Below are 57,671 nucleotides of genomic sequence, written 5' to 3'. Positions count from 1 at the left end.
GCGTTTAATCTGATTGATTGTTAGGTCTGTTATGCGTTAGTTGTGTTGTTTTGTGTTGTTTTGTTTTGTGTTGTGTTGTCTCGCGTTATAGATCTATTGTCTGCACAAACGGTAGGCCGTAAAATGGGCAGCTATATCAGAGTTAGCAAAACTGTGTATTTGCTTAAAATTCGGGTTTGCACAAATAAGCTACTATGCAGTGGTCGAGTGTAGACTGGACCGTTATTCATTTGGCTTGTTGGTCTAAAATCCTAAGGCTATATATGATTCGCGTTGGATGGGTCGGGCAGACTCCAGCCTTTTTAATCGTTTATCTGTTCGTTTGGAGTGCCAACTTGTGCTGTCCGCACTGAGCATACATATTGCATATTTGTCTTTTAAAGGGTGGACATGGACATGAGAAATCACCCTGGAATTGATATTCTACATATAGATCATTTTTAATTTTATATCTGAAAACATCTATATGTAGTGTCTCATTTTCCTGGATCGATATAGTATCTTTTTAGAAAAAGTGTCCACTCTTTGAAAGACAAAATTAAGATAAATGTCCTTTTGTAGTCGACAAATATATCCCCGAATTCCATTTATATAAGTTGAACTATACATTTACACGGAAATATAGAAGTCAGTAATAACCCTAAGAAGTGTAACTAGAAGCTTGCTGTAAGAAAGATACTATGGAAGCATATGTTACACTGCTAATACCTCACAAGGAGAATCCGATATGAATGAACATAGACAGGATGAAGATCAGAATATTAAAGCGAACACCTCATTCGAGACTAGTGACCAACAGGGAGAATTAAGCGGGGCAACAACGACTTCAGATACTAGTCCGGTACAAGCAAATTTATCACAACGTGTGTTAATTGTAACCGCGGTTGATGCGGAAAAAGATGCGGTCCTCCGTGGTTTGGGAGACATGGCCGCGGAACGATTTGACGTCATCGCTGCGGGCGTTGGCCCAGCCTCGGCCGCAGCAGGAACAGCCGCTACATTGGCATATGCCGTAGCGGCTGCGAGCACTAGGGCGTTGGCGCAGGGTTCCACTGCGCCAAGCCCATCCGATGTGGCACAGACATCTGCCACATCGGATGGGCCGGGGCCCCTTGCCGGAGCCGGATCACCAGCCTACATGCTGGTGATCAGTGCCGGCATCGGCGGCGGGTTCCCCGGCCGGGCAGAAGTCGGCTCCCTCGTGGTAGCCGACGCCATGGTTGCTGCCGATCTGGGCTCGCAGACGCCAGACGGCTTCCTTAGTGTGGACGAGCTCGGATTCGGCTCGTCCATTGTGGCGGCGGACGCAGAGCTTGCCGCTCGCCTGCGCCATGAACTGCAGCGGGCTGGGCTCGCTGTCAGCGGAGGCACTGCGGTCACCGTGTCCACGGCGACCGGAACAGCGGAGACGGCCGCGGAGTTATTGCGCCGCGTGCCCGATGCCGCCGCCGAAGGCATGGAAGGCTTCGGCGTGGCAACAGCTGCCCAGCAGTTCGGCGTGCCAGCACTCGAACTGCGGGCCATATCCAACGCGGTCGGTCCACGCGACCGCGACGCTTGGCGCATCAAGGATGCCCTCGATGCGCTTCAGGCTGCAAGTTCCATTTTACGGGAGGTTATTACATCATGAAAATTGCATTTTCCCCTTGTCCAAATGATACATTTATCTTTCACGCGTGGGTGCACGGTTTGATCCCGGGCGCACCTGAGCTGGATGTCCGTTATGCTGATATTGATATTACCAATGGTCTGGCAGCAAATCCGGATGGACCCGACACACCTGAAATGATGAAAATATCTTATGCAGCACTGCCATACGTGTTATCTGACTATGCTCTGCTTCCTGCTGGAGGCGCACTTGGCAGAGGCTGTGGTCCTTTGGTTCTGACCGCAAATGGCACGACCGATCCAGCATATCTGTCTGGACGACGGGTTGCTGTGCCAAGTGAACGCTCGACAGCATATCTATTATTCCGTCTGTGGGCAGCGCAAAATGTTCCTAGCGGTGTAGGCGAGATTGTTGTCATGCCATTCGACCAGATCATGCCTGCTGTGCGTGACGGCAAGATCGATGCCGGACTTGTCATCCATGAAGCACGCTTCACGTACCAGAATTATGATCTCAAACTAATGACAGATCTCGGGAACTGGTGGGAAAGCGACACAGGCCTTCCGATCCCGCTTGGAGCAATCATCGCACGTCGCAACATGGACGCTCATGCCCTCGCTGGATGGGCACGCGCCTCCGTTGAATATGCATGGGCGCACCCGGATGAGTCGAGAGCATACGTTATGGAACATGCCCAAGAAATGGACCCTGACGTAGCTGCACAACATATCGGCCTGTACGTTAACGAGTTCAGCGCCAACCTGGGTGATGATGGTTACGGTGCAATCACTGCACTGCTTGGTCGTGCCATGAAAGAAGGACTCGTTCCTGAGTTCGACCTTGATCTATTGCGAATCTAACTTTGATTTAATTTGAGTTAGTTTCTCTTCGATCTATATCTAAAGAACCTAGCGCACCTTATCTAGCCGAATAACGTGTTATGAGAATTCTAAAGAATCTCAGACACCGTATTCGGCTAAATCTCGTTCAAATTGCCGATAACTCTCACACTCAAGCACAATAACGATCCTACGATTCGTTAGAAATTGGTATGTGCAGATTTTCCTAGAATAGCGTGTGCTCGGTTCGTTAGAGTCCGTTCCAAGACGCTCTGAGGAGCAAGCTTCGTAGAAGCGCCTATTCGGGGATTCGAAATTTAAGTGGTTTTTAAAAGTAGACTTAGGGTGCTACAAATTCGCAGTTTTTTTCTCTTACGAACCCAGTGCACCTTATTTAGCCAAATATCATGCTACGAAAATTCTAACGAATCCCAGACACTCTATTCAGTTAGAAATCGGTCATATCACCAACAAATTCGCTTCATTCCACCCAATAACGATCCTACGATTCGTTAGAAATTGGTATGTGCAGATTTTCCTGGAATAGCGTGTGCTCGGTTCGTTTGAGTCCGTTCCAAGGTGTTCTGAGGAGTAAGCTTCGTAGAAGTCTATTCGGGGTTTTCGTGGATACAAACCACTTAGCTAGCCAGGGTGATGGTGGTGTCCTTGCGTCTTGTTTCTTAAGAGCTTAGTTACTTAGGGTTAGTAAAGGTCGTATTCAGGAGGGCACGAATCGGAGTCTGTCCTTTAACTGCCCCGTACCTGTTTTGCTGAATTCCTACCTTCCAGCAATAGTTATATAAGCCTTACCAGGTTTCGGGTTTCGGGTTTGCGGTTTTAGAGTCTATTTTTTACCTAGGCAAAAAACTTTCATCAAGATACTTGCTGCAAACTAGTGACCTCACTAACCATGTTGGACTACACTACCCATGACACATGACACACGAAATAGAAAGAGCTGTCCCCTAACGTCAGACTTATGACGATGGGACAGCTCTTTTTTTCACTTTATATTCAACTTCATATTTATACTCATATCTAACACTCTGCTCAACCCAAGATCGAAGCAGACAAAAACCATGCAACTACACGCTCTCCACGTCATCTTGAACCCTACTGTACTCCATCATCCACCCCACTGCTCTCCCTCTCACAACTGCGGTCTACGAATCTAACCCTCGCCTACGTTCTCCTGCAACCGCAGCCGAACGATCGCAACCATCCCCTACGAATCAGCCACAACCGTACGGATCATGATCCGCAGCGCATCCAGCATCATGGGAATAGGCAGCGAAGGGACGGAAGGTTGCAACACCGCCATCTCTGTGGAGGCGGGAAAGTGTACAAATCCGGCACGGATTGGAAGTTGCCCTACTCGAATATAATCCAGTATTCGATACATTGTGTTGTTGCAGATATATGTACCTGCTGTATTGGACACGGTAGCTGGAATACCCGCTGCGGACATGTCATTCACCATGGCACGTATGGGCAACGTGGAGAACAAACCGTCCGGGCTGCCATCTACAATTGGCTCGTCCACAGGACGCTGTCCTTGGTTATCCGCGTAGGAGCCTGGCGGAATATCTTTGACATTCACGGCGATCCGCTCCGGTGTGATGGATGTTCTGCCCTTGGCCAGCCCACAGGCGATAACGACATCTGGCCGATAGGCTTCCATCTCTGCGATCAGCAGGTCTGCACATTCATCGAAGTGCACGGGCAACAGTACTGTTTTTAGCTCAGCACCCTCGATCACTTCGTTTGCAAGAGCATCCATTAATACCCCCGTCGGATTCACCGCATCCCCGCCAAAAGGTTCAAACCCGGATATCAGAATCATCACCATCACACGTCAGCTCCTGTCTGTTTACTCCGATTTGTAACGTAATCCCCACTGGCCCCGAATCGTGTCCATCAGCTTCATGATTTCCAAGGATTCGTCCAGTTTAATGGTGTTGCTCTCCGTCTGACCTTCGAGGATACAACGTCCCGCTTCTTCTGCCTCAAAAGCATAACCAATACATGTTCGATCATCCGTGAACTTCTCCGGCTCGTCCTGACCATTCACATGCAGATAGGCTTCTTTACCCGCCAAGAATAAAGGAAGACGAATCTTGCCTTCCGTACCGTATATGACCGCTTCATTGCTAAGGTTCAGACGAATGGCAGCACTCAGTGATGCAGAACGTCCCTCGGAATAGGACAACAACACGGAAAATTGCTCGTCCACACCCGTCTCACCGATATTGGCCGTACTCCATACATGCTGGGGCTGTTCACCAAAGATCATCGATGCAAAGGAGATCGGGTACACCCCTGCATCCAGCAAAGCGCCCCCACCCAGATCCGGATTAAGCAATCTTCCTTCCGGCTCCCAGCCGACACGGAATCCAAAGTCTGCCTGTAGCAAACGTACTTCACCGATTCGTCCTTCTGCAATCCATGCTCTGGCTTGAGCGATCGGTGGCAAAAAGCGTGTCCACATCCCTTCCATCAGGAAAAGGTTACGCTCCCGTGCCGTCTCCACCAGTTGCTCCAACTGACGTGCATTCATCGTAAATGGCTTTTCACAGAGCACCGCTTTACCTGCCTCCAGACAAGCCACTACATTCTCCTTATGCACAGGGTGAGGTGTTGCCACATAGATAATATCTACCTCAGGATCTTGCAGCATCTCTTCATAAGAACCGTAAGCGCGTGCAAAACCATATTCAGCTGCAAACTTCTCCGCACTTCCCGCTGTCCGTGAACCTACCGCTGCTTTCACAGCGTTTCCCGCATGCTCCAGATCCCTTGCAAACTGGGATGCAATCCATCCCGTGCCCATAATGCCCCAGCGTACTTTGTCCCGTCCCACTACTTCTGTCATATTAAAGCCTCCCTACTGCAATTTGAGTTGAAAAGGTTCATGATTCAGATCAGGCCAACATGTTATCCCCTTTATTTTACCAAAAAGAAACGCTTACGTCAGAAAACGATTTCGATTATGTGCTTTCAATAGACTTCAAGCTCATCAGGGCCTCGAACATATCTGTGTACATTTCAATTCTCCAGTAGATTTGCTAAGATTATCAGCAGACTAGGGCCAAGAAGTCTTGTCCGTAAACATACTTGTAACTAGCGACAATCTGGTTAAACTATCGATCACATCTGATAACGGGATCATATACCCTGTGCTATTCATAAAACATCTGGCTATACTGCAAACGTGCTTTTGACAAGGCAGCCAGTATTCACTACATCATGCCAAACGTATCAATAGACGTTCAATAAAGACGTTCAGGTCCGAGAAAATATGGTACGTTCCAGATTCAATTATTACCTAAACTGTTCATAAGAGAGGAGGTCGCATAGCAACATGACTACCATCCCCGGTACCGCCCACAGCGGCATGAATCCACACACGTTGCATCAGCAGACAAGTCCCAACGCAGAAAAGGAATCCTCAACCCGGGCAGGCCTGGATGCCTTCCTGAATGATACCCTGATCGAACTTCGTCAGGCAGAACATATTATAACCCGTGGGAAATGGCGCTGGTCCACAGCTGAGCTAGCTCATCATACCTTCATATACATGCACAAATTCACAGGCCAACTGATCATGAATGGAATCCAATCTCACGTGGTTCGCAAATCAGCTTGTCTGTCCCTACCAGGAACTGCAATTGAACTGTTTAGTGATGAAGACCATGATATTGAACTGTATATCATTCACTTTGATATGTATCGGGCTACGGAGAAAACAAAAGCCAGACGAATCTACGAACGTGAGCTCAGTTCACCTGTTACAGGCTGGATTCAGGGCCCATTTTACGGTATACAGCGCATTGCCGCACAGCTTACACAATTAAGCAATGAAGGTTTGGAAAGGGGCTTGAAAGCACAGCTCTTCCTGACGGAACTGTTACATATGCTCTGGCCTCAAGAAGACCAGACTGACGTGGGGGCTGGGCAGGATGAACCCGAACAGTGGCTCAGGTCCACCCTGCAATACATGCGTGAAAACTATATGCACGAGATCAAACTAGAAAAGCTGGCTGAACTGGCTGACATGCACCCGTCCTATTACTCACAGCTATTCAAGAGCCGCATGCAGAAGAATCCAATTGAATACATTACTCATCTGCGTATGAACCGGGCCAAGGAATTGTTGCTCACTTCCGATCTGCGTATCCGTGATGTGGCTCGTGAAGTGGGTTACCGGGACGAATTTTATTTCAGCCGACGTTTCCGAAACCATGCCGGTTATGCGCCAACTTCCTATTCGAAGCAGGTCCACCGGAATATCGTGTCGCTCTCCTATCCATACACGGACCACCTGATGACACTTGGTATCACGCCATGCGCAGCTCAGATCCAAGGCCATCTTCCTCATATGCCCAAATCGCTGACGTTGCCCTTCCACGCCTATGAACCTTGGGAACAGGGACGTCAGGCTTTTCTTGATGTGAATCCTGAATTGATTCTGACCAAGGACAATGCAGTTGCCAGAGCGATGGAGCATATTGGCGATGTCGCGCCCATCATCACGATTCCCTGGAACCAGACAGATGTCTTCGGTCATCTGCATCAGATTGCATCCATTGTGGATCGTACCCAAGCAGCCACAGATTGGCTGGATCGACATGAACGCAAGGCAGAGCGTGCACGCAAAAAAATCAAGGAATTCGTCGGGGACATCACCGTTGCCGTTGGCACGTTAACACCTAAAGGTCCACGGATGTACAGCCATCGGAACTTTGGACATGTCTTTTATCGAACCTTGCAATTGGCCGCTCCTCAGCGCATTCAGACCGAACTGGCTGGCAAATCTCCCGGCGTTGGATTCAACTGGCTGCCCTTCACACCAGGAGAATGGGACGGACTTGAGGCAGATGTGCTGGTACTGGCGATTAATTCTATGCATGAAAAGGTAACACTGTTGAAAGAGATGGCTTCGAATCCACTGTGGAACAGCCATCCTGCGGTAAAAAGCGGACGTGTACATCTCATCGACTGGAACTCATGGGTCGTATATGCTCCATATTCCATCAACATCCAGCTCGATGAAGCGCTCTCTATGTTGACGAACAAACCTTCACTTTTGTAATCTAAAAAATGTCCATCTCCAGAATCTTAATTTATGCCATGTACGGGCCTGAATTAAGATTCTATAATGATCACTAATTGATAATGATAATCAATAACAATGAAATACGTTGTTGGTACCAAAGGAGTGACCCGTATTCAACATCCGGGACTGCCACATCGTCCGTCTAATTCAAGAAAATCTGCAGTAACTGTTGGGCTGACGTTTTTGTCTGCCATAGCCATACTGCTGCTAAGTATGTTTGTCGCAATCTCTTTAGGTGCCAAAGGACTAACTCTGGAAACCGTATGGGCTGCCATATTTCAGTACAACCCAGCTTTGACACCACATCAGATTATTCATGAGCTGCGGCTGCCTCGTGTCCTTGCCGCGGTTATTATCGGCGCTGCTTTTGCCGTTGCAGGAGCTTTAATGCAAGGCATTACGCGTAATCCGCTGGCAGACACGGGCATTCTGGGCATCAATGCTGGAGCCACTTTTGTCGTAGCACTGAGCTTTGCCTTTTGGCCCGGACTGCCATACGGCTGGATTATGTTTTTATCATTCGTGGGGGCTGTTCTGGGCACACTGCTTATCTTCCTGCTTGGAATGACAGCACCTGGTGGTCTGAATTCCATCAGACTGACCGTTGCCGGAGCGGTTATTGCAGCCATGTTAACCTCGCTCAGCACAGGTGTTGCCATTTATTTTGACCTGAGTCAGGATCTGGCCTTCTGGTATGCGGGTGGTTTTGGCGGAATAGAATGGCGGCATCTGAAGTTAATTCTTCCCGTGCTGCTCGTGACGCTGGTACTGATCATGCCACTCGCCCGGCGTGTATCCCTTATGTCACTCGGTGAAGAAGTAGCGATTAATCTCGGGATCAACCTGCGTTGGACGAGGTTTCTCGCCCTCGCAGCGGTTGTTGTGCTGGCTGGTGTGTCCGTGTCGGCAGTAGGCTCGATTGGATTTGTCGGACTTGTCATCCCTCATTTCTCCCGCAAACTGGTGGGTGTGGATTATCGACTCATCATTCCGATGTCTTCTCTACTTGGAGCGATATTACTGGTGCTCGCCGATCTGGGCTCACGCATCGTGAACCCGCCCGAGGAGCTCGCGGTAGGCATTATGGTCGCTTTTGTCGGTGTACCGTTCTTCCTCTATCTGGCCCGTAAAGAAAGGAGGGCCTTGTAGCGATGAATTTTAATACACCTTCACGAGGTAAACGTTCGATAGTTGTCAGTATCACGCTGCTCTGCATCGCGATTGCCGTTATTGTGATCAGCCTGAACACGGGAACCATTCGTCTCTCCCCAGCGGCTGTGTTACAGACTTTGTTTGGTAATGGCAGTTCGGATGATCAGATTGTACTGTTTGATTACCGACTGCCTCGCATCCTGGTAACTGTACTGGCTGGAGCGGGACTTGGTATTGCCGGAGCAGCCTTGCAAGGGATCACCCGCAATCCATTGGCGGACCCGGGCATTCTGGGATTACATGCAGGGGCTGCATTTGGACTAATGGTGTTTGTTAGTCTCTCCTTTACGATGGATGGCTCTGTAGCCTTACTGATTCCGTTGTTTGCTTTTGCAGGCAGTGTGGCCGCGGCCCTGATCATCATGCTGTTATCTTATGATCGGCACAACGGCGTTTCACCCATTAAGCTGATACTGGTGGGAATCGCGGTAGCGGCCGGGTTCCATGCGTTGACACTCTACCTATCCCTGCGTCTGGATGAAGACACCTATTCCTTTGCCGCTCGCTGGTTGGCAGGAAACGTCTGGGGCCGGGATTGGATTCATGTGCAAGCGTTGCTTCCTTGGGTGGTGTTATGTATCTCGTACATTTGGAGTCGATCCAAAACGCTCGATGCCTTCAATCTTGGAGATGCTGCCGCAACCAGTATCGGGACACCTGTCCGATCCCAGCGTATTATTTTGCTGCTCTGTGCCGTGGCCTTGTCTGCCGTTAGTGTATCCATGGCTGGTGGGATCGGCTTTATCGGTCTGGCGGCGCCACATCTGGCGCGCAGACTTGTTGGTCCGATGCATCGGCATCTGATTCCTGCTGCCGGGCTCATCGGTATGGTTATTCTGGTGACCGCTGATACGATCGGGCGAACCATCTTTCAGCCTAATGCCATTCCGGCAGGCGTGGTGGTTGCTGCGATTGGTGCACCTTACTTTTTGTACCTGTTAGTACGAAGCAAGTGATCTTTTTTTCAAAAAACAATTAAGACATCCAAGAGATGTTCAAGGAGAATGTGATTACCCATGTTAAAGAAAAATCTTATGCTTGTCATGAGTATCTGTCTGGTGCTTGTGCTTGCAGCCTGTGGAACGACCAATAATTCATCATCTGCTTCTGGTGGTTCGTCCACGGATACTTCAACCAAGAATCAAGACAACAGTGCAAGTTCGGGAGAGCAACGTATTGCCTCCATGTCGATCCATCTGACCAATGATCTGCTGTCTCTCGGCATTACTCCGGTTGGTTCCGTTATCGGTGGCGAAGCCAAAGGTTTCCTGTCCCATGTTGCTGATCAACTTCAAAATACAACGCCACTTGGTCCGGTTAAAGACCCGGATATGGAAGCTTTGCTTGCCCTGAAACCCGATGTGATCTATCTGGACGAAGAATTCTCCGGTGGTGATATTGCCAAATTCGAAAAAATTGCTCCGGTGCATGTCTTCAATCTGGATGACGGTACATGGCGCGACCATCTGAAAGACATTGGCAAACTCGTGAATCGCGAGAAGGAAGCCGAGCAATACATTCAGGACTACGCAACCGAAACGGAAGAAGTGAAGTCCCTCATTAACGACACCATTGGTGATGGGACTGTGATGGCAATCCGTGTTACTGCTAAAGAATTACGTGTATTCAGTACACGCCGTCCCATGGGTCCCATTTTGTATGAGGATCTCGGTCTGACTCCTGCCAAAGGGATCACAGATATCGATTCGACTAAACCGTATCAAGTCGTCTCCCGTGAAATATTGCCGGACTATGATGCAGATGCGATCTTTGTAGTTGTGAATTCGGATGATGAAGCCCAGACCATGTTCAAGGAGCTACAAAACAATCCGATCTGGCAAGGCCTGAAAGCAGTCAAAGCCGGCCATGTCTACCCGATTGGTGCACAACCTTGGCTCGATTACTCATCGATCGGTAATAAAATGGCCATGGATGAAGCCAAAGAAATGTTCTCCAAAAAATAATTTCCCTTACACTCCACACTTAACGTGTCACAATACAAAAAAACCTCTCTTAGAGACCGGAACAGAGTTAGTTATCATACTCTCTTCCGCTCAAAGCAGAGGTTTTTGTTTTTTTCTTATCTATTTTACTTGTTTACTTTCCAGCCAATCGACCTGGAAATACCTTAAATCCAAAATTAACGACTTGTATTCACTTGACGATATGTCAAATCAAACTTAAGATTTATTTAGTCGACTAACTAAATCTTAAGTGTTCAAAAAGTCTGGTTTTCAGTACCGAGAAGATGGAATGAAGGTAGAAATGGAGTAGATGATATGAACCCAGTCCAAAATGATCGGTTAATGGGACAGCTATCCGAACTCGTGAAACTGAAACGCTACAAGGTTCATGAGAAACTTGTGAACCACCCCGAGTTATACCCGGGGCAGCCCCCTTTGCTGTTCCAGCTTGAACGGGAAGATGGCCAATCCCAGAAAAACCTGGCCGAACAACTTCAGCGCAGTCCCGCAACGGTAACCGTGATGCTCAAGCGCATGGAATCATCCGGTTATGTGAGACGTGAAGCAGACCCGAAAGATATGCGCAGTTTGCGGGTATACCTGACGGATCAAGGGCGCTCTGCGCTACAAGAATTGAGAGAAGTGATTCAGGAGTTGGAACAGCAAGCCCAGAAAGATTTTACACCGGACGAATCCGAGATCATGTCTGAACTTGCACAGCGTATGCTTCAAAACCTGCGTGAAGCTTGAGGTAATACAGACTTGCGACATCGTTTAAAAGAAAATACTTGAATCAATTGCATAACTCACTAAAACGGATTTTTGTAACTATACCTAGCCTTGATTGAAGCAGCTAAAGGTATTATGAAATTGATTCACTTATGCTATGAAGATTGAGGTGATTCCCTATTGTGGACGTTAAAACGATTCTTGACCCCGTATAAGTCGGCGGCAATCGTCGCCCCGCTGCTCATGGTACTTGAGGTTACCATGGACCTGCTCCAGCCCAAGCTGATGTCCAGCATCGTGGATGATGGTGTACTTGCAGGGAATCTGCCCCATATCATAACTACAGGTCTGATCATGCTACTTGTTGCGTTAATCGGCTGGGTTGGCGGCGCAGGCTGTACACTCTATTCAAGTAAAGCTGCCGTTGGATACGGCACAGATCTGCGACAAGAACTGTTTGACCATATTCAAACCTTCTCCTTCCGCAATCTGGATACGTTTCAGGAAGGATCTCTGATCACTCGTCTGACCAGTGACATTACCCAGATGCAGACCTTTGTACAGATGCTGCTACGGATGTTTATCCGTTCACCAATGCTAATCATCGGTAGTATCATCATGGCGTTTACGATCAGTGTAAAGCTAGCTTTGATTCTTATTGCAACTGTACCGGTGCTGTTTATTATTTTATTTATTCTGATAAAAGCTTCCTATCCGCTGTTCGCCAGTGTGCAGAGCAAGCTTGATCAGGTCAACGCTGTGCTTCAGGAGAATCTTGCCGGCATTCGTGTCGTCAAGGCGTTTGCACGTGCGCGTCTGGAGAAAAAGCGGTTCAAACAATCCAATGAAGATTACACCTCAACTGCCTTCAAAGCCTGGCGTATTGTCACACTGAATGCACCCGTACTCAGCCTGATGCTGAACGCTACCATTGTAGCGGTGCTGTGGTTTGGAGGTTTCCAGGTAGTCGGAGGCGATATTGCTGCCGGAGATCTGATTGCTTTTATCAACTATGTCACGGTTGTACTCTCGTCCCTCACGTCGATCGGCATGATGATGATGAGTTTCTCCCGCGCCAAGGTATCAGCTGCACGGATCAACGAGGTGTTACATACACAGCCGGATATTCAATCGGGAACCGATAACTCCGGGAATGTACAGTCATCCCCGTCTACTCGTGATCAGTCCCGAAACCAAACGTCTTCTCTTCCCTCCCACACAGGCGGTCAAGTGGAGTTCAGAGACGTATCTTTCCGTTATGACGGAGACCATGCACTCACTGACATTAACCTGAAGGCTCGCCCGGGTGAGAAAGTGGCCCTGATCGGTTCAACAGGTTCAGGCAAAACCTCGCTGGTGCAGCTGATTCCCCGTCTATACGATGCTTCGCAGGGTGAAGTGCTCGTGAATGGAGTGAACGTTCGCCACTGGGATCTTCAGGATCTTCGCAGCCGTGTGTCCATTGTGCTACAGGAATCCATCCTGTTCAGCGGCAGCATCCGGGATAACATTTGTTTCGGCCGGCCCGGTGCAACGGATGCTGAATTGCGTGCTGCGGCACAAGCTGCGGCAGCGGATGATTTTATTATGAAACTGAAAGATGGGTATGACACGGAGCTGGGTCAACGCGGGGTCAATCTGTCCGGTGGACAGAAACAGCGGATATCCATTGCACGCGCCCTGCTCATGCGACCGGAAGTGCTGATTCTGGATGATAGCACCAGTGCTGTTGATCTGCGTACGGAAGCGAGCATTCAGAAGGCTTTGCAGTCCTTGATGAAAGACAGCACGACCTTTTTGATTGCACAACGGATCTCCTCCGTGAAGGATTCAGACTGTATATATGTCATTGATGAAGGACAGATTGTTGCCAGAGGCACACATGATGACCTTATGGCTCATTCATCACACTATCAAGCCATCTATTTTTCGCAGCAACGGAAGGAGGATGTTCAATTTGGCTAAACCTGCATCTTCCTCCATACAACAAACGGTCGTGCCTCCCATCGGAAGACCCGGACCAGCGGGCAGAGGACCTGTTCCCAAAGTCAGAGCCAAAAATGCTCGCCACGCCCTGATTCGGGTATGGTCGTACATGGGACGTCATCGCAAAGGAGTTATCGCTGCATTAGTGCTGACGGCTCTTGGAACACTGCTCAATCTGGCAGGACCTTACCTTCTCGGCCGCGCCGTAAACGAACATATTGTGCCCAAAGTAACAGCGGGTTTGCTGAAGGAATGTCTTCTTTTGCTGAGTGTGTATGTCCTTGGCTCACTCCTGATGTGGGCTCAATCCTATGTCATGATTGGTGTGTCCCAACTGACCGTTAAAGATCTGCGACATGCGTTGTTCTCCCGACTGCAAGAGCTGCCTGTCCATTTTTTTGATAAAAATCAAAGCGGGGATCTGATGAGCCGGGCGACCAATGATATCGATAACGTATCTACAACGCTGAACCAAAGCGTAACCCAATTGATGTCCAGTGCCATCCTGCTCGTTGGTTCCTTATCAATCATGTTTGCACTTGATGTACGGCTTACCCTGCTCAGTCTGGTGACTGTACCGTTGATTACCATCGCCACTCGCCTGATCGCGTCAAGAACACGTAAACACTTCACAGCCCAGCAGAAATTGCTTGGTGAGCTTAATGGGTATGCTCAGGAAACCATTGCTGGACAAAAAGTCGTAGCGGCTTATAACCGTCAGGATCAGGCACATCAACATTTTGAGAATTTGAACGAGAAACTGCGCACATCCAGCACACAGGCCCAGACCGTTTCGGGTTTGGTTGGACCTACGATGAACGTGATGAATAATATCGGGTTTGCCATACTGGCTTCTGTAGGTGGATGGATGGCTTATCATGAAATGACGTCCATCGGACTGATCGTCAGCTTTCTCGCTTACTCCCGCCAGATTGAGCGGCCGCTCAACGATCTTGCCAATCAGTACAATCTGATTCAGGCTGCAATTGCAGGTGCTGAACGTGTGTTTCACATTATGGATACGCCTAGCGAATACGTAGAGGAACAGAAGAAACAACTGGACCAGATTCAAGGTAAAGTGGTATTTGAAGATGTCTCTTTCGGATACAGTGCGGAGCGAGACATTTTGAAAAAGGTCAGTTTTACTGCAAAACCTGGTGAGATGATTGCACTTGTTGGACCCACCGGCGCAGGCAAAACGACCATTATCAACCTGTTACCCCGTTTCTACGAGATTGCAGGCGGACGGATTACCATCGATGGATGTGACATCTCGGAACTGGAGAAGGATCAACTCCGTCGGCAACTCGGCATTGTACTTCAAGATGCCTACCTGTTCTCGGGTACCATTCGCGACAATCTCGCCTACGGCAAGCCCGACGCAACCGATGAACAGATCAGGCAAGCGGCTGAGCTGGCGAATGCACATTCGTTCATCCGAAAACTGTCACAAGGTTACGACACCCCCATCATTTCCGGGGGAAGCAACCTGAGTCAGGGACAACGACAACTGCTGACCATTGCCCGGGCAATTCTGGCTGATCCGGCCATTCTTATTCTGGATGAAGCAACGAGTAGCATTGATACGCGCACGGAGATGCACATTCAGGAAGCGATGCGCACTTTAATGAAAGACCGCACCAGCTTTGTCATCGCCCACAGGCTGAGCACGATTCGTGAAGCCGATCAGATTCTCGTCATTGATGATGGGCAGATCGCTGAACGGGGCAACCATGATGAGTTGATGAAGCAACAAGGATTCTACTATCAGTTACATCAGGGACAGCTCAATAAGTCGAACTAAAGCGACTCTGCAAAGTTAATCCATGCCGAAGTGGACCTTAGCGCGTACGGAGCAAGCGAATGTGCTGTATCCTGAATGTGGGAGAACATGTCCTTCGCGTGCGAACAAGCGATCAATATGCCACAAAAGTGGATTTTCTCTATTCCAAATGAAAAGCTCCACTCCGTGCCGGGCGGGCTTGAGGACATCGTCCAGCTCGCGGTTGGAACAGAGCAAGAGCGTAAACTAACGAATCTGAGGCGCCTTATTCAAGCTTTTGAAGCTCCCTCAGAAATCTAAAGAACCTGAGACACGTTATATCCAAATAAACAGCCATTTTCAACGTTTTTTCATGGGATGTTGGGAAATAACGTGTCTGAAGTTTCTTACAAATTAAAGTAAGGACTTGAAGGCCAAATAAGACGTCCTATGTTCCTTAGAAAATCGACTACCCAATCGCCAGGATCAACCGGCTTGAACTTCAGACTTTTATACGCTGACCTCCATCATCATATCGCTTACTTGAATTTGCAGACACACTCTTATATATCTAAAATGATCGGAACCGATGTGGTCTCCACACATTAACTTTATTAATCGAAATATTAAACGCCGCACGGGGTTCTTCTGGACCCATGCGGCGTTTTTATGTTTTTGTCTAATGACTACTTAATTGCTATCTCTGGTAAGTTATATGATTCACGTCTCCATTGGCAGATGAAGCGTGAAGGTGGAACCAACCCCCATTTCGCTATGGACGGTAATTTTACCATTGTGATCCTGAACGATTTTCTGGCAGAGCGCAAGTCCAAGTCCCGTACCTTCTTCTTTGGTTGTATAAAATGGATTAAAGATGGTGGATAGCGAATTTTCCGGAATGCCGCTTCCTGTATCTGTAATTGAAATGAGCACTGCGTCTCCGTCCTGCAACAAATCCATATGGACCTCACCAGGGTCTGTCATTGCTTCAAAAGCGTTACGAATCAGATTGATCAATACCTGCACAATTTTATCACGATCCATGATAATTACAACTGGCTCATTAGTCATTTCAAGCGTAATTTGATGCCCCCGGGATGCCGCATCTGACTCGGTCAAAGACATCACTCGTTCAAGGCACTGACCCAGATGTTCAGGCTTCATGTGATTGGCATGTGGTTTGGAAAACTGTAAAAATTCAGCCGTCAGATCGGTTACTCTTGTCACCTCACCCATAATCACTTCATACCATGGCGCGATATTAAAGGCTTGTCCACGGGACAGCTGCAGGAATCCCCGAATTGCGGTAAGCGGGTTCCGAATTTCGTGAGCCATACCCGCGGCCAGTTCACCTACAGCCCTTAGTCTCTCGGAACGAAATACTTCTTCTTCATTTTTCAGCCATTTGCTGCGCTGTTGTTGAAGCAGCCTATCCTCGGCTACCGTCATAAAGTGCTGCAACGAATCCGACATTTCCGGGTACAGGGAGATGCTGTAGCTTACCTGGAGTCCTTGAAGCTGCACGGATAGTAGTGACGACATTCGTTCTTCCACATCCTGTATCTCTGGCAAAACGACCGCAAATCGGTCTCCTGCATACCGGGATATGCCATAGGCCTCGGTGAAATGATTGCTGATCATCTGGCCTGTACCTGTGATTACCGTACACCAAGGATCTTCTGACTCTTTTTTAAAGCCGCTAAAGTTATTGACGTTCAAAAGGACAAGCAAAAAAGACCGTTGCTCTTCTACTGTCTTATGTAACACCTCCATGTAACCTTCGTAATTCAACAGTCCGGTAAGCGGATCATGCAGGGTCAGGAACCGATTTTTTTCCCGAAGCCTGCGCTTCTCGACCTCACTGTTGATTAAGGTATGATACAAAAAAATGATAACAACCGAGGTTAACAGGTCAAATAACGAAACCAGCAAAGCATATGTATCTACAGGCACATACGAAAGCCGAATCAACGTATATTGCAGCATAAGCAGCAACGAAATCGGCAAGGTCTGCGTCAACCTTGGTTTGTCCTGGATCATTGAAATAATGAGCATATAATACAGCATGTTGCACCAGTTCAGTTCACTGAAATAGTGGAATATCCCTAGAAAAATCCACTGAAATTTTCGCAGCACAGGATATCGTCTCTCCCCATAAATACTTGCTACCAATAATGTCGCCGAAAGTGACATTATTGCCATATTAGGGGTAAGCCTGAGAACATAAGAGGACAGAATGACAAGCAGACAACCTAGCGGGAATATCACCATTTTCATCGTGTAACTAAGCAAACAGCCTCGCCCCCCTTTGACATAAAACTCACATCAAATAACTTATGTACATGTATTATATCGATTATGATTAGCTGATGTTGTCGATTAGTGGAGGCTCGCCAAATTCGCACGAATGTATAAATTATGAAGGCAATAGGACATATGATGTAATTGTAATCAACAAAAGTGAAACAATTCCTCTTCGCATAAATCATTATTGTGGTACAATACAATAATGGATTAATTTAGGATAAATACTTGGTTATGGAGGATATCACATGACAACACAACGAAAACCACTGGGCCTCGGAACGCTCTCTCTACTCGTACTATTGATGGGTCTCGCCTTTAATTTTCAATGGGGCACAACAAATTTTATGATCAGTCATTATCTTTTTAACTTAATAAACATACCTATTTATAGCAACGGAACTCAAGGACTTCACATTCCTTTTGTAGTAGCAGCCCTCTTCTGGATTCCAGCCTTCTTGATCGCCAAAAAAAATCGTTCACATTATGGCACAAGTGTATCTTATAACGTCGCCGGATTTATGTTGCTCTTATGCATCATTGGACCAGTTATCTCCGTTATCGATTGGATGGTCAATGGTTAAACAATTAAAGCCAGCTCTCTATATCCCGAGGGCTGGCTTCTTTGCTGCTTTTCCATATAAGATGAACAAATTGTTTACACGATAACGTAGAGGACAGAAATAACCTGAAGAAGCGGAGCGTTCGCCTAAAAGCTTTCTGAAAGAAAGCTGCATCGGAAGCATATGCTATCCCCGGATTTTCACTTCTTTAGAAGGGAATCAAAAAATCTGGGGATAACAGCGATCAGAAGGTTGTTCTGTCATCGGAGTGACTGGTGTAACCTCTTGAGGCTCATCTTATTTCTTTGCCATATACTTACGGATATCAAAAGCCACCGCAGCAACAATGATCAATCCTTTGATAATCAACTGCCAGTATGGACTCACACCGATAAACGTCAGACCATAGTTAATGACCCCGAAGATCAGTACACCCGCCATTACCCCAGGTACTGTTCCAATACCACCCGCCGTTGATACGCCGCCTACCACACATGCGGCAATCGCATCCAGCTCATACATGTTACCGTAATTGTTTGTTGCTCCACCTGTGCGTGCTGCCTCAAGTACACCACCCAGGCCATACAACGCACCCGCAATGGCATACAGGGCAACCAGGTTGCGTGCCACATGAATCCCGGATACATGCGCTGCCTGAATGTTGCCGCCGATCGCGTACATGTTTTTGCCGAGACGTGTTTTGTTAAAGATCACCCAGCAGATTAATGCCACCGCAATAGCAATGAGGACAATATACGGGATGGAATAACCCCCGCCCAGATCAATGTATCCAGAGCCAATGACAGTGAAGTCCGGTCGCAATCCTCCGATCGGCTGTGACTGATTGGGTTCCGTATCAAAATAAATGGAGTTCAGTCCGTACACGGCAACCATCGTACCCAACGTTGCGATAAAAGGAGGCACATGTAATTTGGCGACAATGAGTCCATTTACCAATCCCACGAATAGACCCGCGGTAATCCCGACAAGGATCGGCAGACCCACCCATAAGTGGGGCAGATCGGGGAAGAAGCGATTGGCATATTCATCAATTTGCAACATCGATGCCGATACAACCGCTGTCAGACCAACCACCCGTCCAGCGGATAGATCAACCCCGCCCGTGACGAGGATAAAGGCGGCACCGAGCGCAATAATGGCCCGTGTGGAGGACTGCTGTAAGATGTCCCGCAGTGTGGAGAAGGCCAGAAAATTCGGATCGGCAATCGCAATACCAATGATGAGCAGGATCAGTACGATAAAGATGGCGCGCTGTGTTACATATTGTTTCACTTGATTGATCATCTGTGTGTTCATCTGTTTCCCTCCTGACTAAGCCATCCGCTGCTGCGCAGCCAGCCTCATAATATCCTGCTCTGTTGCCTCGGCTCCATCCACGATTCCGGTGAGACGCCCTTCGCTCATCACCATAATGCGATCCGACATACCCAGCAGTTCGGGCATCTCTGAGCTAATCATGATAATGCTTTTGCCCTGACGAGCCAGTTCCGTAATAATGGTGTAAATCTCAAACTTGGCTCCTACATCGATTCCACGTGTCGGTTCATCCAGCAGCAGAATCTCTGGGTCGGTCAATAACCAACGGGCCAGCAGAACTTTCTGCTGATTACCGCCAGACAGGTTTCGAATCAGCGTGTTAACTGAAGGCGTTTTGGTTCTGAACTTCTGCGTCTGCTCACGTGCCTCTTCGCGGCCCTTTTTCTCGTCCAGCAAGCCCACACGATTTCGGTAGCGCCCCAGACTGGCAATGATCGTGTTCTCATACACCGACAACACCGGGAAGATTCCTGTGACTCTTCGTTCTTCCGTGAGCAACGCAATGTTATGACGCTTTGCTGCTGCGGGGGAGTTAATCTTCACCTTGCGCCCATGAATTGAAATGGTACCCGAAGCGAGTCCGCGCAGTCCGAACAAGGACTCAATCAGTTCTGTCCGCTGTGCTCCAACCAGGCCGCCAATGCCAAGCACTTCTCCTTTTCGCAGCTCAAAAGATACATCACAAAACGATTTGGACTGGCTTGATGTCAGACCCTCGGCTTTTAATATCACTTCACCGGGTACGTTCGTCCGTTCCGGGAAACGTTCGTCCAGATCACGGCCAACCATACGCGTAATGATCAGATCTGTCGTTAGATCAGCAGCATCCCATGTCCCGACAACGAAACCATCACGCATGATCGTCACTTCATCCGAGATCGTCAGGATCTCCTCCATCTTGTGTGAAATATAGATAATGGATACGCCGCGACTGCGCAGTTCATTAATAATGGCAAATAGCTGATCCACTTCCTTGCCTGTCAGGGAAGAAGTTGGCTCATCCATGACGATGACTTTGGATTGAAAAGAGACCGCCTTGGCAATTTCCATGGATTGAATCTTGGAGACAGACAGTGTTCCCGCCTGAGCCTTCGGATCAATATCCAGGTTCAAGTCCTTGAACAGGGCCAGCGTATCGGTATACATCCGTTTCTCGTCCACCAGTATTCCCCTCATCGGAAAACGACCCAGCCATATATTCTCCATCACCGGACGATGCGGGACCGGATTCAGCTCCTGATGAATCATGGATATGCCTTGCTGAAGTGCCGCTTTGGAATTCGGAATATCCACATCCTTTCCTTCGATACGTATCGTTCCTTCATCCGGGTGATACATGCCGAACAGACATTTCATAAGTGTGGATTTCCCCGCTCCATTCTCTCCCATCAAGGCGTGAACCGTCCCCGGCTTTACTTTCAATGTGACCTGACTTAGTGCCTGCACACCCGGAAATGCTTTGGAAACTCCATTCATCTCCAGCAGGTAAGGTGACTCCATCTTGGTTCCTCCCTTCCATATGACCGTCAAAAAAGGGACGCTACCCGAATGTCGGACGTCCCTGTCTCGTGCTTTTATTGGGCGTCGGCGATGTTGTCTTTTGTAATCTTCTTGTATGCAATCCAGACGTATTTACCATCTGTAATGTCGTATTTGGTATTTTCCTTTGTTGGTGTCTCACCTTTGGCAAGTACGGAAGCCAGTGCCACCGTGGCTGCACCCTGATTCTTGGCATCATTAAGCACCGTGCCCAGCATTGTGCCATCCTGTAGAGCCTGAATGGCTGGAGCTGTTGCATCCACACCTACCACCGGCATGGATTTGCCGTCCTTGAAGTATCCGGCTGCTTTCAATGCCTCAATGGCTCCCAAGGCCATGTCATCATTGTTCGCGAGAACAGCTTCAATCTTGTCACCATGGGAAGCCAGGAACGCCTGCATTTTCTCCTGACCTTTCACCCGGTCCCACATCGCCGTGTCTTCCGCCAGTGCTTCCACTTCGATACCGGCATCCTGGATCGCCTGAACCGAATATTTGGTTCGAAGCTCTGCATCCTGGTGACCCGGTTCCCCTTTCAGCATGACGTATTGCAGTTTGCCATCGCCGTTTTTGTCCGCTTCCGGATGTGCTTTCCAGTAATCCACAATCAGCTGACCGGAGATCGTACCGGACTCCTCCGCTTTTGCTCCTACATAATACACTTTATCCCATTTGTTCATATCTTCAGCTACTGGCTCACGGTTGAGGAATACCACTGGAATGTTCGCTGCCTTAGCCTTGTCAATGATGACACCTGCCGCCGTCCGGTCCACCGGGTTCACGGCCATTGCATTGTATTTCTTGGACACAAACAGATCCACTTTCTCATTCTGGGTCGGCTGTGCATTCTGGCTATCTACGATATCCAAAGTCGCGACACCTTCCGCTGCTGCGGTCATCGCATTACGTACACCCGTCATGAATGTATCATCAAATTTGTAGATGGCAACACCAATCTTGGGCGTTTCCGTACCGGCTGCTGTCTGGCCTCCTGTATCTGTTCCCGTACTTCCACCTGCGCTGTCTCCGCCGCTACTACACCCCGCCGCCACAACCATACATGCCGTAATCAACAGTGTCATCCATGTTTTCTTCATATCCTAATGACCTCCCCCAAGTTCACTCGGCTTCACCGATGTCTTTATTATGAAAGGGTTTACATTAAATTCGAATACAATATCTTCACCTGTTCTATCGAAATCTTCCTCAAGTTAACAAACACCTTAATTTCTTCATTCAGTATTCGTTCCGGCATTCGTTCATTGTACAAAAGGAAACAACAGCTTCTGGTTATCCATCCAGAACATATTGTCTGTACTAACCAGCTTGGTCTCAAGTAACACTCTCGCTTGCACCTGTTGATTGTTCAGCCGCGCAACGGCTTGATTCAATCCTAGATAACCTGCACTGTATCCATTCTGGACGATGAGATGATCAAAGACCCCTTCTTGCAATTGCTCCAGTTGCTGTTGTTCACTGCCAAATCCAACAATCCTTACCTTGTCCGCAGATTTGCGTCGATTCAGTTCATCAGCTGCCCCCAGAGAAGCAGGTTCCTGAAGAGTAATGAAACCATCCACCTCCTGCTGGTCCAGCAATTGCTTCGCAGTCTGCCAACATCCATCCCGTGTATTACATATCGATTTGGGTTCCACTTGAATATTAGGATACTGTACCAAGGCTTCCATAACTCCCTGCTCTCTCTGAATCAGACCCGAATTAAGAGGATCGGGGCCCAATAAAGCCACATGCCCTTTCCCTTCCAGAAGCTCCGCCATAGCCTGGCCGGCCTGTCTTCCAGCCTCCACATTATCCATGGAGATGACGCTGGTGATGCCTTTCACGGGAAATTCATCGTTAAGCACTATGACCGGAATGATGGCTCCATCTGAATTCATTGCCTGCGCCTCCTGAACAATGTCGCTAAGCGCCTTCTCGCTCAAAGGATCGACTAATAGAGCTGATGCTCCCTGCTTCAGAGCCGATGCGGCGGCCTCCACTTGAGCCTGCTCTCGCCCACTGCGAGACAACGTATGGCTGTTGATATTTTCCTGTTTGACCTGCATCTGACTTCCAGCAGAGTCCAGAATGGCAGGCGTGTACACATCACCATCGGAAGGGTATGCTTCCACGGTAATCAGTTCGGCCCCGTTCTCTTTGGCAGCCGCTTCGGCACCAAGCCGGATAGCTTCCGCAAGTTCCCCTGTCCCAGCTGGCGTAATCAGCGCGATACGTGGCGGTACTGTCGTAGCATCGGGACTCGATAAGCCACAGGCGCTGCATATGAGCAGACAGCAGCTTGCAGCTGTCTGGGTTACTAACCGACATTTCCGGATTCCAGGAAAGCTCGCAGCAACCTTTTTCCAAAACGTACGAATATTCAATCCTTTACCTCTATGGGCATCGTTCCTATTCACTTGGTTGTCTGTCATCAGGCTCACCCTCCTTCTGCTACGATTGAATGGGAATCCGAACCCAGACCGTGGTGCCTTCTTCCAACTCACTTGCAAATTCAAGGCCATATGCCTCTCCATAATAGAGCCGGATTCGGTCATGTACGTTGCGTACAGCTACGCCTGATCCTGCACCGCTTTTGACAACCGGACTGCCACTCAATAATCCCGACATCTGTTCTTCCGTCATGCCGACCCCATTATCTGTTATGCGAAACACCAGCTTGTTGCCCTCACGATAAACATCAACCTCAATACTTCCTTCGTCCATGTGGTACTCGATGCCATGAACAATGGCGTTTTCAATCAGGGGTTGGAGCACCAGCTTCAATGTCAGGCAATCCAGAAGCGTATCATCTGCCTTAATCGTAAAGTTGAATTTACGCTTGAACCTCATCTGCTGAATCGTCAAATAATGCTGCGCATGCTCCAGCTCTTCCCTGATCGTGATAATCGTTTTGCCTTGACTAAGACTGATGCGGAACAGGCGAGAGAGAGACGTGATCATCGTAATCACTTCTTCATTGCGACTCATGCCTACCATGCGCACTACTGAATTCAGAGTATTATATAAAAAATGTGGATTGATCTGGGCCTGCAAGGCTTCCAGCTCCAGACGCCGCTTCTGTTCCTGCTCATGGATGATCTCATCCATCAGGGTGCGAATTTTATTGACCATCAGATTAAAGCGACGAGATAGACGTTCCACCTCCAGCGGCCCTTCAATAGGCAACTCCACGTTGAAATCCCCGCGCTCTACGGCCTTCATTTTACGTTCCATTCGCCGAATCGGACGAGTCAGACTGGAGGATAAGAACAGCGAGACAAGAATGACCAGTACCAGTACAACGACCAATACACGAATGAGATATCCGTTCACTTCCTGACGCGTTGTCATAATCTCATCCAAATAAGCAACACCGACGATTTTCCACCCGATATTGGCAACGGACTTTACGGTATTCAGCCTTTTCTGCCCATCTGCTTCATCTTCGTAACTGCCGGAAGCCACCAAAGCCTGTTCGATATTCTCGCTTTTGAGTCCCATATACATCAATTGTTGCTGCGGATGGTACACGATATTGCCCGCACTCTCATCGATTATATACACGTATCCTCGTTGCCCCAGACTGACCCGACGGCTCAGTTCATCCATCTGTTTGAAATTGATATCGACCAGCAGGATAACCTGCCGATCCTGACCATTTTGCCGTATCGTTATGCCTTTGCTCATGGAAACGACCCATTTATATGGGCCTGTGTACATGTTCTGAATATGAGGTAACGAGAAACTCAGGTGATCCGGCACACGAAGCGCAGACTGAAACCACCCTTGCTGTGTCACATGGGCGCTGGTTTTTAATTCGGCTGTAGGTCGGTTCTTGAGCAATTTCCCCGTGGAATCAAGCAAAGTAATTGAGATGATATCTTCACGACTGCTGAGCAGTGTGTCAAGCTGTTTGTCCACCAGTTCCCCTTCCCATGTCCCGTCACGCAGCATGTGTTCCTCAATGGCACGGTACAGATGCGACATACTGCGGACGTAATCCTCCAGGTTATAACTGACCTGATCCACAATTTGTCTCGTCGTGAGTTCCGCACTTCGCTCGGCAGCCTGCGTGAACTTGTCATGCAGAAGCATCGCCATGATGGTTAGCACCAAGACGATGAAGACGGAAAAGGACCATGTAATAATAAACCGGATACTGCTGACTCTGGACGAACGCAGACGAGAGCGTAATTGAACTCCCATGGATTTCACCCATCTGGACAAGAACTTCATCGGATTGAACCTTCACTTGCCGCCTGGGAAGCCTGTTTACGATATTCTTTGGGCGAGACGCCAATATGTTTTTTGAAACAAAAACTGAAGTAGTTGGGTTCGGCAAAGCCAACCTGCTCCGCAATTTCAAACGACTTCAGCTCGGTCGAGCGAAGCAGTTCACGCGCTGCCTCCATTCGGATCTGCATCAGGTACTGCAGGAAGGTAAGTTGTACTTCTTTTTTGAAAATGCCACAAAAATAACCGGAGCTGATATGCAAATGCCCGCACACCTTCTGAATGGACAGGTCCGGGTCAGCATAATGCTCTTTCGTGAAAACTAATGCCTGCTCTACAATATCTTTGTATACATGCTGGCGTCCGCTGGCAATGCGATGTTGCACGAGTAGACAGACCTCCCGTACCTTCTTCTGTGCCTCAGTAAGTCCAGGCAGTCGGAACAAATCCGCATACAACTGGAACCCTGCACCAAAGATGTCTTCCATTTCTTCCCCTGATGCCTGTGCTGCCTTCCATACTGTTGTTAATACTTCAATTAAATAGAGTTGAATATCACTTCGTCCGTGTTCCACGGTAATTTCCCGGAAAATGATCGCAAGTGCTTCCTCCAACTCTGCTTGTGTACCTGCCTTCAGGCAACGTGTCAGCGTCTGTTGCTTCAATTCGTCGAAACGCAGCTTTCCCGCCGTCTGTCGCTCGACGTCCGCAATGTATATGATTGAATCTGTCCCAGGCACAAGCCGATAATCCAATGCCAGCAGGGCATCTTCATAGGCATGATTCACATCCGCGAGTGTATCCACAATCTGGCCAGAGCCCACCGTAGCCGGAATACGTAAATAGTGGTTGATGCTGCGCATCACATTTTCCAAAGCCTTCTGTTGCCGCTTCGCTCCATCTGTACCGCCCGAGCGATCCACATAGAGCAGGACAATCGTCTCCTGATGCATAAAGGCATGACCAGCCCCATGCTCCGCCCAAACTTCTGCCGCAATGTTAAGTGCCGCAAAGCGTTTCAGTTCAGCATCCTCAGATTGACGCAAGGAACCTCCGGGAATGAATATCTCAGACTGATCCGCTACCTCGGATGTTGTTTTGTTATGTCGTTGTGGGGGCTCGCTGAATACTCCCTCAGACTTCTCCTTCTGTACATCTCCATCCATATGCAGTGTCAATACGGACACCCCATAACGTTCTCCTGTCAGATCCAATCCGCATTGTTTGGCTTTACTATGAATATATGTTGAGGATTTCTGTCGATGGAGCAAGGTCGCCATCAGATCTGCCTGTAATAAAGGCAAACTGGTATGATAGTGCTCACGCAGCTGCTGTACATCTTCACGCTCAGCCACTTCAGCCGCCATCTGAGCGCGCAGTCTTGTGAGCAGTTCGGTGAGATGTCCTGCCGAGAACGGCTTCAGTAGATATTCGTCCACACTTAACGAGATGGCTTGCCTCGCATAATCAAATTCATCATATCCAGTCAAAATGACCACCTTCACGAGTGGATTACCTTTCCTCAATCTTTGTGCGAGTTCCAGACCATTCATGAATGGCATGCTGATATCCGTCACCACAATGTCCGGCTCTACCCTCTCCGCCATCTCCAATGCTTCCCGCCCATTCTCAGCCAAACCGACTATCCGCAGATCGAGCGCTTCCCAATCGACCTCTACAACAAGTCCTTCACGCACATCTTCTTCATCATCCACCAGCAGTACCCGGTACACGTTTGGATTCCTCCCTTTTGATGCCGGCCTTATGCCCTATCAACGAATATATATGTAGCATTGTGAATCATTTGATTTCTTATTGCTCACCGAATTGAAGCAAAATGCAAAGGCTCAGCGTTGATCTGTTCCAAGGTTGCCATCATAATATACAATATTATCAGGGATATGTAATCGCTTTCTTTGTTAGAGGTAAGGCAACCCTGTTGGGCAGTGCCTAAGTGAAATGTGAAGGATCGTATATGAATGCTAAAGGTAGGTTAAAGTAATATAAACACGGAAAATTTCGAAGTACTTCTAATAAGAGGTGTTTTGATTCTGACTATAATTCAGACTTCATTCTTGTTCTTTACGATGATTCGTACTTAATGCTTTAAAATAAATCATTGTTGTATCTGGGTTGGTGTGTCCCATTATCTCGGCCAAACGGTGCAGTGGCGTATGCTCAGCCATGGCGTAGCCAAAACGATGACGCAGGTCGTGTGAACTCAGTCCTTCCAGCCCTGCTGTTATCATTACTTTTTTAATCAGGTGGCGCAATGCTCTCTCCGTTAAACGATCATTTGTCTTCTCTGAAGGAAAAAGATACGCACGATCGGGAGCAAGATCAGATAAGTACTGATTCAATATGACAACACACTGCATATTCAAAGGGATCTTACGTTGCACGTTGCGTTTATCGGCGCTCACAGTCAGGTGACCGCTTCGTCTAGCAATTTCGATATCATGAGGCTTGAGGTTGCATACCTCCATCGTTCGCAAGCCTGTGTGAAACATAAGGGTCAGGATGGTCTGGTCACGAAGGGAATTACCATACTCCACTGCCGCGAGAAATGCCTGCTCTTCTTCAAATGTCATTCGACGTGGACTTACTTTGTCTTCCGGAATGAATTTTAATGGTTTGGAAGGGTCATGACTGAGCCTGGATTCCAAGACAGCCCATTTGAAAAAACGCTTCAGCGTAATCAATCTCCGGTTAATGGTGGCTGGTTTCAATAACATAACTTGGTGAGCATCTTCACGATAACTGACTAAAGTGGATGTGTTCACATCTTCAATTCGCAGTGAAAACTCTGCGCTGAGCATGGTGCTTTCCTTGTACCATTCAATAAAGTGCTTCAGATCACTTGCATATTCCTTCACGGTTTTGGGATGCAATTCCCCCTCTTTAGCAAGCATATGTATGAATTCCTCTACTGTCGGTTCCCGCTGCACCGAAACCCCTGATGACTGATTCATTAGAAAATACCTCCAAATCTTGACTTATATTAGCGGACATGGTATTATCATATTAATCGATACATTAGCGGACATCAAGTTCGTGGTTTAAATGCACCAGGTGAGTGTCAATTTTAAATTATACTCGTCATAATGATCGGCTAAAAACTTATTTTTTGGAGGAATCACATGCAAACAGGTACAGTGAAATGGTTCAACGCGGATAAAGGATTCGGCTTTATCGAAACTGAAGAAGGAACAGATGTATTCGTTCATTTCAGTGCAATTCAAGGTGAAGGTTACAAATCTTTGGACGAAGGTCAACGCGTTCAATTTGAAGTAACTCAAGGTAACCGTGGACCACAAGCTGAGAACGTTACTAAACTTTAATTATATGAAAGCTGCCTTATTAATAAGGCAGCTTTTTATTTACACATATGTTACACAGTAAAGAAAAGATTTCACATCCCAAGATTGAAAGCGAGGTATTCCCCATGGATAAAGAACAATTGATCACAGAAGTAGCTAAGGCTGGCGGTTTCTCCAAGAAGAATGCTGAAAAAGCTGTAACCGTTGTACTGGACTCGATTCTCGAAGCTCTCAAAGAAGGCAAAGAAGTTCAACTGGTCGGATTCGGGAAATTTGAAGTGCAGAAGCGTGAGGCAAGAACGGGAAGAAGCCGGAAAACAGGCAAAGAAATTCAACTACCTGCAGGTAAAGTTCCTGTATTCACAGCAGGCTTAAGCATGAAAGAAGCTTTAAATTAAACAACGCAACAACTTATTGAAAAGAGGTTTTTATTCAAACACACAATGATAATATGGATTTAAATGTCGTGTTTACTACCGTTGATGATATCATTAACTTTTATTCAGGCAAACAGACAAACTCGGATCATACAGAAAATCACACTCATTTGAAGCCCCCATCAACAAAGTCTGATTGTACCCTACGACCACCCACCCGCTAAATTAACATTTCATCTTGGACAACAAGAGGCCCTGATCCGCTCAAAACGGTCCAGGGCCTGATTTGCTTGGAAGCCGGCTCCGTCAGGAACCAGCTTATTTGTCTTTTATGCACATCCAGCTTATTTGCTGTTCAGAAGTTCGCGCAAGATCTGTAGATCATATGTAGAGACAAGACGTTCCAAATGCGTATCCAGCCATTCCTCATCCTGATCCCACCACTTCAATTCCAGCAGCAGTGCAATCGTCTCTTCGTCAAAACGCTTTTTAACAGTCTTGGCTGGATTACCACCAACAATCGTATAGGGTTCAATGTCCTTAACAACGGTTGAATTGGAGGCAACGATTGCCCCGTCTCCAATCGTGATACCAGGCATGATCGTTACATTTTGTCCAAGCCATACATCGTTCCCCAGTACCGTGTCACCCTTATATGGAAGTTGTTCCAGTGTAGGTGTCACACGCTCCCATCCTCCACCAAAAATGTTGAACGGATACGTGGTCATACCCTCCATCCGATGATTCGCGCCATTCATAATGAATGTCACACCTTCCGCAATTGCACAGAAATTGCCAATGACCAGGCGATCACCAATAAAGTCATAATGATGCTGTATCCGGTCATAGAATTGCTCTGGCGGATTTGTGTTATCGCTATAATACGTATAATCACCGATGTCCACGTTGGAACGCGGCGGCAGGTTTTGAATGTAACATACCGTACGGATATTCTCATTCGGGAAAAGTTTTGTTTTATCAGGGGCCATATGAAGTCCCTCCTTTTCCCTATTGTAACAGATTTTAAATCTTAAACGGACTAAGTGAGGTCGGACATGGACGAGGCCGGATTTTGCTGGATGTTCGCTCCGTCTAACCTCAAAAAGCAGAACAAAAAGGGATTCGATCTGACCATCGAATCCCTTTTCTCGTTCTCCATACTAACGTTGATCTGCAGGAGATATTTTCTTATTTGGATGTAAGGCTTACTTGTTCAGCGGTTTGATCCCAGTCCACGGTAAGTCCCAGTCCTTCTGAGATGAAGCGTACAGGCACAAGTGTGCGACTGTTTTGAATGATCGCTGGTGCATCAATTTCGAGTGTCTCTTCATTTACGGTTGCGGTGCTGCTCCCGATCTTGAGCACAAGGGTCTGGTCATTCAGTACAGCTGTTACCGTCTTCGCCGTTTTGTCCCAAGTCACTTCTGCACCTAGTGCTTCGAGAATTGCGTTCACAGGTACCATCACTCGGCCACTTTGCTGCAGCGGGTCCTGATCCGGGAATGTGATCAATTTACCATCGAGAGTTACGGTAATGGTTTTGTCAGTTGTTCCGGATGAGGTGTTCGAGCCTGTCTCTTCCGAAGTCTCAGGCAAAGGCGTTACTTCACGTCCAAGTTGCTCTTGCAGATTCGCAAGACGGTTCAGTGCAAATGTCGTCAGTGACCCGGCTGCCATGGAGCCCATGCCTCCGCCCCCACCGCCAAAGTTACCACCAGGGCGTGTCTGCGTATTATCTGTACCCGTTGTTGCATCTGTTGTACCGTTTCCGGTTGCAGTACCCGGCTGAGTTGGAGGTGTTGTTCCATCTTGAGGAGTCATTCCTTCGAAACCTTCAGGTGGGGTCATGCCTTCAAATCCTGCTGGTGGTGTACCGCCCATACCACCTGCCGCGTCTGCATTTGCAGAATAAGCGATGTTGGATTCAAACTGTTCTGTCGTATAAAACTTCGTTGGATCTGCTTCCACATAAGGACGAATCTCATCGGCAAGGCCAGTGATACGATCCTGAATGCCTTCCATGTAGTCCGTCAGTTCATTGACGTAGCTCAAATATTTTTCCTTATACTCTGGCACAGCAAGCAGGTTATTAATCATCGGTACATTTTCCATGTTAATGCCTAGTACCGGCTCGTCCACAGATACGTTTGTCGCGTTGGTGTTGGTCGTGGTTGATCCGGTTGTTGTGCCACGTCCACCTCCACCCGAGTACCCGTTGAAGGACATGTTAAAGTCCCAAGGGACCACGGTGAACTTGCCAGCGGCATCACTGTAGAGCATGTAGTTGTGTCCTTTGTCCCCGTTATAACTGTCATAGTTGCCAAAAACCATGTTGCCTGCAATATATTGAAGCGCCGAATCCACGTCCAGCACACTTTCAATATCGCCTTTTTCACCTTCTGGCATCTCGTTCAGCGTTTGGATGAAGGTTTTGAGTTTGGCTTTGTCCTTATCCGTACCTAAGTCCTTGGTGATTGTACTGTAGTCGCTGCCCTCTTCATATTGAAGATAACTCTTCTCATCCGTATCATAGAGGACACCTTCTTCGTAATCCTCACCGTAGTTGCGCTCCAGATAGCTGTCATCCACCGCTTCAACGCCAGTATAGAAACCAACCAGCTCCCCGTTAACGTACAGATTAACATAGTTCGTCATTGGTACATCCATGCCAATGCTGCGCAGTGCTTCATAGTGAAGAACTTCACGCATGTACGACGGATCGGCGTAGTTATTGTTTAGTACCATTTTATCCAGTCCAAGCAGGGTTTGTGTTTTGTCGTATTTATCAAACTTCAGTCTGAAGCTGTAACGGTCCGAATCTTCCATTGAGGCTACAGCTTTCAGGGTCAGATTGCCCTTGGTGGAGAAACCGACATTGTCCAGCTTGTTGCCGTCCACTTCCACACTCACATTCTTATAATCCTTATCCAGCGGACTTTCAAGCACGCTCTTCCAGTCTGCATCATCAATCGTTACATTCACATCAATGACGTTATCCGTCTGGAACAACGATTCATAAGCTTGCGTCACGCCTACACTCGTGGTTGTCGCTGTACTTTCTGCGGCAAATGCCGCATTCGGACTTCCGATCAGACCAAAAGATGTCGTTACCATCGTCACGGACAATGCCGTTACTGCAACTTTTCGTAATAAAATATTCAAATGATGAATCCTCCTTCTTGGTTTCTGTTAAGCAACCGAGGCTTATGTAACCATGGTAGGGGACGAACCTTTAGTGAATCTTAAACGCGATCAAAAATGATATGTATCACTATGAAATTTTCATGGATATACAAGAAATATAATGAAAAAAAGCGCAATTATAACCTTGGAACCGGTTCATAAGTCCTATTTTGTTGCAAATATCTAATATTAATATGCCTATATAACGATATATCTGAAGAGTAGAACTTACCTGGAGTTCATATACGTGAATAGCAAAACCCATTACGAAAAGCTTTTAGAAACAAAAGAGAATTTGATCAGACAGGATATTTAGGGACGATTTCACAGTTTTTAAGTCAACAATTACATAGCGTGTACAACACCCAGGATAAGTCCTTCGTCACAATCGTAGAAGGAGTGAACCATCTTGTTTAATAAGCTTCGCTGGAGTACCATGCCTTTCTTCATCAAAAATTTGGTGATTTCATTCGGCAGCATCATGTTGATCGGTGTAATTCTGATTACTGCCGCGTATCAATTGCAAAAAAATATCTTGGTTGAACAGTTGCACGACCAGGCTACCGTCATCACCCAGAAATGGTACGATGATCTCGACACTGCCAAAGTGGCAGAAGCGGCTAAGGAAAAAAGCTACTCCGGTCCTATACAGCTGGAAATGAAAACTTATCTCGATTCCATCCATGAATTCTATCCAAACATCGCGCAAGCGTACATTTTTGGTTCAGAACTTGAGCAAGGAAACGGAACGTCCATCATCGCGATTCCAACGAATCTGTTGGAACCATTCGAGGAAGGTAATCTGCCCGCAGGTGCCATGTACCCGCTACCTCAGAATAACGTCGTAGTGCTGGAACAGATGAAAAAGGACGGAAAACCTGCCTTCAGTGATTTCTACACGGATGAGTACGGAACCTGGACCACTCTGATCTATCCGATTAATAACGCAGATGGCTCCATGTACGCTGCTCTTTACTTCGATGTAGATGCAAGTGCCGTTCCAAAAGGCCTGAACAAACTGCTTACGTACGGTTTGATGTTCCTGATCGGTTTCCTGATCCTGTTCATGGTATTGCAATTCATTTTGCTGAAAAGAACGTTGCTTCCGATCCGCAATCTGATGAAAGGTATCGAAGAAGTCAGCACGGGTAATCTGGACGTAACCATCGATACCGGGCGAGATGATCTGGGTATCATCAACGAGAAGTTTAATGCGATGATCCATCGCTTCAATACAACCATCTATAAAGTACAGAATGCTTCACATCACCTCTCGGAATCTTCCAAACAACTACTGGGCATTTCCGAGAAAAATAATGTGAACATTCAATCCATCAGCACCAATATTCGAGAAATATCTACTGGACTGGTGTCACAAGACAAAGCCACTGTGGAGAACGCACGTGCCATGACAGAGATGTCAACGGTAGTGCAGACGATCGCCAGTAGCTCAGCCGATGTGGCAGATGAAGCACTCAGCATGGAGCAGCGCTCCAGCACAGGTAATGTGGTGATGCAACAAGTCATTGAGCAGATGCGCCTGATCTCCGGTGCGGTGCAAAATACGTCAAATTCGATTCAGTCTTTGGAAAATAACTCGAACCAGATTAGCAACATTGTTAACGTGATTACGGAGATTGCTGGACAAACCAACTTGCTTGCACTTAACGCTTCAATCGAGGCAGCCCGCGCAGGTGAAGAAGGAAGAGGTTTTGCGGTGGTTGCAGGTGAGGTACGTAATCTGGCAGAGCAATCGCAGGAATCAGCGAAGCAAATTCGACAGTTAATTGAAGAAATTCAACGGGATATCATGCAGTCTTCCGAAGCGATGCAGTTGGGTTCCAAGGAAGTTACCAAAGGCTTGGAAGTTACCCAAGAGACTGGTGTATTCTTCGAGAATATTCTGACTGCTACAAATAAAGTTGCAAACCAGATTCAGGATATCTCCAGTTCTACTGAAGAAATCTCGGCAAGCACACAGGAAATGTCTGCTACGGCCGATGAACTGTCTGCCAATGTCAGCAAGGCAGCAAGCAGCAGTAAACAAATTGAGCAGTCAATTGATGAGCAGGAAGCCTCCATGGCAGCCATTGTGAGTGCCTCCGATGAACTCTCGGTTGTATCCGAGCAACTGCAAGAACTGATCTCATTCTTTAAAGTACGTGCAGAATAGACTTAATAGGATATAGATAAAAGTAATAAGACACAGTAAAAACCAAGGCTCATGAGTGACTGAACTCAAAGCCTTGGTTTTTTTGTTGTTACCAGGGTAGGCTCTATAACTTCCCGGTATCATTTAACAGACAGTGGTGTCATCAACTGATTGTTGAACCTCCAATCCACTATAATCCTGCAGCTGCTTTAATTTCTTTTCTCTGAGAAACGATTAATGATTGTAACTTTGCAGTGCCAAATGCACCTGCTGAGAAAGCATTCGCTTTCGGATAATAAACCATTCGAAAAGATGTTCCATCTTGAAGGTGCACACGTAAAAAAATCCATGTCTCATGCTTGGATTTCTTATACACCTCATCAAAGCCAACATATCGCAACGGCAAAAGCTCGTTCATGAATTCGGATGCGGCTTCCTGGGGAAAGTCACCGATTGGGCTGCCATCGTTCCCGCTTTCAAGGCTGACTTTTTCCACTTTGTCTTCAATGTCCATCAGGTCTCCCATTGTCTTAGCATTGGGATTTTCTTTTGCTTCGTAAACCTTATTATTCGCTACTACGCGATAATGCGACTTATAACCTTTCAGTTCATATATAACAGTTCCAATTGGAAGATATGCCGCATTACCATTCTCGGTCACGTAATCCGCACACGCATGCTCGTTCAGCATGTAGCTCACTTCCCCTACCCTATCCCCAATTTGCTCTGCAGGCACCTCTTTGGTCCCTTCGTTGTTTTGAAAGTATGTAACATCATTGAACATCAGAAAATCAATCCATTCAAGGGTTCCCAGGCATCGCTTCGTTGATTCCTTTGAAACTTCTTTCGTAATCGTTTCCTGGGGTTTGGATGTTATTTCTCCCTTATTCGATGTTCCACAGCCAACAATAATGACTAGAATTAAAAGTATATTCAAACGCTGGCTCCAATATTTAAATCGTTTCATTCTCAATCACCTCAATCTATTAGACGAATTGAACTAAGACATAGTTACGAGCTTTTTACGATCAGCCATTCAACTCATTAAACACCTAAGAACAGGGAACAGTTATTTGGGCCAATGTGCTCCTTCGTGTACTTCATTCATGCAAGCGGCATTTCTGGATTACTCCAAAAAACAGGTAGCAAAGCTTCAGGTTTCATTTGAAGTTGTGCAACTCTAAGACTTGCGAGAAAATCTAAAAAATGAGCAGCAACACTTCGCTTGCAACCATTGTGCTGTCCGTTACCATAAAAAAACACAGACAGCTCAGCCATCTGTGAATTCATTACTCGTATTAGGAGCTAAGTTAGGTACTGAGGCCATACTCCTCGTCTTTTTACTACAATTTTAATTCATGCACTCCATACATAGCATGACGTCCGTCTGGTACACCATACGCAGACGGTTGATGGATTTCAGTCCACTCACTCCATGAACAAGTCCGGAATACATACGCCGTGATTTCAATCCACGCACTCCATACGGAGTGCGACAGCGAAAAAGTACGTATTTTTAACGATTTGACCCATCAAAAACACGTATTTTCACTATTATTCTATGACTTTCCATATCATTATTCAATCAAATTATGCCTACATGTTGCCTTAAGGTAACAATTTTGCCCATTTCGACAAATTCTGAGGTGCGAATCCCCCAGGGTTTTCATGTGAGCATCACATTCGCACCTGTCCTATCCGTTTATGACAAAGATCACATCCACCTTCCCTGCTCAGGTGCTACAGTTGTTAACGACCGACTGACCATAATAGTAAATCGGTCAAAAAATAAGGTTTACCTTACCCATTATCCTTTCAACCTACATGGAGGTGTATATGTGATGAAAACGATAGATCGAAGGCAACAGGTGATGGATTCTGCCGAGAAATCCTTTGCCCTGTTTGGCTACAAAGCCACAACGATGGAGCAGGTTGCGAGACTTGCCAATGTGGGCAAGGGAACGATCTATACTTTTTTCGATAATAAAGAAGAACTGTTTAGCGAGATTCTGCGCTCGATCATTGCGGATATGAGAAAGATTACGGAGCAGACGGTGAAGGAAGAGAACTCCTTTCTGGATAACGTGCATATGAGTATGGATTCTTTGCTGGAGTACCGGGAGGAACATGAGCTGTTGATCAAGCTCTTTCAGGAGGTTAACGAGTTCGGTACACCGCAGGCCAAGGAAGGTTTGCAGAAAGTGGAGACAGCCATTCTCGAATACCTGGAGCGTCAGGTCAGCCGTGCCATGGAGTTAGAGCAGATTCGCAGGGATGATCCCAAGCTGGTTTCTTTTGTCCTGCTGAAGCTGTATGTCACCTTAACCTCGGATTGGAACAAAGCGCACCCTACGCTGCATAAGGATCAGATCAAGGATTTTGTGGGCCTCTTTCTGAAGAATGGCTTATCCACCACATAGAAGAAAGGCATGCCACTAGATTCGACACATATTAGAGTTAGAACAAACGGATTAGCGTAAGGATAGGGAGAGAACATGATGAAATCATTCCACGTATTTGGGCAGGAACTGAAGTCCGCCTTCAAGAAACCAAAAGTATTTATTCCGATCCTCGTTGTACTGTTCATTCCGGTATTGTATAGTGGCCTGTTCCTGAACGCATTCTGGGACCCCTATGGCAAAATGAATGAGTTACCTGTGGCCGTGGTCAACACGGATCAGGGCGCAACCTACAACGACAAATCACTGGAAGTCGGTCAGAATCTGGTCGATGAATTGAAAAAAAGCAACGATTTCGATTGGCAATTCGTGACACGGGAACAAGCGGAGCAAGGTATGGAAGACGACAAGTATTACATGACCATCGTGATCCCAGAAGATTTTTCAGCAAAAGCTACAACTCTGATGGAAGATCACCCGCAATCAGCGGAGCTGATCTATGAGCCCAATGAAGGATACAACTTCCTCGCGGGTCAGATTGGTGGAACTGCGGTCAAACAGATCAAATCCAAAATCTCCGCCAAAGTAACTGAGTCGTATACCGAAACGTTACTGGATCAGGTGGAGAAGATCTCTAGCGGTTTATCAGATGCCGGAGCTGGTGCTGACAAGATCAACGAGGGCGCAACCAAGCTGGATGACGGTGCTGCCACATTGAAAAAGAACCTGTCCAAACTGGCGGATGGAACCGACAAACTGGAAACAGGTGTGGCACCGTTAAAAGAGGGTACAGCTACCTTGGCACAAGGAATCGGCACGCTTCATGCAGGAGCCAACTCTCTGTCCGATGGATTATCCCAATTGGCGGCAGCAGGCACGAAGCTGGGTAACGGTGCATTGCAGGCTGAAGCAGGTGGCAAACAGTTACAGGCTGGCATTCAATCCGCTCAGGAAGGCGCGGCTAAGTTGGATGCAGGACTCGCGGCTTCCGAGCAAGGAAGTGCGAAACTGGCAGCCGGATTGCAAACCTCAGTCGAAGGCAGTAGCAAAGTGAGTGAAGGTGCTAAGGCCGTTGCGCAAGGTCTTGCCCAATTAGCCGAAGCGAGTCCAGAACTGGCCGCAAGCCCAGCTGTGCAGCAGCTCCTGGCAGCAAGTCAGGCAGTTGCCGCTGGCAGCGAACAAGTGTATCAGGGCGGGCAGCAATTGGTCGCTGGTAGTCAAAACCTGTATGCTGCACAGCAACAACTGCATCAAGGCAGCAGCCAGTTGGTACAGGGTGAACAACAACTGGTACAAGGAGCCACGCAATTATCCGCCGGACAAGAAAAGCTTGCGACTGGTCTACAACTGTTCAATTCCAAATTATCCGAAGCAGCCGCTGGAGGAGCCAAACTTGCGGATGGTTCAGGTCAATTGAATGCTGGTGCAGGCAAGTTGTTTGCGGGTGTAAGCCAGCTTACAGACGGAATTTCGAGTCTTGCAGATGGCTCACATAAGCTGGATGACGGTGCTGGCCAGTTAAAAGAAGGTACGCTCAAGCTCACAGACGGCTCTGGCGAACTTGCCACCAAGCTGAATGAAGCGGCTGAGCAGACGGGCAGTGTGAAAAAAACGGATGAACTGGTAACCATGTATGCAGAGCCTGTTCAGGTCGATGAGCATAAATATAATGAGGTACCTAACTACGGTACAGGATTCTCGCCATACTTCCTGTCACTCGGGCTATTTGTCGGCGCATTGATTGCCACACTGGTTGTACCCACACGTGGCAGCACAGTTAGTGAGGCAAGTGGCTGGAATCGTTTTGTGAGTAAAACGCTGGCTTTCACACTCATGAGTGCAGTACAGTCCCTGCTTGCTTCATGGCTGGTCTTGTACGGCTTGGGTCTGGTTGTTCAGAGCGTTCCATTGTTCCTCTTGTTCAGTTTTGTTACCAGCCTAAGCTTCATGTACATCATTCAGTCACTGGTAACTTGGCTGGAAAATCCGGGTCGTTTCCTTGCCATTCTGATGCTGATCTTCCAGCTCACCACCAGCGCAGGCACCTTCCCACTCGAACTAATTCCAAATTGGCTGAAAGTATTCAATCCATGGCTGCCTATGACCTATTCGGTAACTGGTTATAAAGCTGTCATCTCAAGTGGACAGTTCGGTGTAACCTGGGATCAGATCGGTATTCTGTGCATCTTCGCCGTGATTGGACTGGGAGGAACCTTAACGTATTTCCTGATGCATCGGACCCGTGAGGTTGAGGACGTTAACAGTGAGGTCGTACTTCATATGTAAAAGTAAAATAAAAAGCAAAGGCGTGTACCTGAGCTCCACCCTCTTCTGGACAACAAGGGGTGTCGGCTAAGGTACGCCTTTGCTTTTTTAGTTTAAGATACAATCTAAGTTTGCTAACTTCATATTTCTAGTATGTAGAGTACATATCAGAACTCGAAACAGCGAAAGTAAATAACAGTACGAGCGCAATCAACAATAAATATAACGCTACACTGATGATTCCACAGACAAGCCCTGCAATGGCTAATCCTCTGCCCTGCTCCATGCGGTTCTTAATTTCTTTGAGTGATATGGAGGCAATGATGATGGCAACAATACCAATCAGTAATCCCACGTATGGAATCACGATGGACAATATCCCCAAGACAAGAGCTGCAATCGATTTGCTATTGGTCTTTGGTACTACATAAGGCGGTGGTGGCAATGTGTCGTTATAATAACGATCTACATCATTTTCGCGATGCTCCAAGGTAAATCCTCCCTGTTCTTTAAGTATGTTCATTATAATCGATTATTAGGAATAATAATATCCATATTGTGTTAATTATGAGTTACCATTAGATTTATTTTATTCTCATCATCCCCAGACACACATATAAATCCATAAGCTTATAGATTGTACTTCAAGGATTTGAATTTAAGAACCGTTTATCTGTGTGATGATATAAATCAAGAATACCTCTAACATATAGATATTATTATAGTCGTAATACTTTTCTGAATATCTATGGGGGATCACTACGATGAAAATCGATAAAGTCATGAATATACTTATGATTGTGATGCTTGTACTTATTGCTTTTTATCAAAATAATGTAGCTGTATTATGTTTTAGCATCGTTTTGTTTGGAATCATGAGCTATACGACATTTAGAATTCGAACCCCTTGGAATGTAGCAACTTATATCTTGTTGACCCTTGTATTGATTATCTGGAACATATACCTTTGGACATAAGCTATTATTTTAAAAAGCAAAAAGAACGCAATCCCTTATTACTCATAGGATTGCGTTCTTTTGACATTTCTTAGATTTGGAATGCCTTCTATCCTTCCACTTTCACCCGCTGTAAAAACGTCCGGGTACGTGCAAGCCTCGGATTGCCGAAGATCTGTTCTGGTGGACCTGCCTCGGCAATCTCCCCGTTATCCATGAAAAATACACGATCCGCAACGTCACGGGCGAAGCCCATCTCATGCGTGACAATCATCATCGTCATGTTTTCCTGTGCAAGTTGTTTGATTACGCGTAACACTTCCCCGGTCAGCTCTGGATCGAGTGCCGACGTCGGCTCATCAAACAGGAGGATATCCGGTTGCATCATCAGTGCGCGAGCGATAGCAACACGCTGTTTCTGTCCACCGGAAAGATTGGCCGGATAGGTATCAGCCTTGTCCGACAGCCCTACTTTGCCGAGTAATTCCAGACTGCGGTACCGAATGACGCTTGAGCTTTCTTTTTTCAAAGTCTTCGGTGCAAGTTCCAAATTATCTTGTACAGTTAGATGCGGGAACAAGTTAAAATGCTGGAATACCATACCCATACGATCCGTCATCTTGCGAATATCTGCGGCACCCGCGTAACGGCCATTATCAACCAACGTCTGATCCTGAATACGAATCGTTCCGCCCGAAATATCCTCCAGATGAATCAGGCTGCGCAGCATCGTACTTTTCCCCGAACCCGAAGGCCCGATCACCGCAATTACTTCGCCTGGTTCCACGTTGAAGGATACCTGTTTCAGCACATCAAGTGTGCCGAATGATTTTCTCAATTGATTTACTTCTATTATATGTGTCATATGCAGACAGTCCTTTGATTGATCAGATTTAATTTATTCAAATGAAAACCGCTTCTCAAGTGCCTTGAACAGCACGGTGAGTACGAGTGTCATGAGCAGATACATAACCGCCGCCACGAAGAAAGGTAACAGCTTTATGTCGCGATTTACCGCCGCTTGGGCGTAATACAACAGCTCAGGCACAGCCACGGCATAGAGCAGTGCCGTATCCTTGATGAGCGTAATGGACTCATTGGCCGTTGCGGGCAATACTACACGAATCATCTGAGGAATAATGACTTTGGTCATCGTCTGCCACTTTGTTAACCCCAGTACCTTAGCTGCCTCATGTTGACCTTTATCAATGGAAAGCAGTCCGCCCCTGAAGATTTCAGCGAAGTACGCCGCATAGTTCAAGATGAACGCAATCCCCGCTGCAACAAAACGATCAAACACCAGATACTCTCCAATCACCGGAAGCAACGGTAATCCAAAGCAGAAGAATAGAATTTGGAGCAGCAGCGGTGTTCCTCGCATCACATATACATACGTATGGGCAATCCATGCCAGTGGTTTAATTTGGCTTCTCATCGCAAGCGTGACCGCAAATCCAAGCGGTACAGATAACACGATCGCTAGCAAGAACATGAAAACGGTGGTCTGCGCACCCTCTAGCATAGGTTTTAAAATGGTCGATAAATAATCCCAACTCATTGTTTTGTCTCCTCTAATCTGTTAACCCCGCATTCCTATGGGGCATGAATCGCTCCAGCATGGAATACGGGGTCCGTTTTGTTTCTAACTATATATCAGGTGTGTAACCTGCCTATTTCAAAACCTTATCTTCACCCAACCATTGGGTGGAGATTTTAGCAGCTGTTCCGTCTGCATTCAGCTCATCCAACGCTTTTTGCAGCTGATTCAGAAGCTCTTCATTGCCTTTTTTAATACCAATGCCATATTGTTCCGGTGCAAGAGATTCATCCATCAGTTTGAATGTTCCCTCTTCTTTGGACATGTAGTATCTCGCTACCACTTCATCAATGATGACCGCATCCAGACGTTTTGTCTTCAGATCCGTCAGTGCAAGCACGTTATCCTTAAATTCGGAAGCTTTCACTTTATCCTTCAGCGGACTTGCTGCTAGTGCATCTGCCGCGGAGGATAGTGCCTGCAATCCCACATTTTTACCATCGAGTTCATCCAGCTTTGTGATTGGCGAGTCTGCCAAGGTAATAGCTACCTGACTGTTTTCCAGATACGGCTTCGTAAAGAGCACTTTCTCTTTACGCTCATCCGTAATGGTGTACCCGTTCCAGATCATATCGATCCGGCCACTGTTCAGCTCTGATTCTTTGGAAGACCAGTCGATTGGCTGGAATGTGATTTCTTTACCCATTTTCTCCGCTGCAGCTCTTGCGTAATCAATATCAAAACCAACAATTTCATTTTGCTCGTCCCGGAAGCCCATTGGAGCAAACTTGTCATCAATTCCTACAACAATCGTGTTATCGTCTTTGCTTGCGGAACTGGAACAACCAGCCACAATCAATACACATATACTAATGAATAATAGTAAAATCGCTTTTTTTCTCATCTCTCGAACCCCTCCATGTCTATAACCAAAACCCAAACGCTTTAGTTCGTTACCACGTTATCAGAGATTTATAATAACATAGCATGGGAGAAGAGTCGAGTCTCTTGCTTATTTCCTTCTATTTCATGCAGCTTAATTGGCAACAATCTGTGAAAAAGCCTCTTTCACTTGTCCCGGTTCCACCAGCTTCTCGCGTACAGTCGAATTCCATAACTCCGGATTCTGAAGCTCCTTTAATTCCGTACCTGTCCATTGTTGGGCAGATTCACGACGTAAGGTATGGCTGGTATTGTCAAACTGGTAGACGATCTGCTCCAGATTATCGATCATAACAAAGTTCGCAACCGCATTATATACGAGTATCCGCTCAAGTTCCTCTGCATCCATCTCACGCGTATCCAAGCTATAATTCACTTGAGCTGTGAACGTCTCCGGGTACAGTTGGTAACCATTCAATCTTTCACGTAAAGGTAAAGCCTGATTCAGATGACTAAGGTTTGAATTATCACCCATGTAGGGACTGCGATATTTGGCTAAAGCGGCAAAATTATGTGTCAGCGGATTCTGCTGCTCTTCCTCGTACCGAGTCTGTTTCGCCTCGATCTTCGGATTAACGAAGCCTTCAACAATCACTAAGCCACTGATGCCCAACACAACAAGTGTTATAATCCATATGTTTCTAATTCTCATAACGCATCACTCACTTCATACTTACTAACAATCCGATACGCCCGATGCACAACCAAAGGAATAATAACACTCAGTAATGGGATGGCAAAGGCAATGACGATCACAGCAAACTGATAGGGTCCATCCACCTGAATGGGTCGATTAAACCAGATGTTGCTTCCGAATCGTAACGCTGCCTGCGTTCCCCATAGTACGAGTATTAATGCTGCCCACAACCACCATATCCTGCGATTCCACTGCACTAAGGCAGGGATTCGAATAACCGTGGTTTTCACGGAGGTTGCAGAATCGTTCGTCTTGTTGATCAACAGATACAATACATACATGCCACCAACAATGAGACTCACGATCATAAGCAGATTGTTTATGGCGGAGCCTTGCATCAGCACTCTCATTGGAATGGTAATGATCCAGGCTACGAGGCTATAAATCAGAGCAGACTGCAACAACGCTGTCCAGTAAGGAACACGTTGTACCCTTCGATGGTCACTCATCACTTCATCCATACCAGCGATATGCTGAATGGCGGTCTGGAACGCCTTCTCTTCACTCATACCCTGCGAGATATAATCGTCAATCCGCGCAGCGAGATTGCTGTGAATCTCTTCTTTTAATTCTCGATTGTCTAATGTATCTTGTGCGTGAGCGAACAAACGATTCACATGACGAGTGATGCGAGCTTCCAATCTCATAGGTCTTCATCTCCTTTTTCTCCAGTGACAATCATGCAATCAATCAGTGCCTTGGCTGCTTGCCAAGCATGAACCTGCTCTCTATAGGCTTTAAGGCCTTGCGTTGTAATTCGGTAATATTTGCGTCGTCCTCCCTGCGTCTCTTCCCCCCAGTAGGACTCCACATATCCACTCTTCTCCAGCCTCTTCAAACTGGAATAAAGCGTAGGTTCCTTCAATTCAAACTGCTCTCCGCTCTTACGATAGATCTCCTTAATAATGCTGTAGCCATAGTTATCTGCGGGTATAAGTACACTCAGAATGATGGGGTCAATATTGCCCCGAATCAGATCACTGTTAATCACTTGCACATCCATCTACGAGTTTCACCGACTTTCTTCCGTCCTGTGTATACTATAAGACACATTACTATGTCTGTAAAGGTAATATGTATCACATGGTAAATATGCATCGCAAGAGTAACACTAGCAACATTCCTCTCTTGCAAATAAAATTCTTCAATACGATAAGAACATTGACCACATTGGTATTTCTTTCAACTTTGCTTATATTATCCGGCTGTAATCCTACTCCAAGTCATAGTACAAACAAAACTGCCTACACTAGTGATACAGACTGAAAGTGGCACTCCTATTCCTGCTATACAGGGCAGTTATTGCTGGGAAAGTATGTGTGCAGACTATGCAGGTGATATGGAACTGTTGGAAGGTCAGGTACCTGTCTCCGTGTTGGTAGGCGAGAATATATCTATTCATCTGGGTACAAATGTACCACCTGACGAGTTAACTCTTGTCGAATATGTAAATGGAGTGGCACGTCCCATCTCTTTACGAGAAGGTTCATTCCAGTTAGCGCAGGAAAAAGGTACTCATTATTATGGAGCCTTTGCCCGCTGGACTTCCCCTCAAAATTCCCAGGTTTCCTTGGGTGATACCTCTTTTGCCTTTGTTATCCGTGGTGTCGAAAAAAAATAAAAACAAACAGGGCCCCTCCAATTTTGGAGAGGCCCTTACGCATTTTTATCTATTGCTGCACTTTCTCGCGATCTTTCCCTTTATCGGATTCGCCCGCATTTTTGTTCGCAGCATCGCGATCCTGTTTCATTTCTTCCACCGTTTTCACCTTGAGTCTTGCCGCTCCTTCATATTCCATTGTTGGAATAAGGTCACCTGCAGCAAGTCTTGTTTCTGCAGCTGCAATCGCATCTCCGTACTGCGGCAACCACTCGGCCTGTGCAACGAGCATCTCGTCGACCATCTGCCAGATTTCTTTTGGATTACATACGGCACCCACGAGCGGGTCCATCATGAACGCCTGACGAAGTAATTTGTCATCTCCGTTCACCGCGGCTTCAACCGCGAGCCGTTGCACGGAAATACTCACATTACATACCGCCGCCGGGCCAAGGGGCAGATCGCCTACATGTGGCATGGAGATGCCGTTACGATCCACATATCCCGGTGCCTCAATAATCGCATCATCCGGCAGGTTCGAGATTACTCCATGATTAACGGTATTGAAATGTCCACGATAGACACGTCCCGTCTCCAGCCCTTCAATAATGTATGAACCGTGCTCCTCGCCCCGTTTCTCCGGAATGAATTGCATCGGTTCATCCTTCATCCAGTTAGGAAAATCAGTCTCGAACCAGTTGCGCCCCTCGGTACATACCCGCAGATACCCACCTGTCTCTCCGTTAATCCAATTGCCCAGATCGATCCATTCGTTAATCTCTTCAGGACGTTTGCGGTACCACGGCACATATTCACTCAGATGACCATTCGATTCTGTACTGTAATATCCAAAGCGGCGCAGCATATCGATCCGCACTTTCTCGGTGCGGCTGTACTCCGGATGTTTCTCGAAGGCTTCGAGCAGATCACCTGTAAGATCCTTACCTTCATGAGACGCCTGAATGTACCAGGTCTGATGGTTGATGCCGGCACAGACAATATCCACTTCACTCTTTTTCAATCCAAAAGCTTCCGCAATCTGATGATGACCATGCTGTACGCCATGACACAGTCCGATCGTCCGCACACCGCCGTACTTGTTGCAAGCCCATGTGAGCATCGCCATCGGATTGGAATAGTTCAAGAGCAACACGTCAGGTGCGCTATGTTCACGAATATCTTTACAGATATCCAACATCTCAGCGATTCCGCGTTGTCCATACATAATCCCGCCTGCACACAGCGTATCGCCGACACATTGGTCTACCCCATATTTCAGTGGAATGTCCACATCGGTTGCAAATGCTTCCAGTCCCCCAACACGAATCGTACACAGTACATACTTTGCATCTTTCAACGCTTCTTTCCGATCCGTTGTTGGCTGAATCTGAATATTCAATCCATTCTCACGGATATCACGCTGACACAGCTCAGTCACCATGTCCAGATTGTGCTGGCTAATATCGCAGAACGCAATCTCGATGTTGTTAAACTCTGGTACCGTGAGCAAATCCCTTAACAATCCCCGTGTAAATCCGATACTTCCTGCCCCGACAAACGCCACTTTAAAAGACATCCCTATGTCCTCCCTTAATCCGAATCTTTCGCTTCGGTTAATGACTCTCTTCATGAAATCATTGTACCAACCGCATATAGGAAAGCGTTATCAAAATCATGACCTGTTCAAGATCTTGTTGTCAAAAATCCTAACTTTTACGCGCTAGCTCCAATAATCCAGTTGTATTCGAAATAACTGCAATCGGCTCATTCATCGGACGGGTACTGACTGACATGTCGTTCCATAGAGGAGCGAAATTCAACCGGCGTACGACCTGTATATTTTTTGAACAACATATGAAAATACTGACGACTGCCTACTCCAACATAGTCAGAGATTTCCGAAATCGGAATATTGGTCTGCTGAAGCAGCATCTTGGCCTTTTCCATTCGAAGCATCGTCAGGTAGTCGGTAGGTGTGCGCTGCGTGTGCTGACGAAAAATACGATGTAAATAGCCTGGATGCAGATTAACTGCTGCCGCAATATCCTTCATCTGAATGTTACGATCCATATTGTGATGCATGAATTCAATGGTTCGTTTGACGTACAGTTCCGCCTGATCTGGCGCACTCCGGCTCATTTCTCCGCGCAGACGTGCAACACGGACCAGCAACTGCACGAACAGCGTACGCACCAGCATACCCTGTTCCGGGGACGAGAGATTCCGGGCTTCCCGGTGATGCGACCTTTCCTCTAGTGGAATGATCTTCATCGGCACAGTTGATCTTCCTTGCTCCAGTAGACCACGTTGATCGAGTTCCAGCACAAGACTTTTCATAATATGGTACACCTCTTCCGGATCAGGCAATACCAGATATGGCGAAGCATTAGTAAGTAAAGCTTGGACTTCTTCCTCTTCCAGCGCAAGCTGGCGGATGGATAGCTGTCCGGGAGACGAGGTGGAGAAACCAAACTCCACATTGAGCATCCGGCAAGGGACACCATCTTCCACCAGCAAACGGTGCGGGACACCTGCGTCGAGCATAATGAACTGCCCTTTTTTCAAAACGGTCTGCTCCGAACTCCCATCCGACATCTGCACATCCACCCGGCACATTCCTGAAATAATATACATGATCTCCGTCGAATCATGATTGTGATAGGACATACGATAGTTGTCCCATTGCTTGTAATAGTACGCGTAGAAACGCGGCCCGCAATCCTCTGTTCGCAATGCCTCCTGATACAGGCTTCCTGTCCAGCGCTTTGTGATGCTCATTTCCATACCCCATTTCTACACGATCAATCCTCACTTTTCTCCATTGTAGCAATTATATAGGTTGAATATAAATTGTCTTGCTTAAAAGCCTCATTGTATTATTAAATTAGATAAATATATAATTAGTATATTATCTAATCCTTTATGTAAACTGTCTATACTTAAGGAGGTTTCCACTCATGAGTACCACCTTTCAATTGGTACGACACGGTCTCAAAGAACGACGAATCGGGGATGTCCCCCTCACTTCCGAAGGGGTTTTACAAGCCGAAGCCACAGCACTTCATTTTGCCAAAGCCACCTCTCTCATTACTAAGATCCTGACCAGCCCACTTCGACGAGCCCAAGAAACCGCAAGTATGATTGCCCGCCACACCCGTTTTCATATAACCGAAGATCCTCGCCTGCGCGAACGTGCCAATTGGGGCGATTGCCCGGATCAGTCATTCGAAGAATTCATTGCGATGTGGGATCGATGTACGTCTGAGCCAGATTACATTCCACCCGTGGGAGACTCGGCCAAACAGGCTGGTGAACGTCTGGCCTCCCTCCTAACCGAATTAGCTAATGAAGAGCCAGAGAACAGTAACATTATTGTGGTTACACATGGTGGACTTATTACTGATTTTCTGGTGCAAACCTTTACCGAACGCGAGCTTAACGTCTGGCATTCCGATTTTATAGCTATGCAGAACCAATTGATCCCCGAGTGCTCCATCACCACATTGATCCATGATCAAGGTAAATGCACCATTGAAGCATTCGCTTCTACCGTGCATCTAGACTCCAACGATGTAAAAAAATGACGTAACATGGATGGCTGAGCAAACGCCAAGCTTTATCCGCAGATCCTTATGTGAAAAAAGCTCTGAAACCCCATGTGCGAGACACATTGGGATTCCAGAGCTTTTAAGCTTCGATGCCAATTCTTAAAAATGCCAACGCTGCTTTACGTTACAGGCTCAGATGTTGTAGTGCTATTGCTAGGCAGTGCTCATCCGGCCTGCTTACTTTCCACCCTTACCTGGCGTGTAGAACTTAGGTAGCGTTACTTTCGACCAGTCAATATCCGATGCCATATAGAAGGACGGATAGGACGGCTGATTGTATCCACTGTTCTGTCCGGCAATGCCCACACGATACATCGCATCATGCATCAGCGTGTACAGCTTGCGGTCCGTCTTCTCGGTACTCAGATAGATACGAATCGCTGAGCTATCGGTGGTTCTCACCAGCATCTCCTCTCGCCAATCCCCGAAGATATCAGCTACGAGAGATGGTGTTCCTTTGGTGTGATTATTGGTCAATGTGCCTGTTGCTGTCAGCAACGTGCCACGTTTCCAGTCTTTGATGGTTGGTGTAACATCAATCGCACCATCAACGATCTGTGTCGTCATATCAGCAGACCAACGGATATTCATATTCGTTCCCGGCATCTGATCACTGATTTTCTCACCCTTAGCTGTCCACAAACCTACAGCCCATGTCTCCAGTCCACGGCGAGTCGGATCAACATCACCCACCATGCCGCGACCGGTATCTTTCCCCGTGTACCCACCATAGATTACTTCTCCGGTCTTCGCATCACGCAGGGAATAGCCGTATGGCGCCCACGGACCACCCTCGTGAACCATGAAAATCTCCAGTCCCGGACGATCCGGGTCGATATCTGCCACATGAAGAGCATCCCCATGACCCAGACGGGCAATCGTTCCAGGCGCAGCACTCTCGGCAGGCATCAGGTCTGTTGAGCTGTATAGCACGCTGCCGTCATGATCAATCGTAGCGGAGCCATAGATAATCTCCTGTTTACCATCTCCATCCACATCCGCCACACTGAAATAGTGCGCTCCCTGAGTTGTAATGGAGCCGTACTGCGGATCTGTACCATCTACGCCGTGCGGTCCGTCATTGAACGGGTTCTTCATCGGCGTCCAACCGCTGTCCACTTTCCATTCCTTTTTCAGCTTCTTGCCGTCCCAATTGTAGGCAACCATCGTCGAACGTGTGTAGTATCCGCGTGCAAAGATTGCAGATGGTTTCTTGCCGTCCAGATAAGCCACTCCCGCTAGGAAACGGTCCACCCGATTCCCAGGTTCGATCCGTGCCATGGCATAATCGCCCCACATCAGGCCATCATCATGACGCTCAGGTTCATATGGGATGGTCTCCAGCTCTTTGCCCGATTTACCTTCAAATACCGTAACGTACTCGGGTCCATCCACGATAAAACCTTCAAACTTGCGCAGCTCATTGCGGTTACTGCGTTCTACCGCGTACACATCAATGAAGTAGTCGGCCAGACTCTCGGCATCCTGCTGAGATAATGGGTAATTATATTTTTTCTCGATTCCAAAAGCTTCTTCTAATGTCGCAGGCCAGTTCCCCTTCACAACCTCATCGTGCTTATGCCAGTTTCTGAACATATCCACCATATGATCGTAGTACCCATCAGCACTTAAACGATAATCATCTTCGTTTGAGTACCCTGCCTTGCGATCCTGCTTCGGAAGTGTGATGTACTTCTCGGATGTCACTTTTCCTTTTTTGTTATATTTGATAATCTTCGTGCCCGGAGCGGTCTTGAACATCATCTCGGCCTTGCCATCTCCGTCAAAATCGTAAACTAGCATCTGTGTATAATGAGCACCTGCACGGATATTGACCCCAAGATCGATCCGGTACAACAACTGACCGTCCAAGGTGTAAGCATCAATGTAGGTTTTACCGGTGTATCCTTTTTGTGATACGTCCTTGGCGTTGGAAGGGTCCCATTTGACGAAAAACTCATATTGACCATCCCCATCCACATCACCCACGCTCATGTCATTGGCGGAATACGTATAAGCTTCTCCAGCAGGCGTCACACCATCGGCGGGTTTTTGCAGTGGAATGTCCACATACCCGTTCGCCCAAGGTTTGACGGATGCACTGCGTTTGCTCTCCTTCCCCTTCTTGTTCACCGCTGCCACTTCATAACGGGAAGAAGATTTGCCCGCGGCATCTACATAGTTGGTGCTGTCGGTGACGGTAGCGATCTTTTTGCCATCACGATAGACGTTAAAGTCCGTACCTGTCAGCCCTTTGTCGCTATACCCTGTGGCCTCGTCACCAAGCAATCTCCAACTGAGAAAAACACCTTCAGATGTCGATGCAGCCACCAAACCCCGATCCAGATATTCCAGTTGAATCTCTTTCACGTGACTGTCCCCCTTATGTGATTGCAGGCCAGCCTCCGTCGCCCCATTACCGTTCGAAGCTTCCGCTCCGGTAATCCCAGCGGTTCCTCCAATGAGCAAAGCTACGCTGAGTGCCGAAGAGAGCACCTTGGCTGCAAGTGGCATACGTGCCTTCCTGCGTCCTGATTGCCGACCTGACACCGATCTCTTATGTACCGGCGCTGTTGTTTCTGAGTTCATCCACCTTCACGCTCCTTGAGACAGAATGGGTAACGCTTGTACACATCGATGATGATTAGACGTTCGATAATTCATAGAGGCCTTCTTCGAAAGAAGGTTTCAACCCGGAATGATTACGCTTACAAAATTAAAAAAGAGAAATCAGCTTGCCCGACTACCAGAGTGCGGTCCCCCTTCCATTCTCTTTCCAATCCGAGCGAGGTGATCCCGCCCATCGGGTTCTATTATAGACATCCTGTCTGCCAGACCCTAGGCAAATATCCGTCCAAAACGATTAATAATCAGTGTTTTTAGGAGTCATTTGGAAAATCAACCCGATGACGCTTCAGTCGTAAGGATGATTTAAGCTCACCGCCAAGTTTTTCTAACGAATCTCAAACACCCTATTGTGGCGTTAAACTCCAACAACGAATCTCAGCAACCTTATTTGGACCATATCGGGTCTAAACGGGGCAAAACCCACCCAAATTACTGAATAGCGTGTCTACGATTCGTTAGAATTTTCAACTGCATCAACTCAACTAAATAACGTGCCCTCTGTTCGTTAGAAAAGAAATAGGGCTGCCCCCTCCCCCCTGATCATTTTCATAACCAGAGGACAGCCCAGCTTAATATATCCGCTCTCACATCCTAATTTCGGATCTTCAAGCGATTCTAAATACATTTTCATGTGAGAACTTCAATCTAGAATGACTCTTGTAATGCATAACAAAAAACCGCAATCCTCTAACACACTGAGGATCGCGGTTAAGACAGTTACAAATAAAGTTTAAGGCTCCATGCCCCATACCAGGTTTCCACCTTGGTGGAGTGTTACCTTGTTCCAATCCTGATAGGATGTTTTCGTTGGATCGAAGGAATAGTCATTCGTCTCGTCAAAGTTGGACCAGTCTGTTTTGTACATACGAAGCTGGATGTCTCCAGTCTGTCCACCAGCCTGAATGCTGCCAGCGCCAGATGTGAAGCTCAGCTCAACGTACGAGTCTGTGAAGGTCCGCTGGATATTGGCTCCGCCAACTTGAGCGTAATCGATGGCAGAATCCATCGCAGCCGAGCCTTCTTTGGAGAAGTAATACCGGATCTTCAGGTCACTCAGATTCACAGCAGTACTCCCCAGATTTTTGATGTTGAAATACGGTTTGATCTGGCTATCTTGAGCATTGGTATCTCCAGCACGATATTGCACGACAAGATCACTCGTTGGTACAACGACACTTTGAGGTGTCGCGGAAGCTACAGCGGAATTGGCACTTTGCCCTGCTGCATTCACTGCACTTACCACATAATGATACGTTGTGCCGTTCGTCAGGGCAGTGTTGATGTAGGACGTACCACTCACATTCGCCGCGATCGTTGTGAACGGGCCTGTTGCACTCAGCGCGCGTTTCACATCATAACTTGTTGCACCTGTAGAAGCGGTCCACGTCAGGCTCACCTGCGCATTGCCTGCAGTTGCTGTGAGGGCAGTCGGTGCAGCTGGCGCCGTTACACCTGCAACAGGTGTAGCTGTTGCTGTTGCAGAGTTAACACTTTCACCTACTGCATTTGTTGCCGTTACCACATAATAATAGGTTGTACCATTGATTAGGCCGGTGTTGCTGTAAGATGTTCCACTTACATTAGCTGCAACTGTTGTGAATGGACCTGATGCACTCAGTGCCCGCTTCACACTATAACTTGTAGCCCCTGTAGAAGCAGTCCACGTCAAGGAGACTTGAGCGTTACCGGCAGAAGCTGTCAATACTGCTGGTGCTGCCGGAGCTGTTGTTCCGCCCGGAGGATTGCCTCCACCGTTACTTGCAGGAAGTACAGGGAATGCGTTTTTCACCAGTGCCACGAATTGATCATGGAACCAGTGACCCGATACCGGAGCATTAGGCAATGCACCTGTTAATACACCATCCCGAGTTGTGAAGGTTGGATCACACATCCGGTCGAAACCTTTGCCTTCGTTATTCGGAATTTCGGAGCTGGAGCCATCGGATTCACCCGGAGGTTTCACCCATACATAAGCATCCAGATGCGCTGGTCCTGGTGCAGCCTTAGGTGCTTCACCAATACCTGCGCCACTGGCATTACACCAGTTCCCCCGATGCTCCCGGCGATCTACACGTCCGGAGTTCACATAATCGTTGATGTTGCTGCCCGTAGCAGATGCTGGACGGTCTACCCCGCCCCACCCATTCCGGCTAGTATCAATCAGGAAACCTGTACTGCTTGGCCAGCCAGCTTGTACAAAATCGGCATACAGCGCAGCAGTGAAATCGGTTTCGTCAAAATAAGGATTCCACTCATAAAACTTGGCAGATTTAATCGGTTGTCCACCGATATTGAGATCAGGGTTAGACAGGTTCGGCTCCCCCAGCGGTGTAGTGTTTGCTGTATTTGTAATGAAGCCATCTGCACTGCTCAGACCTGCGGCTGTCCCTTGCACAACACTTGTATACAGCGCGACTGCTGCAGAACGGTTGTTATCCCATCCAAGCCAGCCGGAGTGGCCGATATCCAGATAGTTGTACACATTTGGAATGGCGTGCAGCTTGTCCAATGCATACTTCACACCCGCCTCATAGATACCTGTTGAGCTGGCTTGACCACAAGCTGGTGTACTCAGGTTGGTCACAAGGTTAGGCAGACTGTCCGGTTCAATGACAGCAATAATGCGAATATCCTGATACTTCGGATCTGCGAAGATATCTGCGAGCACATCAATATAATCCGTTTTATAGGTCTGCAGTGCTGCCTGTGTTAGTGGAAGCTCGCCATTCGATGCAAGTGCATGACAATCCCGTCCGGGCAGATTGTAAATAACAAACGAAGCTGTTATTGGTGTACCCGGTTTCTTTTGAGCGAGAACGGCATCAAGATGTTGCTCTACACTTTTGCGACCAGCGTTGTCCGTACCGCCATAGATTGCAGCAATCCGGTCAACCCATACTGCGGTTGGATACGATTTGATGGTCTCCATCTTGGCCTTCAACGACGCATCGTTGGTCAGTGCAATGGATGTATCCACGAGAGCTGAATAGTCCTGATTCAGATAGGCCGTTGCCCCTACAAATGGATTATCCACATGTGCTTCAGCCGCCTGAGCCAAGCCGGGAGACAGTCCAGGGAAAATCCCCGCCGCGAGCAGCGTTGCTGCCAACATTTGCTTTACACCTTTGCGCAGGATCTTCTTACCTCTTGATTTGGTTTTCAATTTAGTCTTCATAGTTCCACCTTTCCTTTAGTTAGATTGGGTTGTACTCATGTCTGATCCTCTGTGTCATTATGATGCTTAGCACGAAGAGAACGTTCGGATGAGTTGGTTGTATCACCTCCTAAAGAAATGGTGTGTGAGGGCGAATCATGTGAATGAGTATAATATGGTGGGTGTGGTTGAACGTGTGTTAGACATGAAGAAGTGTGAACAATGACTTATGGGATGTCTGAATCCTAAATCGGGTAAGCGCTTTCTTCAAACGGTTAAAAAAAAGGCCTTCGCCTATCCATCTACAAACATGATGTTCGGTGTCACCTCCTTATGTTCTGATTATACGACATGTAAATTTTACTGTAAATTGAATTATATAAATTTAATTATATTTTTTTCCATAATTCAGGCAGGAATCTGGACATCCCTTGCTCCAAAAGACACACGAGGTCCATCCTGGCAATCTGCCACAATGAACCTCGTGTTTTACAATGCCGAATTAACCCTCTCGTCTAGCTAGTCACTACATATAATGTCTCGTTCTTATATTCCTACATCTAGGGCAAAACGACAATGTCTCCCGGTTTCAACCCGCTAACTACTTCCGTCTTGTCCCCCGATTCCATTCCAGCCTGGATCGTCCGCGGCTCTGTCTGTCCATTGCCCTTGTCTAACAGTACGTAAGGCTCGGTCTGATCCCGCATGATCGCGAGACTGGACACTACCGTCACTTTATCCTTCCGCATCGTCTCGATATCGCCTTCCAGACTCACGCCTCCATACATTCTGGCGTCCGGCTTCAGATCAATGACCACGTCAAACTGTGAAGCTTGCTTGAGGTCCGTATCGGTACTCTTGCGGGCGAATTTGGACACCTTACTTACCTTCCCGGTGAATTGCAGGTCTTTCTGCGCTGTCATTCGCACCTTAACCGGCATGCCCACCTTGAGCCTGAACATTTCTTCCTCACCAACAATCGTCATAAATTTCAGTTTGCTGATGTTTGTAATGGACCCGATCAGCTGTCCTTCCGTCACCGCACGTGTCTTGCTATCCTCTTCATTCATCTGAAATATACCGGAAGCGGAAGCATACACAACAGACTTACTTATAACTGTCTGCTTTTTCTGTATCTCCTTCTCCTTGAGGACCAATGCTTTTTGGTTCAATTCATTCGTCAGGCGTTTACCTTCCCGATCTGCAAATGCCTTCTTGCGCTCCTCTTCCGTCACGCCAAGGGACTCACTCATATTCGCCTGATCCAGGGTAACCTGATTCATCTTGTTTTCCAGCTGAGCTTTCTCCAGATCACTCTGCAACTGTTCTACTTCCGTTTGTAACGTGGAAGTATCGAGGCTAAACAGGATATCGCCTTTGCTCACCTGCTCACCACTTTTCACGTGCCACTGCTTGATGTTGGAAGCATACGGAGCGAAGATATCCGTCTGATCGGTGTATACGGATTTCCCTTTCACCTGTATCGTTTGCGTCATCGTTTCCTGTGTCACATCAAAGGTAATCGGGGGCGGAATCTCTATAGGCGCCTCCGGTTTTGGCTTGTACTTTTCATACAGCCAGTATCCTGCACCTGCCAAAAGTACAACGGTGATGATAATTTTAATCCATTTCTTCATGTGCCCAATTTCCCTTTCGCTGATAAAATTACATTGATTTGATCACAGTTAATGCATTGGTCCGAGATGCGCTGATTGCCGGATATATACCTGATACAATGCCAACCAGAATAGCAAAAACGATGCCAAGTGGCAGAGCCGACTGCTGAATAACAACGGTCATCGGACCATTCATCTGATCTGCCATCTGACTCGCCAGCAGACTGTTCACCCCGCCGAGGGCAGCAAAGGCGATCCCCACACCAGCCACGCCGCCCATTAATCCAAGCATCGCTGCTTCCGTAATAAACATCTGACGGATCTGCCACAGATTTGCGCCCAGCACCTTCATCACACCAATCTGTTTACGACGCTGATGCGTAGACATAATCATCGCTACAATAATGGATAATGAGGCCAGCAGCATGATAAAACCACCGATCCCCAATGCCGCTTTTTGGTACATCGCCAATTGACCTGCCATCGCTTCCTCTTGGAACAGATTACTCTGTGTGTTTAACGTCAGCTTTTTAATCTGTTCTTCCACCTGGGATACATAACGTTTGTCCTCAACCTTGACCAGAGCTGAGTTAAGATGCTTGGCCGCACTGCTGTCGGCCTGCTGTAATCCAAGCTCATCCTGCAATGCACGAGCTGTATCGAGCGGCAGATATACTTTTTTATCGTTTTGAGCGCTCATATCATCCATGTTGGAAGGCTTCATTAGTTCTCCAGACACGCGTATAGAACCACTCATTTTGGTTTTACTCGCATTCGCATAATCTTCATATCGAAACTGAATACGCTGCTGCACCAACTGATCCTGCTTCGCAGACATTTCCGTAAACTGCTCCAAAAGCTCATTGTTATATGGATCAGCATTCAACTGCTCGAATAACTTCTGAGTTACTTTGGGGTCCACGAGTCCAAATGCAGCCCCATAACTGGTTACCGCCATACGACCATCCTCTGCCCCACGTCCCTCAGCATACTTGTATCCAAACCCGCCCAGGGTCTCCAGCTGGGTACCAATGACCTCAACATACGTGCTGCGACCATCCGGAAGCACCATTTCCAGCGAATCCAGCTTTAACATGGGAGCCACGGCAACAACATGGGGTAGTCTTTGGATAATCTGAATCTTTTCCAACGTCAATGCTCCCCGTTCAAACTTCGATGTCTGACCATTCCCCTTGCCGTTGCCGGTACGAATGCCCTCATTAGGCGTAATCGTAATTTCATCCATCTTGTAATTGTCGTTCAATGTTTTCTCGCTATAGGTCTGTACGGACTGCCCCACACTAAGTGCAATGATCATGGCGGCAGAACCGATGGACAGCCCCATCATGCACAGCAGTGTGACCATTTTTCTGCGAATGATCTGTCCCCAGGCCATACGTGCTACATCCCGTATTCTCACATTTCCTCTCCTTTTGCCTCAAGCTTCCCTTACAGCCTCTTCAACCAATATTCCATGTTGCAGTGTAAGCACAACTTGCATCTGCTCCGCGACCTCTGCTTCATGTGTCACAATGACAAAGGTTGTATTCATATCCCGGTTTAGCTGCTGCAAAATCGCAATAATCTCTTCCTCCGTCTCGGTATCCAAATTTCCCGTTGGCTCATCTGCAAAGATCACCGAGGGTTCGGTAATGAGCGAACGTGCAATACTGACACGTTGTTGTTGACCGCCCGACAACTGGGACGGGAACAATTTTGTTTTTTCACCCAGTCCAACCTGTTCCAGCAGCTTCAATGCTTTTGCTTTGCGTTTCGAAGGGCTTATCCCCATAAACACCAAGGGTAATTCTACATTTTCCCGGATTGTAAGATTGGACAGCAGTTCATAGGATTGAAAAATAAACCCGATATGACTGCGCCTGAACTCAGCCAGGCGATTTTCACTGAAACGTACAATATCTTGTCCCGCAATTAGAATCTTGCCCTGATCCGGTTTCATCAGCCCTGCCATCAGATTCAGCAGTGTGGATTTACCCGAACCAGAACTGCCCAGCAGGGCTACCATCTTGCCTTCTCCAATCG

Annotated in this window: 45 protein-coding genes (1 of these 45 only partly in view); 18 read left to right on the top strand and 27 right to left on the bottom strand. The window is 47.3% G+C overall.

The window, feature by feature from the left end; translation table 11 throughout:
- Window positions 1-727: 727 nt before the first annotated feature.
- The gene (locus tag MHI52_RS05935; RefSeq protein ID WP_405158667.1) at window positions 728-1,630 is read left to right on the top strand and encodes a futalosine hydrolase; all 903 of its coding nucleotides are present in this window, start codon (window positions 728-730) and stop codon (window positions 1,628-1,630) included.
- Window positions 1,627-2,469, top strand: coding sequence for a 1,4-dihydroxy-6-naphthoate synthase (locus MHI52_RS05930; protein ID WP_405158666.1), 843 nt, complete (start codon window positions 1,627-1,629; stop codon window positions 2,467-2,469). The genes MHI52_RS05935 and MHI52_RS05930 overlap by 4 nt, the downstream gene beginning before the upstream one ends.
- Before the next feature lie 1,204 nt (window positions 2,470-3,673).
- On the opposite strand, the gene MHI52_RS05925 is transcribed toward MHI52_RS05930, so the two are convergent.
- Together MHI52_RS05925 and MHI52_RS05920 are read right to left on the bottom strand one after the other, a co-directional pair.
- Window positions 3,674-4,297, bottom strand: a complete 624-nt coding sequence (locus tag MHI52_RS05925) for a pyroglutamyl-peptidase I (protein ID WP_405159360.1) — start codon at window positions 4,295-4,297, stop codon at window positions 3,674-3,676.
- Window positions 4,298-4,318: 21 nt separating this feature from the next.
- Window positions 4,319-5,320 (bottom strand): Gfo/Idh/MocA family protein, encoded by a 1,002-nt coding sequence (locus tag MHI52_RS05920; RefSeq protein WP_405158665.1) that lies wholly within the window; start codon window positions 5,318-5,320, stop codon window positions 4,319-4,321.
- A 489-nt stretch (window positions 5,321-5,809) separates the two neighbouring features.
- Here MHI52_RS05920 and MHI52_RS05915 point away from each other — a divergent pair, with 489 nt between their 5' ends.
- The 8 genes from MHI52_RS05915 (at window position 5,810) to MHI52_RS05880 (ending at window position 15,538) form a co-directional block, all read left to right on the top strand.
- The gene (locus MHI52_RS05915; RefSeq protein WP_405158664.1) at window positions 5,810-7,540 is read left to right on the top strand and encodes a helix-turn-helix domain-containing protein; all 1,731 of its coding nucleotides are present in this window, start codon (window positions 5,810-5,812) and stop codon (window positions 7,538-7,540) included.
- A 99-nt stretch (window positions 7,541-7,639) separates the two neighbouring features.
- On the top strand, window positions 7,640-8,713 hold the full coding sequence (locus tag MHI52_RS05910) for a FecCD family ABC transporter permease (RefSeq protein WP_405158663.1): 1,074 nt from the start codon (window positions 7,640-7,642) through the stop codon (window positions 8,711-8,713).
- 2 nt (window positions 8,714-8,715) lie between these two features.
- On the top strand, window positions 8,716-9,732 hold the full coding sequence (locus MHI52_RS05905; protein ID WP_076329438.1) for an iron ABC transporter permease: 1,017 nt from the start codon (window positions 8,716-8,718) through the stop codon (window positions 9,730-9,732).
- A 60-nt stretch (window positions 9,733-9,792) separates the two neighbouring features.
- Window positions 9,793-10,740, top strand: coding sequence for an iron-hydroxamate ABC transporter substrate-binding protein (locus MHI52_RS05900; protein ID WP_339189428.1), 948 nt, complete (start codon window positions 9,793-9,795; stop codon window positions 10,738-10,740).
- A 315-nt stretch (window positions 10,741-11,055) separates the two neighbouring features.
- Window positions 11,056-11,490, top strand: a complete 435-nt coding sequence (locus MHI52_RS05895) for a MarR family winged helix-turn-helix transcriptional regulator (protein ID WP_405158662.1) — start codon at window positions 11,056-11,058, stop codon at window positions 11,488-11,490.
- Window positions 11,491-11,649: 159 nt separating this feature from the next.
- Window positions 11,650-13,434 carry an ABC transporter ATP-binding protein gene (locus tag MHI52_RS05890; protein ID WP_405158661.1) on the top strand — a complete coding sequence of 595 codons (1,785 nt, stop codon included), beginning with the start codon at window positions 11,650-11,652 and terminating at the stop codon, window positions 13,432-13,434.
- On the top strand, window positions 13,427-15,259 hold the full coding sequence (locus tag MHI52_RS05885; RefSeq protein ID WP_405158660.1) for an ABC transporter ATP-binding protein: 1,833 nt from the start codon (window positions 13,427-13,429) through the stop codon (window positions 15,257-15,259). Before MHI52_RS05890 ends, MHI52_RS05885 begins: the two co-directional genes overlap by 8 nt.
- Before the next feature lie 117 nt (window positions 15,260-15,376).
- Entirely contained in the window at window positions 15,377-15,538 is a 162-nt protein-coding gene (locus tag MHI52_RS05880) for a hypothetical protein (protein ID WP_282319221.1), read from the top strand.
- Window positions 15,539-15,937: 399 nt separating this feature from the next.
- On the opposite strand, the gene MHI52_RS05875 is transcribed toward MHI52_RS05880, so the two are convergent.
- Window positions 15,938-17,494 carry an ATP-binding protein gene (locus MHI52_RS05875; protein WP_255319783.1) on the bottom strand — a complete coding sequence of 519 codons (1,557 nt, stop codon included), beginning with the start codon at window positions 17,492-17,494 and terminating at the stop codon, window positions 15,938-15,940.
- A gap of 275 nt (window positions 17,495-17,769) precedes the next feature.
- Here MHI52_RS05875 and MHI52_RS05870 point away from each other — a divergent pair, with 275 nt between their 5' ends.
- Entirely contained in the window at window positions 17,770-18,105 is a 336-nt protein-coding gene (locus MHI52_RS05870; protein WP_282319223.1) for a hypothetical protein, read from the top strand.
- Between the two features lie 276 nt (window positions 18,106-18,381).
- On the opposite strand, the gene mglC is transcribed toward MHI52_RS05870, so the two are convergent.
- The 7 genes from mglC to MHI52_RS05835 all read right to left on the bottom strand — a co-directional run bounded on the left by mglC (window position 18,382) and on the right by MHI52_RS05835 (window position 28,166).
- Entirely contained in the window at window positions 18,382-19,401 is a 1,020-nt protein-coding gene (mglC, locus tag MHI52_RS05865; protein ID WP_017690326.1) for a galactose/methyl galactoside ABC transporter permease MglC, read from the bottom strand.
- A gap of 15 nt (window positions 19,402-19,416) precedes the next feature.
- Complete coding sequence (locus MHI52_RS05860; RefSeq protein WP_047841838.1) at window positions 19,417-20,922, bottom strand: sugar ABC transporter ATP-binding protein; 1,506 nt, start codon at window positions 20,920-20,922, stop codon at window positions 19,417-19,419.
- A gap of 74 nt (window positions 20,923-20,996) precedes the next feature.
- Window positions 20,997-22,058: a galactose ABC transporter substrate-binding protein gene (locus MHI52_RS05855; protein WP_036606548.1), complete on the bottom strand. Its 1,062-nt coding sequence runs from the start codon at window positions 22,056-22,058 to the stop codon at window positions 20,997-20,999.
- Between the two features lie 162 nt (window positions 22,059-22,220).
- A complete protein-coding gene (locus MHI52_RS05850) occupies window positions 22,221-23,393 on the bottom strand; it encodes a substrate-binding domain-containing protein (protein WP_405158659.1) in 1,173 nt (390 codons plus the stop codon).
- A 19-nt stretch (window positions 23,394-23,412) separates the two neighbouring features.
- Window positions 23,413-25,167: a sensor histidine kinase gene (locus MHI52_RS05845; RefSeq protein ID WP_405158658.1), complete on the bottom strand. Its 1,755-nt coding sequence runs from the start codon at window positions 25,165-25,167 to the stop codon at window positions 23,413-23,415.
- Between the two features lie 26 nt (window positions 25,168-25,193).
- Window positions 25,194-26,927 carry a response regulator gene (locus tag MHI52_RS05840; protein ID WP_405158657.1) on the bottom strand — a complete coding sequence of 578 codons (1,734 nt, stop codon included), beginning with the start codon at window positions 26,925-26,927 and terminating at the stop codon, window positions 25,194-25,196.
- A 336-nt stretch (window positions 26,928-27,263) separates the two neighbouring features.
- Complete coding sequence (locus MHI52_RS05835; RefSeq protein WP_405158656.1) at window positions 27,264-28,166, bottom strand: tyrosine-type recombinase/integrase; 903 nt, start codon at window positions 28,164-28,166, stop codon at window positions 27,264-27,266.
- Between the two features lie 168 nt (window positions 28,167-28,334).
- Here MHI52_RS05835 and MHI52_RS05830 point away from each other — a divergent pair, with 168 nt between their 5' ends.
- On the top strand, window positions 28,335-28,535 hold the full coding sequence (locus MHI52_RS05830; protein WP_017690333.1) for a cold-shock protein: 201 nt from the start codon (window positions 28,335-28,337) through the stop codon (window positions 28,533-28,535).
- 104 nt (window positions 28,536-28,639) lie between these two features.
- On the top strand, window positions 28,640-28,912 hold the full coding sequence (locus MHI52_RS05825) for an HU family DNA-binding protein (RefSeq protein ID WP_036606368.1): 273 nt from the start codon (window positions 28,640-28,642) through the stop codon (window positions 28,910-28,912).
- A gap of 323 nt (window positions 28,913-29,235) precedes the next feature.
- On the opposite strand, the gene MHI52_RS05820 is transcribed toward MHI52_RS05825, so the two are convergent.
- Window positions 29,236-29,880, bottom strand: coding sequence for a Vat family streptogramin A O-acetyltransferase (locus MHI52_RS05820; protein WP_017690335.1), 645 nt, complete (start codon window positions 29,878-29,880; stop codon window positions 29,236-29,238).
- Between the two features lie 199 nt (window positions 29,881-30,079).
- Window positions 30,080-32,053 carry a CotH kinase family protein gene (locus MHI52_RS05815; protein WP_405158655.1) on the bottom strand — a complete coding sequence of 658 codons (1,974 nt, stop codon included), beginning with the start codon at window positions 32,051-32,053 and terminating at the stop codon, window positions 30,080-30,082.
- A 457-nt stretch (window positions 32,054-32,510) separates the two neighbouring features.
- On the opposite strand from MHI52_RS05815, the gene MHI52_RS05810 reads away from it, so the two are divergent.
- Window positions 32,511-34,247, top strand: a complete 1,737-nt coding sequence (locus tag MHI52_RS05810) for a methyl-accepting chemotaxis protein (protein WP_127547408.1) — start codon at window positions 32,511-32,513, stop codon at window positions 34,245-34,247.
- Between the two features lie 169 nt (window positions 34,248-34,416).
- On the opposite strand, the gene MHI52_RS05805 is transcribed toward MHI52_RS05810, so the two are convergent.
- A complete protein-coding gene (locus tag MHI52_RS05805; RefSeq protein ID WP_405158654.1) occupies window positions 34,417-35,193 on the bottom strand; it encodes a hypothetical protein in 777 nt (258 codons plus the stop codon).
- A gap of 874 nt (window positions 35,194-36,067) precedes the next feature.
- Between MHI52_RS05805 and MHI52_RS05800 the strand changes: the two genes are divergently transcribed.
- Together MHI52_RS05800 and MHI52_RS05795 are read left to right on the top strand one after the other, a co-directional pair.
- Complete coding sequence (locus MHI52_RS05800; RefSeq protein ID WP_405159359.1) at window positions 36,068-36,646, top strand: TetR/AcrR family transcriptional regulator; 579 nt, start codon at window positions 36,068-36,070, stop codon at window positions 36,644-36,646.
- Window positions 36,647-36,724: 78 nt separating this feature from the next.
- Complete coding sequence (locus MHI52_RS05795) at window positions 36,725-38,911, top strand: YhgE/Pip family protein (RefSeq protein WP_405159358.1); 2,187 nt, start codon at window positions 36,725-36,727, stop codon at window positions 38,909-38,911.
- A 127-nt stretch (window positions 38,912-39,038) separates the two neighbouring features.
- On the opposite strand, the gene MHI52_RS05790 is transcribed toward MHI52_RS05795, so the two are convergent.
- The 7 genes from MHI52_RS05790 to MHI52_RS05760 form a co-directional block, all read right to left on the bottom strand.
- Window positions 39,039-39,413 carry a DUF4190 domain-containing protein gene (locus MHI52_RS05790; RefSeq protein WP_405158653.1) on the bottom strand — a complete coding sequence of 125 codons (375 nt, stop codon included), beginning with the start codon at window positions 39,411-39,413 and terminating at the stop codon, window positions 39,039-39,041.
- Window positions 39,414-39,955: 542 nt separating this feature from the next.
- Window positions 39,956-40,711, bottom strand: coding sequence for an amino acid ABC transporter ATP-binding protein (locus MHI52_RS05785; protein WP_405158652.1), 756 nt, complete (start codon window positions 40,709-40,711; stop codon window positions 39,956-39,958).
- Window positions 40,712-40,744: 33 nt separating this feature from the next.
- Window positions 40,745-41,404: an amino acid ABC transporter permease gene (locus MHI52_RS05780; RefSeq protein ID WP_076319409.1), complete on the bottom strand. Its 660-nt coding sequence runs from the start codon at window positions 41,402-41,404 to the stop codon at window positions 40,745-40,747.
- A gap of 112 nt (window positions 41,405-41,516) precedes the next feature.
- Window positions 41,517-42,287, bottom strand: coding sequence for an amino acid ABC transporter substrate-binding protein (locus MHI52_RS05775; RefSeq protein ID WP_036606344.1), 771 nt, complete (start codon window positions 42,285-42,287; stop codon window positions 41,517-41,519).
- A gap of 132 nt (window positions 42,288-42,419) precedes the next feature.
- A complete protein-coding gene (locus tag MHI52_RS05770; RefSeq protein WP_340983317.1) occupies window positions 42,420-42,977 on the bottom strand; it encodes a DUF4825 domain-containing protein in 558 nt (185 codons plus the stop codon).
- Complete coding sequence (locus MHI52_RS05765; protein WP_339197463.1) at window positions 42,974-43,669, bottom strand: permease prefix domain 1-containing protein; 696 nt, start codon at window positions 43,667-43,669, stop codon at window positions 42,974-42,976. The genes MHI52_RS05770 and MHI52_RS05765 overlap by 4 nt, the downstream gene beginning before the upstream one ends.
- On the bottom strand, window positions 43,666-44,025 hold the full coding sequence (locus tag MHI52_RS05760; protein WP_076253369.1) for a PadR family transcriptional regulator: 360 nt from the start codon (window positions 44,023-44,025) through the stop codon (window positions 43,666-43,668). Before MHI52_RS05760 ends, MHI52_RS05765 begins: the two co-directional genes overlap by 4 nt.
- A 336-nt stretch (window positions 44,026-44,361) precedes the next feature.
- Here MHI52_RS05760 and MHI52_RS05755 point away from each other — a divergent pair, with 336 nt between their 5' ends.
- Window positions 44,362-44,643, top strand: a complete 282-nt coding sequence (locus MHI52_RS05755; protein ID WP_143781497.1) for a hypothetical protein — start codon at window positions 44,362-44,364, stop codon at window positions 44,641-44,643.
- A gap of 49 nt (window positions 44,644-44,692) precedes the next feature.
- On the opposite strand, the gene MHI52_RS05750 is transcribed toward MHI52_RS05755, so the two are convergent.
- Window positions 44,693-46,198, bottom strand: a complete 1,506-nt coding sequence (locus MHI52_RS05750) for an alpha-glucosidase/alpha-galactosidase (protein WP_405158651.1) — start codon at window positions 46,196-46,198, stop codon at window positions 44,693-44,695.
- A gap of 188 nt (window positions 46,199-46,386) precedes the next feature.
- A complete protein-coding gene (locus MHI52_RS05745; protein ID WP_405158650.1) occupies window positions 46,387-47,400 on the bottom strand; it encodes an AraC family transcriptional regulator in 1,014 nt (337 codons plus the stop codon).
- Window positions 47,401-47,579: 179 nt separating this feature from the next.
- On the opposite strand from MHI52_RS05745, the gene MHI52_RS05740 reads away from it, so the two are divergent.
- Window positions 47,580-48,206 carry a histidine phosphatase family protein gene (locus MHI52_RS05740; protein ID WP_405158649.1) on the top strand — a complete coding sequence of 209 codons (627 nt, stop codon included), beginning with the start codon at window positions 47,580-47,582 and terminating at the stop codon, window positions 48,204-48,206.
- A 201-nt stretch (window positions 48,207-48,407) separates the two neighbouring features.
- Here MHI52_RS05740 and MHI52_RS05735 read toward each other — a convergent pair whose 3' ends face one another.
- The 5 genes from MHI52_RS05735 to MHI52_RS05715 form a co-directional block, all read right to left on the bottom strand.
- Window positions 48,408-50,744 carry a rhamnogalacturonan lyase gene (locus tag MHI52_RS05735; RefSeq protein WP_405159357.1) on the bottom strand — a complete coding sequence of 779 codons (2,337 nt, stop codon included), beginning with the start codon at window positions 50,742-50,744 and terminating at the stop codon, window positions 48,408-48,410.
- 844 nt (window positions 50,745-51,588) lie between these two features.
- A complete protein-coding gene (locus MHI52_RS05730) occupies window positions 51,589-54,033 on the bottom strand; it encodes a glycoside hydrolase family 6 protein (RefSeq protein ID WP_405158648.1) in 2,445 nt (814 codons plus the stop codon).
- Window positions 54,034-54,572: 539 nt separating this feature from the next.
- Complete coding sequence (locus MHI52_RS05725; RefSeq protein ID WP_405158647.1) at window positions 54,573-55,649, bottom strand: efflux RND transporter periplasmic adaptor subunit; 1,077 nt, start codon at window positions 55,647-55,649, stop codon at window positions 54,573-54,575.
- 28 nt (window positions 55,650-55,677) lie between these two features.
- Complete coding sequence (locus MHI52_RS05720; RefSeq protein WP_143781292.1) at window positions 55,678-57,048, bottom strand: ABC transporter permease; 1,371 nt, start codon at window positions 57,046-57,048, stop codon at window positions 55,678-55,680.
- An 18-nt stretch (window positions 57,049-57,066) separates the two neighbouring features.
- Window positions 57,067-57,671 carry the 3' portion of an ABC transporter ATP-binding protein gene (locus MHI52_RS05715; protein ID WP_405158646.1) on the bottom strand. The gene runs 79 nt beyond the window's last position, so 605 of the gene's 684 nt are visible here — the last part of the coding sequence; the start codon falls outside the window, past its right edge; it ends in the stop codon at window positions 57,067-57,069.

Source organism: Paenibacillus sp. FSL H8-0283 (assembly GCF_045040675.1).
Taxonomy (GTDB): Bacteria; Bacillota; Bacilli; order Paenibacillales; family Paenibacillaceae; genus Paenibacillus; species Paenibacillus amylolyticus.
Note: the sequence above shows the minus strand (reverse complement) of the source record. Positions and strands in the feature narration are given on the sequence as shown.

What these genes read in the sequence shown, in the direction of transcription:
- MHI52_RS05915 (WP_405158664.1), top strand. Translation starts at nt 5,810, where the DNA reads ATGACTACCATCCCCGGTACCGCCCACAGCGGCATGAATCCACACACG.
- MHI52_RS05790 (WP_405158653.1), bottom strand. Translation starts at nt 39,413, where the DNA reads ATGAACATACTTAAAGAACAGGGAGGATTTACCTTGGAGCATCGCGAA.
- MHI52_RS05835 (WP_405158656.1), bottom strand. Translation starts at nt 28,166, where the DNA reads ATGAATCAGTCATCAGGGGTTTCGGTGCAGCGGGAACCGACAGTAGAG.
- MHI52_RS05860 (WP_047841838.1), bottom strand. Translation starts at nt 20,922, where the DNA reads ATGGAGTCACCTTACCTGCTGGAGATGAATGGAGTTTCCAAAGCATTT.
- MHI52_RS05725 (WP_405158647.1), bottom strand. Translation starts at nt 55,649, where the DNA reads ATGAAGAAATGGATTAAAATTATCATCACCGTTGTACTTTTGGCAGGT.
- MHI52_RS05760 (WP_076253369.1), bottom strand. Translation starts at nt 44,025, where the DNA reads ATGGATGTGCAAGTGATTAACAGTGATCTGATTCGGGGCAATATTGAC.
- MHI52_RS05935 (WP_405158667.1), top strand. Translation starts at nt 728, where the DNA reads ATGAATGAACATAGACAGGATGAAGATCAGAATATTAAAGCGAACACC.
- MHI52_RS05805 (WP_405158654.1), bottom strand. Translation starts at nt 35,193, where the DNA reads ATGAAACGATTTAAATATTGGAGCCAGCGTTTGAATATACTTTTAATT.
- MHI52_RS05755 (WP_143781497.1), top strand. Translation starts at nt 44,362, where the DNA reads ATGGAACTGTTGGAAGGTCAGGTACCTGTCTCCGTGTTGGTAGGCGAG.
- MHI52_RS05785 (WP_405158652.1), bottom strand. Translation starts at nt 40,711, where the DNA reads ATGACACATATAATAGAAGTAAATCAATTGAGAAAATCATTCGGCACA.
- MHI52_RS05930 (WP_405158666.1), top strand. Translation starts at nt 1,627, where the DNA reads ATGAAAATTGCATTTTCCCCTTGTCCAAATGATACATTTATCTTTCAC.
- MHI52_RS05920 (WP_405158665.1), bottom strand. Translation starts at nt 5,320, where the DNA reads ATGACAGAAGTAGTGGGACGGGACAAAGTACGCTGGGGCATTATGGGC.
- MHI52_RS05830 (WP_017690333.1), top strand. Translation starts at nt 28,335, where the DNA reads ATGCAAACAGGTACAGTGAAATGGTTCAACGCGGATAAAGGATTCGGC.
- MHI52_RS05925 (WP_405159360.1), bottom strand. Translation starts at nt 4,297, where the DNA reads ATGGTGATGATTCTGATATCCGGGTTTGAACCTTTTGGCGGGGATGCG.
- MHI52_RS05875 (WP_255319783.1), bottom strand. Translation starts at nt 17,494, where the DNA reads ATGAAAATGGTGATATTCCCGCTAGGTTGTCTGCTTGTCATTCTGTCC.
- MHI52_RS05910 (WP_405158663.1), top strand. Translation starts at nt 7,640, where the DNA reads ATGAAATACGTTGTTGGTACCAAAGGAGTGACCCGTATTCAACATCCG.
- MHI52_RS05880 (WP_282319221.1), top strand. Translation starts at nt 15,377, where the DNA reads ATGCCACAAAAGTGGATTTTCTCTATTCCAAATGAAAAGCTCCACTCC.
- MHI52_RS05730 (WP_405158648.1), bottom strand. Translation starts at nt 54,033, where the DNA reads ATGAAGACTAAATTGAAAACCAAATCAAGAGGTAAGAAGATCCTGCGC.
- MHI52_RS05740 (WP_405158649.1), top strand. Translation starts at nt 47,580, where the DNA reads ATGAGTACCACCTTTCAATTGGTACGACACGGTCTCAAAGAACGACGA.
- MHI52_RS05825 (WP_036606368.1), top strand. Translation starts at nt 28,640, where the DNA reads ATGGATAAAGAACAATTGATCACAGAAGTAGCTAAGGCTGGCGGTTTC.
- MHI52_RS05845 (WP_405158658.1), bottom strand. Translation starts at nt 25,167, where the DNA reads ATGGGAGTTCAATTACGCTCTCGTCTGCGTTCGTCCAGAGTCAGCAGT.
- MHI52_RS05780 (WP_076319409.1), bottom strand. Translation starts at nt 41,404, where the DNA reads ATGAGTTGGGATTATTTATCGACCATTTTAAAACCTATGCTAGAGGGT.
- MHI52_RS05855 (WP_036606548.1), bottom strand. Translation starts at nt 22,058, where the DNA reads ATGAAGAAAACATGGATGACACTGTTGATTACGGCATGTATGGTTGTG.
- MHI52_RS05810 (WP_127547408.1), top strand. Translation starts at nt 32,511, where the DNA reads ATGCCTTTCTTCATCAAAAATTTGGTGATTTCATTCGGCAGCATCATG.
- MHI52_RS05895 (WP_405158662.1), top strand. Translation starts at nt 11,056, where the DNA reads ATGAACCCAGTCCAAAATGATCGGTTAATGGGACAGCTATCCGAACTC.
- MHI52_RS05745 (WP_405158650.1), bottom strand. Translation starts at nt 47,400, where the DNA reads ATGAGCATCACAAAGCGCTGGACAGGAAGCCTGTATCAGGAGGCATTG.
- MHI52_RS05770 (WP_340983317.1), bottom strand. Translation starts at nt 42,977, where the DNA reads ATGAGAATTAGAAACATATGGATTATAACACTTGTTGTGTTGGGCATC.
- MHI52_RS05820 (WP_017690335.1), bottom strand. Translation starts at nt 29,880, where the DNA reads ATGGCCCCTGATAAAACAAAACTTTTCCCGAATGAGAATATCCGTACG.
- MHI52_RS05870 (WP_282319223.1), top strand. Translation starts at nt 17,770, where the DNA reads ATGACAACACAACGAAAACCACTGGGCCTCGGAACGCTCTCTCTACTC.
- MHI52_RS05775 (WP_036606344.1), bottom strand. Translation starts at nt 42,287, where the DNA reads ATGAGAAAAAAAGCGATTTTACTATTATTCATTAGTATATGTGTATTG.
- MHI52_RS05795 (WP_405159358.1), top strand. Translation starts at nt 36,725, where the DNA reads ATGAAATCATTCCACGTATTTGGGCAGGAACTGAAGTCCGCCTTCAAG.
- MHI52_RS05750 (WP_405158651.1), bottom strand. Translation starts at nt 46,198, where the DNA reads ATGTCTTTTAAAGTGGCGTTTGTCGGGGCAGGAAGTATCGGATTTACA.
- MHI52_RS05850 (WP_405158659.1), bottom strand. Translation starts at nt 23,393, where the DNA reads ATGACAGACAACCAAGTGAATAGGAACGATGCCCATAGAGGTAAAGGA.
- MHI52_RS05765 (WP_339197463.1), bottom strand. Translation starts at nt 43,669, where the DNA reads ATGAGATTGGAAGCTCGCATCACTCGTCATGTGAATCGTTTGTTCGCT.
- mglC (WP_017690326.1), bottom strand. Translation starts at nt 19,401, where the DNA reads ATGAACACACAGATGATCAATCAAGTGAAACAATATGTAACACAGCGC.
- MHI52_RS05735 (WP_405159357.1), bottom strand. Translation starts at nt 50,744, where the DNA reads ATGCCACTTGCAGCCAAGGTGCTCTCTTCGGCACTCAGCGTAGCTTTG.
- MHI52_RS05905 (WP_076329438.1), top strand. Translation starts at nt 8,716, where the DNA reads ATGAATTTTAATACACCTTCACGAGGTAAACGTTCGATAGTTGTCAGT.
- MHI52_RS05800 (WP_405159359.1), top strand. Translation starts at nt 36,068, where the DNA reads ATGAAAACGATAGATCGAAGGCAACAGGTGATGGATTCTGCCGAGAAA.
- MHI52_RS05900 (WP_339189428.1), top strand. Translation starts at nt 9,793, where the DNA reads ATGTTAAAGAAAAATCTTATGCTTGTCATGAGTATCTGTCTGGTGCTT.